Source organism: Nanhaiella sioensis (genome assembly GCF_046557775.1).
Lineage (GTDB): Bacteria > Bacillota > Bacilli > Bacillales > SM2101 > Nanhaiella > Nanhaiella sioensis.
In genome coordinates this window covers 980416-1038086 of sequence record NZ_JBKAEG010000001.1, presented here as the reverse complement: position 1 = coordinate 1038086, position 57671 = coordinate 980416, and the positions used below count along the sequence as shown (strand labels likewise).

Annotated in this window: 49 protein-coding genes and 1 pseudogene (2 of these 50 only partly in view); 35 read left to right on the top strand and 15 right to left on the bottom strand. The window is 33.1% G+C overall.

The features are described from left to right. The 6 genes from V1503_RS04805 to V1503_RS04780 form a co-directional block, all read right to left on the bottom strand. A protein-coding gene (locus V1503_RS04805; protein WP_410625228.1) for a PucR family transcriptional regulator crosses the window boundary here: on the bottom strand, positions 1 to 448 show its 5' end (the start). It extends 449 nt beyond the left edge of the window; the window shows 448 of its 897 coding nt (coding positions 1–448); the start codon lies at positions 446 to 448; its stop codon lies off the left edge, out of view. A gap of 151 nt (positions 449 to 599) precedes the next feature. After that, positions 600 to 785 (bottom strand): hypothetical protein, encoded by a 186-nt coding sequence (locus V1503_RS04800; RefSeq protein WP_214483395.1) that lies wholly within the window; start codon positions 783 to 785, stop codon positions 600 to 602. A 76-nt stretch (positions 786 to 861) separates the two neighbouring features. After that, positions 862 to 2058, bottom strand: a complete 1197-nt coding sequence (locus tag V1503_RS04795) for a YheC/YheD family endospore coat-associated protein (protein WP_410625226.1) — start codon at positions 2056 to 2058, stop codon at positions 862 to 864. Then, complete coding sequence (locus V1503_RS04790; protein WP_410625224.1) at positions 2055 to 3410, bottom strand: YheC/YheD family endospore coat-associated protein; 1356 nt, start codon at positions 3408 to 3410, stop codon at positions 2055 to 2057. Before V1503_RS04790 ends, V1503_RS04795 begins: the two co-directional genes overlap by 4 nt. A gap of 470 nt (positions 3411 to 3880) precedes the next feature. Continuing rightward, complete coding sequence (locus tag V1503_RS04785; RefSeq protein WP_410625222.1) at positions 3881 to 4954, bottom strand: YheC/YheD family endospore coat-associated protein; 1074 nt, start codon at positions 4952 to 4954, stop codon at positions 3881 to 3883. Between the two features lies 1 nt (position 4955). Continuing rightward, the gene (locus V1503_RS04780; protein ID WP_410625220.1) at positions 4956 to 6338 is read right to left on the bottom strand and encodes a YheC/YheD family endospore coat-associated protein; all 1383 of its coding nucleotides are present in this window, start codon (positions 6336 to 6338) and stop codon (positions 4956 to 4958) included. 101 nt (positions 6339 to 6439) lie between these two features. Here V1503_RS04780 and V1503_RS04775 point away from each other — a divergent pair, with 101 nt between their 5' ends. Continuing rightward, positions 6440 to 7579 (top strand): DUF445 domain-containing protein, encoded by a 1140-nt coding sequence (locus V1503_RS04775; RefSeq protein WP_410625218.1) that lies wholly within the window; start codon positions 6440 to 6442, stop codon positions 7577 to 7579. A 183-nt stretch (positions 7580 to 7762) separates the two neighbouring features. Next, entirely contained in the window at positions 7763 to 8116 is a 354-nt protein-coding gene (locus V1503_RS04770; protein WP_214483400.1) for a YlbF/YmcA family competence regulator, read from the top strand. 559 nt (positions 8117 to 8675) lie between these two features. Here the strand turns inward: V1503_RS04770 and V1503_RS04765 are convergent. Both V1503_RS04765 and V1503_RS04760 read right to left on the bottom strand, forming a co-directional pair. Continuing rightward, positions 8676 to 8807, bottom strand: a complete 132-nt coding sequence (locus V1503_RS04765; RefSeq protein WP_410625216.1) for a hypothetical protein — start codon at positions 8805 to 8807, stop codon at positions 8676 to 8678. A 632-nt stretch (positions 8808 to 9439) separates the two neighbouring features. Further along, a complete protein-coding gene (locus V1503_RS04760; RefSeq protein WP_320259758.1) occupies positions 9440 to 9874 on the bottom strand; it encodes an Rrf2 family transcriptional regulator in 435 nt (144 codons plus the stop codon). 172 nt (positions 9875 to 10046) lie between these two features. On the opposite strand from V1503_RS04760, the gene V1503_RS04755 reads away from it, so the two are divergent. The 8 genes from V1503_RS04755 (at position 10047) to V1503_RS04720 (ending at position 17241) form a co-directional block, all read left to right on the top strand. Next, positions 10047 to 10811: a nuclear transport factor 2 family protein gene (locus V1503_RS04755; RefSeq protein ID WP_214483403.1), complete on the top strand. Its 765-nt coding sequence runs from the start codon at positions 10047 to 10049 to the stop codon at positions 10809 to 10811. 189 nt (positions 10812 to 11000) lie between these two features. Then, positions 11001 to 11588, top strand: coding sequence for an NAD(P)H-dependent oxidoreductase (locus tag V1503_RS04750; protein WP_214483404.1), 588 nt, complete (start codon positions 11001 to 11003; stop codon positions 11586 to 11588). Positions 11589 to 11916: 328 nt separating this feature from the next. Further along, positions 11917 to 12639 carry a DUF421 domain-containing protein gene (locus V1503_RS04745; protein ID WP_214483405.1) on the top strand — a complete coding sequence of 241 codons (723 nt, stop codon included), beginning with the start codon at positions 11917 to 11919 and terminating at the stop codon, positions 12637 to 12639. 104 nt (positions 12640 to 12743) lie between these two features. Further along, positions 12744 to 13349 carry an HAD-IA family hydrolase gene (locus V1503_RS04740; protein ID WP_410625212.1) on the top strand — a complete coding sequence of 202 codons (606 nt, stop codon included), beginning with the start codon at positions 12744 to 12746 and terminating at the stop codon, positions 13347 to 13349. A 314-nt stretch (positions 13350 to 13663) separates the two neighbouring features. After that, positions 13664 to 14524 carry an arylamine N-acetyltransferase gene (locus V1503_RS04735; protein ID WP_410625210.1) on the top strand — a complete coding sequence of 287 codons (861 nt, stop codon included), beginning with the start codon at positions 13664 to 13666 and terminating at the stop codon, positions 14522 to 14524. Positions 14525 to 15125: 601 nt separating this feature from the next. Next, entirely contained in the window at positions 15126 to 15398 is a 273-nt protein-coding gene (locus V1503_RS04730; RefSeq protein WP_214483408.1) for a hypothetical protein, read from the top strand. A gap of 248 nt (positions 15399 to 15646) precedes the next feature. Beyond that, entirely contained in the window at positions 15647 to 16288 is a 642-nt protein-coding gene (locus V1503_RS04725; RefSeq protein WP_410625208.1) for a pyridoxamine 5'-phosphate oxidase family protein, read from the top strand. A gap of 77 nt (positions 16289 to 16365) precedes the next feature. Continuing rightward, positions 16366 to 17241, top strand: a complete 876-nt coding sequence (locus tag V1503_RS04720; protein WP_410625206.1) for a phosphotransferase family protein — start codon at positions 16366 to 16368, stop codon at positions 17239 to 17241. 527 nt (positions 17242 to 17768) lie between these two features. On the opposite strand, the gene V1503_RS04715 is transcribed toward V1503_RS04720, so the two are convergent. Next, positions 17769 to 17948 carry a VOC family protein gene (locus tag V1503_RS04715; protein WP_410625204.1) on the bottom strand — a complete coding sequence of 60 codons (180 nt, stop codon included), beginning with the start codon at positions 17946 to 17948 and terminating at the stop codon, positions 17769 to 17771. 284 nt (positions 17949 to 18232) lie between these two features. Between V1503_RS04715 and V1503_RS04710 the strand changes: the two genes are divergently transcribed. The 3 genes from V1503_RS04710 to V1503_RS04700 all read left to right on the top strand — a co-directional run bounded on the left by V1503_RS04710 (position 18233) and on the right by V1503_RS04700 (position 23506). Next, on the top strand, positions 18233 to 18934 hold the full coding sequence (locus V1503_RS04710) for a response regulator transcription factor (RefSeq protein WP_410625202.1): 702 nt from the start codon (positions 18233 to 18235) through the stop codon (positions 18932 to 18934). Next, positions 18931 to 20277, top strand: coding sequence for a sensor histidine kinase (locus V1503_RS04705; RefSeq protein WP_410625200.1), 1347 nt, complete (start codon positions 18931 to 18933; stop codon positions 20275 to 20277). The genes V1503_RS04710 and V1503_RS04705 overlap by 4 nt, the downstream gene beginning before the upstream one ends. A 103-nt stretch (positions 20278 to 20380) precedes the next feature. Next, the gene (locus V1503_RS04700) at positions 20381 to 23506 is read left to right on the top strand and encodes an MMPL family transporter (RefSeq protein WP_410625198.1); all 3126 of its coding nucleotides are present in this window, start codon (positions 20381 to 20383) and stop codon (positions 23504 to 23506) included. 198 nt (positions 23507 to 23704) lie between these two features. On the opposite strand, the gene V1503_RS04695 is transcribed toward V1503_RS04700, so the two are convergent. Continuing rightward, positions 23705 to 24592: a S41 family peptidase gene (locus V1503_RS04695; protein ID WP_410625196.1), complete on the bottom strand. Its 888-nt coding sequence runs from the start codon at positions 24590 to 24592 to the stop codon at positions 23705 to 23707. Between the two features lie 281 nt (positions 24593 to 24873). Between V1503_RS04695 and V1503_RS04690 the strand changes: the two genes are divergently transcribed. From V1503_RS04690 to V1503_RS04680, 3 genes are all read left to right on the top strand, one after another. Then, positions 24874 to 25275 carry a hypothetical protein gene (locus V1503_RS04690; RefSeq protein WP_410625194.1) on the top strand — a complete coding sequence of 134 codons (402 nt, stop codon included), beginning with the start codon at positions 24874 to 24876 and terminating at the stop codon, positions 25273 to 25275. A gap of 67 nt (positions 25276 to 25342) precedes the next feature. Further along, complete coding sequence (locus tag V1503_RS04685; RefSeq protein ID WP_410625192.1) at positions 25343 to 25792, top strand: NUDIX domain-containing protein; 450 nt, start codon at positions 25343 to 25345, stop codon at positions 25790 to 25792. 325 nt (positions 25793 to 26117) lie between these two features. Next, entirely contained in the window at positions 26118 to 28004 is a 1887-nt protein-coding gene (locus tag V1503_RS04680; RefSeq protein WP_410625190.1) for an LTA synthase family protein, read from the top strand. A 377-nt stretch (positions 28005 to 28381) separates the two neighbouring features. Here the strand turns inward: V1503_RS04680 and V1503_RS04675 are convergent, their stop codons facing one another. After that, positions 28382 to 29308: a DMT family transporter gene (locus V1503_RS04675; protein WP_410625188.1), complete on the bottom strand. Its 927-nt coding sequence runs from the start codon at positions 29306 to 29308 to the stop codon at positions 28382 to 28384. Between the two features lie 840 nt (positions 29309 to 30148). Here V1503_RS04675 and V1503_RS04670 point away from each other — a divergent pair. The 5 genes from V1503_RS04670 to V1503_RS04650 all read left to right on the top strand — a co-directional run bounded on the left by V1503_RS04670 (position 30149) and on the right by V1503_RS04650 (position 36184). Beyond that, the gene (locus V1503_RS04670; protein WP_214483458.1) at positions 30149 to 30841 is read left to right on the top strand and encodes a response regulator transcription factor; all 693 of its coding nucleotides are present in this window, start codon (positions 30149 to 30151) and stop codon (positions 30839 to 30841) included. A gap of 91 nt (positions 30842 to 30932) precedes the next feature. After that, a complete protein-coding gene (locus tag V1503_RS04665; protein WP_410625186.1) occupies positions 30933 to 33155 on the top strand; it encodes a sensor histidine kinase in 2223 nt (740 codons plus the stop codon). A gap of 272 nt (positions 33156 to 33427) precedes the next feature. Continuing rightward, positions 33428 to 34555, top strand: a complete 1128-nt coding sequence (locus tag V1503_RS04660; protein WP_410625184.1) for an MGDG synthase family glycosyltransferase — start codon at positions 33428 to 33430, stop codon at positions 34553 to 34555. 100 nt (positions 34556 to 34655) lie between these two features. After that, the gene (locus V1503_RS04655; protein WP_410625182.1) at positions 34656 to 35285 is read left to right on the top strand and encodes a DedA family protein; all 630 of its coding nucleotides are present in this window, start codon (positions 34656 to 34658) and stop codon (positions 35283 to 35285) included. An 86-nt stretch (positions 35286 to 35371) separates the two neighbouring features. Continuing rightward, positions 35372 to 36184: a patatin-like phospholipase family protein gene (locus tag V1503_RS04650; RefSeq protein ID WP_410625180.1), complete on the top strand. Its 813-nt coding sequence runs from the start codon at positions 35372 to 35374 to the stop codon at positions 36182 to 36184. Positions 36185 to 36298: 114 nt separating this feature from the next. Here the strand turns inward: V1503_RS04650 and V1503_RS04645 are convergent, their stop codons facing one another. Continuing rightward, the gene (locus V1503_RS04645; RefSeq protein WP_410625178.1) at positions 36299 to 37621 is read right to left on the bottom strand and encodes an erythromycin esterase family protein; all 1323 of its coding nucleotides are present in this window, start codon (positions 37619 to 37621) and stop codon (positions 36299 to 36301) included. 541 nt (positions 37622 to 38162) lie between these two features. On the opposite strand from V1503_RS04645, the pseudogene V1503_RS04640 reads away from it, so the two are divergent. The 3 genes and pseudogenes from V1503_RS04640 (at position 38163) to V1503_RS04630 (ending at position 39978) form a co-directional block, all read left to right on the top strand. Further along, a pseudogene (locus V1503_RS04640) lies at positions 38163 to 38696 on the top strand (GrpB family protein). Positions 38697 to 38947: 251 nt separating this feature from the next. Next, entirely contained in the window at positions 38948 to 39493 is a 546-nt protein-coding gene (locus V1503_RS04635) for a hypothetical protein (RefSeq protein WP_410625176.1), read from the top strand. Between the two features lie 125 nt (positions 39494 to 39618). Beyond that, the gene (locus V1503_RS04630; protein WP_410625174.1) at positions 39619 to 39978 is read left to right on the top strand and encodes a DUF6176 family protein; all 360 of its coding nucleotides are present in this window, start codon (positions 39619 to 39621) and stop codon (positions 39976 to 39978) included. Positions 39979 to 40151: 173 nt separating this feature from the next. Here the strand turns inward: V1503_RS04630 and V1503_RS04625 are convergent, their stop codons facing one another. Continuing rightward, the gene (locus V1503_RS04625) at positions 40152 to 41075 is read right to left on the bottom strand and encodes a LysR family transcriptional regulator (RefSeq protein WP_410625172.1); all 924 of its coding nucleotides are present in this window, start codon (positions 41073 to 41075) and stop codon (positions 40152 to 40154) included. A gap of 118 nt (positions 41076 to 41193) precedes the next feature. Between V1503_RS04625 and V1503_RS04620 the strand changes: the two genes are divergently transcribed. Next, positions 41194 to 41949 carry a class I SAM-dependent methyltransferase gene (locus V1503_RS04620; RefSeq protein ID WP_410625170.1) on the top strand — a complete coding sequence of 252 codons (756 nt, stop codon included), beginning with the start codon at positions 41194 to 41196 and terminating at the stop codon, positions 41947 to 41949. A 401-nt stretch (positions 41950 to 42350) separates the two neighbouring features. Continuing rightward, on the top strand, positions 42351 to 43481 hold the full coding sequence (locus V1503_RS04615) for an MFS transporter (RefSeq protein WP_410625168.1): 1131 nt from the start codon (positions 42351 to 42353) through the stop codon (positions 43479 to 43481). Positions 43482 to 43594: 113 nt separating this feature from the next. On the opposite strand, the gene V1503_RS04610 is transcribed toward V1503_RS04615, so the two are convergent. Beyond that, a complete protein-coding gene (locus tag V1503_RS04610) occupies positions 43595 to 44503 on the bottom strand; it encodes a class I SAM-dependent methyltransferase (RefSeq protein ID WP_410625166.1) in 909 nt (302 codons plus the stop codon). A 212-nt stretch (positions 44504 to 44715) separates the two neighbouring features. On the opposite strand from V1503_RS04610, the gene V1503_RS04605 reads away from it, so the two are divergent. Continuing rightward, positions 44716 to 45588: a Cof-type HAD-IIB family hydrolase gene (locus V1503_RS04605; RefSeq protein WP_410625164.1), complete on the top strand. Its 873-nt coding sequence runs from the start codon at positions 44716 to 44718 to the stop codon at positions 45586 to 45588. A 919-nt stretch (positions 45589 to 46507) separates the two neighbouring features. Here V1503_RS04605 and V1503_RS04600 read toward each other — a convergent pair. After that, positions 46508 to 47116 carry a TetR/AcrR family transcriptional regulator C-terminal domain-containing protein gene (locus V1503_RS04600; protein WP_410625162.1) on the bottom strand — a complete coding sequence of 203 codons (609 nt, stop codon included), beginning with the start codon at positions 47114 to 47116 and terminating at the stop codon, positions 46508 to 46510. A 207-nt stretch (positions 47117 to 47323) separates the two neighbouring features. Between V1503_RS04600 and V1503_RS04595 the strand changes: the two genes are divergently transcribed. From V1503_RS04595 to V1503_RS04560, 8 genes are all read left to right on the top strand, one after another. Continuing rightward, complete coding sequence (locus tag V1503_RS04595) at positions 47324 to 48229, top strand: PEP/pyruvate-binding domain-containing protein (protein ID WP_410625160.1); 906 nt, start codon at positions 47324 to 47326, stop codon at positions 48227 to 48229. Next, positions 48229 to 49869, top strand: coding sequence for a PEP-utilizing enzyme (locus V1503_RS04590; RefSeq protein WP_410625158.1), 1641 nt, complete (start codon positions 48229 to 48231; stop codon positions 49867 to 49869). Before V1503_RS04595 ends, V1503_RS04590 begins: the two co-directional genes overlap by 1 nt. Then, the gene (locus V1503_RS04585) at positions 49862 to 51193 is read left to right on the top strand and encodes an MFS transporter (RefSeq protein ID WP_410625156.1); all 1332 of its coding nucleotides are present in this window, start codon (positions 49862 to 49864) and stop codon (positions 51191 to 51193) included. The genes V1503_RS04590 and V1503_RS04585 overlap by 8 nt, the downstream gene beginning before the upstream one ends. Next, positions 51190 to 51780, top strand: coding sequence for an NAD(P)H-dependent oxidoreductase (locus tag V1503_RS04580; RefSeq protein WP_410625154.1), 591 nt, complete (start codon positions 51190 to 51192; stop codon positions 51778 to 51780). The genes V1503_RS04585 and V1503_RS04580 overlap by 4 nt, the downstream gene beginning before the upstream one ends. A 31-nt stretch (positions 51781 to 51811) precedes the next feature. Further along, positions 51812 to 52438 (top strand): FMN-dependent NADH-azoreductase, encoded by a 627-nt coding sequence (locus tag V1503_RS04575; RefSeq protein WP_410625152.1) that lies wholly within the window; start codon positions 51812 to 51814, stop codon positions 52436 to 52438. Positions 52439 to 53878: 1440 nt separating this feature from the next. Further along, positions 53879 to 55378, top strand: coding sequence for a coproporphyrinogen III oxidase (locus V1503_RS04570; RefSeq protein ID WP_410625150.1), 1500 nt, complete (start codon positions 53879 to 53881; stop codon positions 55376 to 55378). Positions 55379 to 55552: 174 nt separating this feature from the next. Next, positions 55553 to 57109 (top strand): fatty acid--CoA ligase, encoded by a 1557-nt coding sequence (locus V1503_RS04565; protein WP_410625148.1) that lies wholly within the window; start codon positions 55553 to 55555, stop codon positions 57107 to 57109. A 406-nt stretch (positions 57110 to 57515) separates the two neighbouring features. Then, positions 57516 to 57671 carry the 5' portion of a long-chain fatty acid--CoA ligase gene (locus tag V1503_RS04560; protein WP_410625146.1) on the top strand. The gene runs 1458 nt beyond the window's last position, so 156 of the gene's 1614 nt are visible here — the first part of the coding sequence; the start codon lies at positions 57516 to 57518; its stop codon lies off the right edge, out of view.

The following is a 57671-nucleotide window of genomic DNA, read 5'->3' as shown; positions in this document are numbered from 1 at the left end:
TAAATTCATGAAACTGAATTTTATCTTGCTTCGGTTCATAATATTCAATGATCGTACCCATTTGATTGCTTTCCCAAAGAATGAAAATATTAGAGTAAAAAAGCTCTTTCATAGTATCTAGAAAGTCATTTTTATCGTATAAAGCTGTAGGTATGTAAAAGTGAATAAATCGTATTTGTGAAGGCTGAATGTCCGATTCATTATTTACCTTATCGTTAAACAGTACATTTCTCCAAAATACTTCTTCCTTTGATAAGGCTTCTTTATAGTTATGCACAGGTGTTAGCAGGAGTGCTAGTAGTTCTTTCTCTTTCTCTGTAACTGCGTTCTTAGCTATATAGATTTCTGTACCGTCTTTCGTTTCAAAACAATCATAATTATTTATGTTTGATGTTGGTTTTTCTAGCATGACTGCTTCACCATATAATTGTTGCAATTTTTCAATCATCGTAACTCACCTTAATATGTATTTTTAGTTCAACATGATTTAGTAAAGTATATCACGCTATGAACATGCATATCACCTATCATTATAACAGTAAACGACAGGTACGCTATGTACCTGTCGAGCTTCTTTTTAGAGGTTTATTCAGTGACAATTATGTTATTTCATGTGGAGGTTCCTCTTCAATAACATCTCTCGCTTCTTCAATATTAGTACAATTGTAGCATGAATGAACTGAACCACCAGCCATTCCTTCGTTAATCATCCGATCAATATCGAAGTAAGCTTTGTCTCGCCCTTCATTTAGAAGGTCTTTTTTGTCAGTTCTTTCATCAGTCATCAATGAACACCTCCTATAGAAGTTACATTCATAGTTTGTGTAGAATTTAAAAAATTATTTTTAAGGGACAAATATTTCATGATGGTGTTTTAAAGGCGGTGACTTCTTGAAATAGTTGGACGAGGTTGTTTATTCCATTTTTTTGTATAGCCTTTTCGTCAAATACCATCGGTTTTGAATTGATTTCATAAATATACAACAGACCTTCTTTCGATCTACCTATATCAATTGAAAATTCTCCAATAAACCCCATCTTTTTATTTAAAGCTTGCCCACATTCATCAACTAAAGTATATAGTTCATTTTTATTTATACGGTCTTGGATAGTTTCAAATGGAAGGAGCTTCCCCCCGTTTGGTACGTGGGTAGTAACATCTTGTGTAATAGACTGTCTAACACCGATACCGCTAATAATAAATTGTTTTGCTTGCTTATGGGCAAAAATACGCAAATCATACCGCTTTTGATCTATCTCATCTGAATCAATTGCTTGCTGAATAAGATAACTGCCGTTGAAAAGTATAGGGTATGCATGTAAAAACGTATCAATGCTCGAAAACTGTTCTGTTGTTTTTACATCTTCTACTTGAACTGTATCATTGTGCATTATCGTAACTCTTTTAATACCTTCCCCTTTACAGCCACGATTAGGCTTTATATAAACAACGCTGTAAGTGTATAACATGTCTAAGCATTGCCGGGGATTTTGTAGCTGTGAAGTTTCAGGTAAATATTTTTTAGTTATGTTATTTTCAGCTAGCGAGGAAAATACATCTTGTTTTAAGAAAAAGGAAGGGTTTACGATAGGTATTTTACGATCCTGAAAAAATTTTATTGCTTTAACATTTGCTCCTAATTGTTCATCCTCTTGAGAAGGTATACGGTTATATATGATATGTGGCAGTGGAGCATGAATTTGTAACCACCCTTTTTTCTCCTTATAATATACGTAGCCAGTTATGCCATTACTACGTATTCCTTCATAAGAAAAAACTACACATACTCCTCCGAGTGACTGCAACGCTTCTTGAATTTGTCGAAAGATATGGTGATTGCCAGAAAAAGCTTTTCCTTTTTTTGATGCACTGGTCATAATACCAATTAAGGGCCCAATCATTGACCCATTACATAGCACGGGGAAATGGATAAGAGAAGATGATTTTGTTTCTACATAAGTAGTGAGCTGTTTGTTCTGGCCGAAAAAAAAGGGGGTATCCTTTGCAAAAGATTGATGCCATTCTTGAGAGTGTGGATCATAATATAACTGTTTCATTGAAAGATAACCTCGGGCTCTAATATTGATTTTTCTGTTAAATAGATGGCAAATAACATGGATAACTTCCTGCTTAATAAATCGTATTCATGTAGTTTAGGATGATTAAAAATTGCTCTTCCTGGCTTAGAGTTCGCTTCAAATAACCAGATATTTAGCTCTTTATCAATGCCAATATCAAATCCAATTTCTCCAATTAAGCCTACTGTTCGAATTTCAATACTTTTACTAAGTGAGATAACAGCATCTGTTAAGCGGTCTACTATATCAGCTCTTTGTTCTTCATTTGGAAAGACTTCCTCGATTGTTTTGACCATTCCTCCATTTTTTAAATGAGTAGTAGCGCTTCCTTTCCCAGCAATTTTAGCAGCGATAACACTGACTTGCCAATTGCCCTCTCGATTTTTATTCGTATGAATACGAAAATCAACAGTTCTACCGTCAATTCTTAACAATGATATACCTTGTTGAACAATATATTGTTGAAGCTGGTTTTGTTTAAATAAGTGATTAATCATTGATTCGAGATTTGGAAATTTTTGAAGCCGATTTTTCGTAAATTTGTCTCTATATCGACAATAGTAGCACTTCTCATCTTCAACATAAAAAAGTTGAAACACACCATATCCAAGACTGCCATTAATAGGCTTTAAATAAACATGTCGATATTTTTTTAGCAAATCATTTAATTGTGCTAAGTCAGCATATTGTTCTGTTTCAGGAAGAAAATGTGAAATGGAATGATCAGTAATTAACTGTTCGTGAATACTCCATTTATTAAAAAATCCTGGATTATACCAAGGAATAGAATATTCTCTTTGTAGTCGTTCTTTAATATGTTTAAAGTAATGTTGATTTTCTGTTTTCCTATTTGGTAAACGATCGTATACCACGTTTGGGAGAGGAACCTCCATTTTCTTCCATCCAGCATCTGTATAAAAATGTCCTGTTACCAATCCTTTCTCCCAGCATATATGATGAGCACCAAATACATAAGCGTAAGCTCCTATTGCTTCTTCTACAGCTAATAGCTTTGCAAAAAACAATGATCTATTCCCTATCGGGCGCAAATTTGACTCTGTAAAACCAGCTGTAAATATACCTATAAGCGGACCTACATATACTCTTTCCTCATCTGTGAAAAGGTGAACTTTACTACATCGAGGTATATGCAAACGTTCATAGACATCTTTAGACATAATAACCTCATGATCATTGTATGAATGTGATTGTATCGAGCATGCGCATGATATCGTTCCGAAGAAAATTTGTTCCATTGTAGGTTTGAATATTTCTTTAGGAATATAGACAGTTTGACTGTGTTCATTTGTAACTATTAAGGAATACTTCATGCTTATTCAGCTCCTACTAAATCGTCTTAATGATTGGTTCTTTTTGCAAGGCTCTTTTCGTAAACAATGTTTTTTATCTACTTATATTTGAGAATCTGATTGGTATGAAATGGTTGTTATCGTATTTAGAGAAGAAAAGATGCCCAGAACGTTAGTAAACATCGTGTTAAGCTTTTTTTATGGTAAGGAATAATGAATGCGAAAGCAATTTTTTGCAAGGCTCTTTTCGTAAACTATGTTTTTTATTTACTTATATTTGAGAATCTGGTGTGTATGAAATGGTTGTTATCGTTTTTAGAGAAGAAAAGATGTCAGGAAACTGTATTGACTATACGTGTTTATGTTTTAAATCTGCAAAGGCCTAATAGTCAGATGTAGGTGAAACACGTAAATCATTTCTTTATATATTAGTATTCAAGTAACTAACACGTCATGTAATTATTATCAAAGGGCTTCCTGACTCTTTTCTTTTATGAAGTGGTCAGATTCTTGGTAAGGTGTTGACAATATAGGAGGGGGGCCGTAAAGAGCTCTGACTCTTTATTCGAATTAAGTTGAAAAATAACGCTCCTCCCAGGTTTAGAGTTCGTGTCAATTAGCCAAATTTTATTATCTTGATCAAGTCCAATATCAATACCAAGCTCAAATAGTTCAGAAAATTGCCTCTCTAATATTTGTGGTACCCGATCGATGATCGTTTCTAATTCATCTTTAATAATGTTATTTGTATTCGTAGAGAGTGCATCCATCCAATTTTTAAATGGAATATATATACCCCCACCATGGATATTTGAAATTAAATCGTTTTGTTGCCCCCTACGAATACCACGTCCTCTTTCAACCCAATGACCTTGTTCATTTTTTTGTAGGAGAATACGAATATCAAATGGTCTGTGCTTCTCATCGTGAAGCGATAACAATGGTTGCATAAGGTAGGATTGGACTGTTAACAGCTTTGTTAACCATGATATAAATTCTGCCTTATGTTGAAATTGTTTTGTAATAACTTTTTCTTTACGATGAGTTTTTGCTTCAATATATTGATCTTTAACTGAAAGGCTTATAACACCTCTTCCTTGTGAACCACTTTCAGGTTTTAGTAGTACTTGTTTTGTTTTTCTAAGGTATTGGATCACTTTGTGCCGAGATGTAACCTTTTCAGTTTTTGGAATATAGTTAGAAAGAATTGGGTCGTTGTTTAGAATTTTATAAATTTCCCATTTGTTTGGTAATCCATAGCCGAGAAAAATTGTGTCTGGCCTTGTCTTTAGCCAATTAACGATAGGTTTACTTCTCGTTGAAATTTCATTTTGACTGTAAAAGCATCGGTCGTAAAGGACCGTCGGAATAGGAAATGTATCCTGCACCCAAGTATTTGTTGTCAGATCAAATTTTTCTCCATGTACTAATTCAGTGTTTGGATCAATTGATAGTGGTGTAAGTCGATAAACTGTGATATTAAATGCTTCAGCATGCTTTGCAATTTCGGTTGCATAACCTCGCTCTTGATTTGGAAGAAGGGTTAAAAAACCAAATTGTTTCATGTTAATTCACTCCTTCGTTAAAAAAATTGGCTAAATTAAGACAATGATTGACAATTGCCTTCGCTGAAGGTCTAATTGTATCTTGTTTTCGTTTCGGGTCATGATTTTTTGAAGGCTTAGTATTTATTTCGATAATCCATGGATGCCCCATGTTGTCTACTGCTAAATCAATACCTAATTCACCGTACAGGCCATCTGTTGCTTTACTTATGACAGAAGCGATTTCAATTGCTAGTTCTTTCAGTAATTTATGAATATGTTTTGCAGTTGTTTGATCAAAGCTCTGTTGTAAACAGTCTGCAACACGTATGAATTCTCCTCCTTGATAGATGTTCGATACGAATTGACCAACAGCAGAAACGCGTGCTACTGCGGAAGTGATAGTCCATTCTGTATGGTTTCTACAGTGACATAGAATGCGGAAATCAACTGGACGATTGTCAACAGTTATTAAATTTAACCCTTGTTGACCGACATATGCTTCTTTGATTAGCCGTGGTCTAAGTGATTTAAATAATGTAACAAATGAATCATATTTATGTTCTATTTCAGCAGTAAAGGTTGTGTAATCAAGTATAAATTCATGATCTTTTCTTTTTATTTGAAAAATTCTTTTGCCTTGACTGCCATGAATAGGTTTTATGAAAACTGTATCAAATTTTGTTGTTAAGTCTTGGATGTCTTGTTTATTTTGCAATAATAGTGTCTCTGGAAGGTATGGTTGTAGATAATCTTCATTCGAAAGTATATTATAAGCATCCCACTTATTAATATATCGGTCGTTAAAAAATGGTATATTTAATTCATAAAGTGCCTCTTTTACGCTTGAAAAAAGTGTTGATTGCTCGCTTTTTCTTGAATGTATACGGTTGTGCACAACATGTGGCAGAGGTACAGGTGATTCAACCCAGTTGTTGTCTAAATTGTTATATATCAAACCTTTCATTTGTTGTTTGCGGAAGGTTTTGGGTGACAAAGTATAGAATAGTACACCTACTTTATGACAATATAGAGCAATCTCTTCACAATATAACTGGAGTGAACCAAAAGTAAATTGATCATCATTCTTTTTAATTTCAGTTAATATTGCTATGAAGGGGCCAATCTCTAATTCATTCGATTGATGTATATGTTTTATTGAAGCAGTAAAAGGAATTGTAGGTAAATTAAGCTTATTTAGCAATTGTGTGCTAAAATATAAATTTAGGTCTTTTTCCTCAATACGAACGATTTCTGTGTTATTGGTAAGCTTGTGACAAGTTATATTCATTGTCTCTTGACATTTTAATAGAGCAAAAATTCTTTTAGGCATTTGAATAGTATCTGATTCTGTAGGTGTTTCAGTAACTATTGGAGAAATTTGAATTCTTAATGGCATTGTCATCATAAGAAACCCCATTATTTCATTATTTTATATAGGCATACGCTGATATCGTATCGTATGATAATGTTATATATTTTGTGACGATGAAAGGTTGATGGATGTTGGAAACTGTTTTAGTAATATTTACTATGATTTTGATCGGAGCGGCTATTGGTGGAATAACGAACTCCTTAGCAATTAGAATGTTATTTCGTCCTTATCATCCGGTGTATCTATTTGGAAAGCAGTTACCGTTTACTCCAGGCTTAATCCCAAAGCGAAGGGAAGAATTAGCAAACCAGCTTGGAAGAATGGTAGTTGATCATCTGCTTACTCCAGAAAGCTTACGAAGGAAGTTATTAGATAACAACTTTCAAGAAGATGCAGTGAAGTGGGTTAAGGAAGAAGGAGACCGTTTATTTTCCTCAACTATAACAATAGAAGAATTAATTACAAAAATGGGTGTGGAAAACCCTTCATTAGTTGTTGAACATAAATTGTCTATGCTTGTAGAGAATAAATATATACAAATGATGAATGACAACGGAGAAAAGTCTATTCGAGAAGTCATACCGGCTGACTTACTAGCCAAGGCAAATGATAAGCTTCCTTTATTGACAGAATATATTATTTCGAAGGGTGTTGTTTTTTTCGAAAGCAGTGAAGGTAAAGACAGACTATCACGTATGATTGATGATTTTTTGGCTAGTCGAAGTGGTATGCTAGGAGGCATGCTACAGATGTTTCTTGGTAACGCAAGCTTAGTAGACAAGGTTCAACCAGAAATAATAAAATTTTTAAAGAATGACGGCACAACACAATTAGTTGTCAATATGTTAGAAAATGAATGGCTTAAGCTTCAAGAACGAAAAATAGGAGAGCTAGAAAAAGATATTCCTCGAGAAAAAATAATATCATTCTTAAAGCAAACTATTCATAAGCGCATAGCTATGAACGTGTATATGGAGAAAGAGATCAATGAAGTATTAATGCCCTACAAAGATCGGATCCTCAATGACATGGTTCCAAAAACAGTTGAACTAGCTACCGGTTTTATAGCGAATCGAACAGAGAGAATGATGGAGCGATTGCATTTAGCAGATATAGTACGTACACAAGTAGAATCATTTCCTGTAGAGCGGTTAGAAGAAATGGTATTATCCATTTCACGAAGAGAATTTAAAATGATCACGTATTTAGGGGCGTTACTTGGTGGTATGATTGGTTTAATTCAAGCTTTTATTGTATTATTTATTAAGTAATTATACAAAATGGATGTAAAGAATACTTAATTCAAGTGTATATTGGATAATTGCAAGCACTGATGCATAACATCTAGTATGGATTTTGCATATTCATAGTTAAGAAGGAATGTGTTCATCATACTTTGAATGTTTGTTATAGTGTAAGAGTTCGCATCGTAAAAAAAACTAGGAGGCTATTTAATGTCAAATAATTTATATGATGTTGCTTACGAATTAGAGAAAGCAATTCGCAATAGTGAGGATTTTAAGCAATTACAACAGCTCTATAATGAAGTAAACAATGATGCTTCAGCTAAGCGTATGTTTGATAACTTCCGTGAAGTACAGCTAATGCTACAACAAAAGCAAATGATGGGTGAAGATATTTCTGACGAAGAGGTAGAGAAGGCTCAACAGTCAGCTGCTTTAATCCAACAACATACGACCATCTCAAAGCTCATGGAAGCTGAACAAAGAATGAGCATGGTTATTAGCGAGCTTTCCAAAATAATGATGAACCCACTAGAAGAGTTATACGGTAATATGGAGCAATAAAATCATTAACAGTGAAACAGGGATGCATAAGCTGCATCTCTGTTTTTGATTGTTATAAAATCGAGTGTCGTTACGGTATGGGGGCTTGCTAATTTATATATTTAGTTACAATTCAATTCCTAAAAAAAAGCTGTTTTCGCATTGATTGTTGTTTAGTATTCAGAATTAAACACGTACACAAATAGAGTTCGTGGCATCTTTTCTTCTGTACAATAATGACTAACAAAATAAAACCATTTTTTATAGTACTAATTTGATAACAATAGTAACTATGTTTACGAAAAGAGCCATAAAAAAACAGCCACATTAGGCTGTTAACGCAATAATTATTATTTTTCATAGAATGAAATAAACTCGATATAAGGTTCATGACATTTTCTTTTTTTAAAACTGTTATCCATGAGTGCTCTTTTCCAGCTAAAAATAAACATTTACACAACTAGAACGCGTGGCATCTTTCATTCTGTAAACCGATGACAAACGTATAAAACCACGTTTTACCTCCTAATTTGATACAAATAGCAACAAAGTTTTCGGTAAAAGATTTTGAACAACTTTATTAAATAATCAAATAACGTTTAGGGGAAGCACTATCCTTCATCAACACTTCTTGCTTTCTTTCTTCAATTTTCTTATATATATCTATATTCACTTTATTTTTTCGTTGGCGTCTAACGATTCCTTTTAACACTGTCATCACCCTTTACTTTTGATACTTTAAGTATAAGCCGATGCGATATTTTTTAAACCGACCGTTAGATTGTTTTTCTCTCATCCTTAAGACTGAAGGATCATCATCCCAATGCTCCATAATTATAAGTTATTTTATGTATCAGAACTGTTGATAAACACAAACAAATTAAGTCTATACACTCAATCATAGAAATGAAATCATGCTGAAAATATTTTATTGAAGCTATCCTTTATTAGAGGTCGGTAAACATGAGTAGTACTTTAAGAAGGTGAGTCCATGTTGTACGGATATACAACTACAGTAAAAGATGAGAATTTGTATAGTTTGTGACTGCCCGGTTGTCACTGATAGATTTTAACGCGAAGGTGGTATAGCGGCGGGGCAAACATGTGTTATTAATAGTGGATAAAGCATTGGGTTCACTGAAGCTGTCAATGTAGTAAGTGAGAGTATTGGAATCAAAGAACATTTCTATTTTAAGCAATGGAGTACAATAGATCAATTAAGGCTCTACAACAATTAACGACTAGACTAACTCCAAAAATGAGAGGTGCATAAATGTGCACCTCGCTGTTTACTTATTTTACATAGATACTCTGTGTTGATAGGTAATGAAAAATTATATTGTGTTAGTGATCCGTTTCCTTTTGAAGAATATCATTAACAACATCTTCGATCGTTACACCTCCTAAAGCTTTTTCTAAAGCTAATTGGGCAACTGAAAAAAGGGGAGCAATAGTATCCTGAATGTTTCTACCCACTGGACAAGCTGGATTTGGATTTTCATGAACACTAAATAATTCCTTTTCTTGAACGACATTAACGGCTTTATAAACGTCTAGTAAAGTAATATGAGATAAATCTCTAGCAAGGTCAGCTCCTGCTATCCCTGGTTGAACTTTGACCAAACCTGCTTTTTTTAGCATCCCCATAATCTTTCGGATGACTGCAGGGTTAGTGTTTACACTTCCTGCTATATATTCTGAAGTGCTAACACCGTCTTTGTTTATTTCGATGAGAGCTAGTATATGAATTCCTACAGCAAAACGACTGCTTATGGACATTGTAGTCACCTTCCTCATAAATATATTATTTCAAGAATAAACTTGTAACTTAATATATTACAAGTATTTATTATAACTTAAAAATTTAAAAAGTGTTGACAAACATATTAATTGTAATTAATATAGTTACATGTAATCAAGTTAGTTACAAATAACTTTAGGAGGCTTTATCATGACAACGAATAAAGAAAAAGTAATTCAAGTATTAACTAGCCTTGAAAATGGAGATTCAACTGCTATTCAAGAATTTATAAATCCACATAAATACATTCAACATAATTTAACTTTTCCAAATGGAAGAGAGGTCATGTTAGGGGCATTAAATGACCTTAAAGCAGCTGGCACAAAAGTTAATATACAAAGAGTCCTTGTGGACGGTGACTTTGTTGTTACTCACACAGATTATGACTTCTTCGGACCGAAAGTAGGATTTGACATTTTCCGTTTTGAAAACGGTCAGATCGTTGAACATTGGGATAACTTACAGCAAAAAGTAGATAAAACACCTAGTGGACATACAATGCTAGATGGTTCTATTGATATTCAGGATGAGGATAAAACAGCAGAAAACAAAGAGTTTGTTAAAAACTTTGTTTCGGATATATTAATGGGTCATAATCCGGAAAAACTGACCTCCTATTTTGAGGGTGATCACTATATTCAACATAATCCAGCAATTGCCGATGGTCTTTCCGGTTTAGGCATTGCGCTAGAGGGGATGGCAAAACAAGGTATTGAGATGATCTATGATAAAATTCATATGGTTATTGGACAAGGTAATTTTGTATTAACAGTTAGCGAAGGAACTTTTGCAGGTGCTCACACCTCATTCTATGATTTATTCAGAGTAGAAAATGGTAAGATTGCTGAGCATTGGGATGTAATGGAGACAATTATCCCTGAAGAAGAGCGTAAAAACAATAACGATAAGTTCTAAATGAACAGGCACCCCCAGTTCATAAATTGTTATTTATAACTATTCACTTTACTAGACAAAAGGTAAAGGATTCTGTTGGATAACCAATGGAAATGAATATATATAAATATCTATTTATTGTTTAACCATTCATCAGTTTGGGCAACAATATAAATCGAATACGAAGCAATTATAAAAGGAGAGATATTTTTGAAGCATTTAGTTATATACGCACACCCAAATCCACAAAGCTTTAATCATGCCATACTCGAAACAGTGGTAAGTAGACTAGAAGATCAAGGAAATGAAGTCGTTGTTCGCGATTTATATGCTTTAAATTTTGAACCAGTGTTAAGTGGGAATGATTTTGCCGCTTTCCAATCTGGTAAAACACCAAATGATATTCAGACTGAGCAGGAACATGTAAAGTGGGCAGATGTTATTACATTGATTTACCCAATTTGGTGGACTGGACTTCCAGCTATTTTAAAAGGGTATATAGATCGGGTTTTTGCTTACGGTTTTGCTTATGCTGTGAATGAACAAGGTGGGTACGAAAAACTGCTAGCAGGGAAAAAAGCAGTAATATTAAATACGATTGGTCATCCAGAGGATTATTATGAACAAATCGGTATGATTGGAGCCATGAAACAAACAACGGATAATGGTATTTTTGATTTTGTTGGTATTGAAACACTTGAGCATAAGTTTTTTGGTTCTGTTCCATCAGTTGATGATAATACTAGAAAGCAAATGCTTGTAGATGTAGAGCACATTATTGCGAGATTATTCGGGTAAAATACGATTTAAAAAAATGGTCTTACTTTAGATATAAAATTTATCTATCGTAAGACTTTTTTGTTTGACATTTTCCAATCAGAAGCCCACGAACATCGTGAGGTCAGATATGTTGTGGATAGTTCAATTCTTAAGTCAGGATAGTGCTATTATGGAAATTTAAGCACTAAACTTTTCAATGGTATGAATCATATGTGACGAAATATGAAGGTCGTGCAATCTAAGCTTATTTGCTGCTAATTTAGGTCAAATTTTTATACTTTACTGGATAATATGTCCCTTAATATGGAAAGGATAACGATAGTAAGGGATGTGAGGTGAGTAAATTGTGGAAGTTTGGGAGGATTCTTTAAAAGTAATTATACGTATTATTACGATTCTTCCTTTAATGCTTGCTCTAGGACTTTTTATGGGGAAGCGATCAATAGGTGAGTTGCCAGTGTTTGATTTTCTTGTAGTTATCGTTTTTGGAGCTGTTGTTGGGGCAGATATTGCAGATCCAAAGATTGATCATATCCATACTGTGGTAGCGATGATCACAATCGCGATTCTTCAAAAAGCCATTGTGCTTTTTAAATTGAAAAATAGAAAGATTGGTAAGCTGTTGACCTTTGAGCCGACTATCGTTATATACAATGGTGAATTTCTCATGAAAAATATGAAAAAGATCCAATACTCAATCGATAACATATTACAAATGCTACGTGGAAAAGATGTATTTCATGTTGAAGATGTTGAAATTGCTATTGTTGAAGCAGATGGCAATTTATCTGTTAAAAAGGTCCCGATGAAGGAGCTAATTACGAACGAGGATTTCGGTATACATAAAGATGGGCATAATTATGAAATACCCGTTATTTTAGACGGTGAAATTCAATTAGATTTATTAAAATGGCTAAATAAAGATGAAGCATGGTTAAGAACAAAATTATTAGCTGAGAATATTACAGATCTAAATACTGTATTTTACTGTTCATTATCTCAAAATGATAAGCTCCAATTTTCTCTTAAAGTAGATGAACAAACAAATATCCCTCCAATTGACCATTAATAAAAGTTAACCTTTACTTCTTATTATAGAAAAACGAAGGATTACATGTTATAAAAATGATATGAATACTTAATGTGGTCAAATATGAGAGGAGTTACATAGCATTGTCTAATCAAAAGCAACTAGTTCTTGATATTGGAGGGGTTCTTGCTACAAATTTATCACCGTTTTTTTGGGAAGAACTATCTACAACATCAAAGATTCATTATGACAAACTAATAGAGTATAAAAATAGTGTGCGCACTGAGCTTTGGGCTGGGAAAATAACAGAGGATCAATTTTGGTCAGGTCTGTCCAAGAAACACCCTTCAATTGAAAAAGGAGTAGCCAAGCCTATGCTGTTATCTCATTTAAAATTACTCCCTGCTATACACCATATTGCTAAATGGAGTCAGTTTGCTGACATTCATATACTAAGCAACCATCGTATGGAGTGGATTGAGCCAATTTTAAAGGAGATAGAAAATGATGTTAAGAGCGTTACAGTATCTAGTGAAGTCGGTTATTGTAAGCCTCATAAAGACATATATACAACCATTCAAGCTAAGCTAGACAGTGAAAAAGAAACATTGTTTGTAGACGATCAAGAGCAAAACTTTGTAGAGGCTCGTACACTTGGATGGAAAACTTTACTTGCAGACGAACAAGGAAGTTGGATAAATCAAATAATGCCACTATTATTGTCAGCAAAATTTAGTTTAGGGATGTAATGATATAGTAATTTTTAATGAATTATTACCAATTATCTAGCCTACATATTAGCTCCATCATCTTATCTTGCAATTACTTTAATTTGATGGAGCAGTTTTTTGAAAATCTCTTAGTATATTTCCTCAATTTTAGCTCACTTAACAGTCATTCAAAAGTTGTAGTGACATATCATTCTTCCTCCCCATGATACATTGTAGAACCCTTTTGTACAATGGAATTAAGCTAAATGAATGAGCAGTTAATCCTGAACATAGTATTATTGAGCCAGTCAGAGTCACTTAGTATGCAAAAATGAAATTAGGAGCTGTTATGAATGAATCAACAACAACTACCAAACTGGGCATATAGATATTTGGAACGATTAAATTTGACACCACCTAGCACAGCTTCATATGAATTTTTAGAGCTGTTTTCAAAAAGGCATCTTTCTATTTTACCTTTTGAAAATGTTAGTAAATTAATTTATTCTACTAGGAACAACTCAAATGGTTACTACATTCCTTCTGTTGAAGAATATGTTGATAATCTATTTAAATATGATTTTGGTGGTACGTGTTTTGTACTCAATCCGTACGCTTTACAGCTGTTAACACTATTAGGATATGACTGTTATCATGTAAGGTTAGGAGAGAGTCATATAGCGATATTAGTACAATTACCTGACTTTCCTGACGAAAGACTATATTTAGATTTTGGATCAGCAGCACCTATTATGAAGCCAGTCCGATTTGAAAACATGCAAAATTCTTCATCGTTTGGTGCAGATGACATTCAACTCATACCAGATGATGAACAACAAGGTTTTTACCGATTTACACGTTTTCGTCATGGGAAATTTGTTAATAACCACTGGTCATTTAATCCTAACATTCGTAGTAAAGTAGGAGATTTTGATGAAGCGATTCACAAATCATATTCCAAAGATGCGGTGTTTATGACTCGACTTCGAGTAAATCTGTTTCAATTTGACAAGGGACGTACACTTTCATTAATCAACAATAAATTAACAATTACAACGTCCGATCATCAAGAAGTTGTACTAAAGTTAAAGGATACTGAGGAAGTCGAGAGTATCTTTTCTGAAGAGTTTATGTTACCCAATTTGCCTGTTAGAAAGGCTATCAATATATTAAGAGATTTAGGTACAGATATATTTCACGTGGAGAACAGCTAAGAGCTACTAAAAGATATTTCTAGTAGGTAGAGCTTGATGTTACTTACTGTTAGTTGAGGTGCCAAGATCGATATTTAAATAGTAAGCTTGGACAGTAACCTGTGTAAATAAGTCAGTAAAAACCTAAGAGTTAAATATATTCATAGTAAGGTGTTTTTGGATATATTTAGATATGAATGATTATATAAACAAGGATGAAAACAGATTTATATAAAAAATTTTAACCTGTTCAATATCAAAGAGTTGACAAACTCTATTACAATCCTTAGGAACTCAACATTAATTGATCTTTAAATATAATTTATTTAAAATAGTTCGCTTAACATAAAGTATACTATTTTTTGTAAGGTAATGGAAAATTTGTGATAATATTATAATGAGGATTTTTAGTGATGGTTTTAAGTATAGGCGCTTTTCGTAACTCTGTTGCTACAGTTCCTTAACTAAAAGATAAATATGTAGTTTTATTTAAAAGCTATCGTTTTATGAGCAAAGATGCTATCAAATCTAGTTGTATATGTGCTTATACCTTAGTACGAAAAACAACACTCAATGCGTAAACAGCCTAAGTAAAAGTTTGATTATGTGAAGGAGTGAAAAAATGACTAATTTAAGTCGCTGGGTAATTGCAGGTGTTTTACTTTTATTTGGAGTTTTATTGTTTACTGAAGGATTAAATTTATTGTCACTTGGAACAGATGTTGATGGAGACGGAGTTGGAGTATTTTTTTTAGGATTTGAAATAAATGATAGAGTAGCAGAAGATCGTATCCTCTCATTCGCAATTGGATTTTTTATATCGAGTTTAGTTGCTATCATCGTTGCTGTTGCATTTATTCTAACCAATTTGAAATATAGAAATAAAGCAAGTTAGGAATTAAAAGTATATAATCAAGATGGTGAATACTGAGAAAATACAAGCTTTTTAACTGCTTCTTTTATGGTATCTTATTTGAATTCAGCATTTCAACTCAACTCCTCTATTACTCTACTGTAAATTGGCTACTTTGATAGTTTACCTTTTGAACTTTCTGTATTACCAAATTAGAAGTCTAGAATTGCTACTTTTAATTTTATTATTGTATGATGGATCTATATTCCAATTTTTAAAGGTGTGATTGAATGAGCAAAAAATATCAAGAGATTATTTCTACAAGAGAAGAATTCGAATCTTTTCAACAGTTTATTGGCAAGCCAAGCCCAAGAGCTGCTAATAAAGTTATTTCATTTATCGACAGCCATTGTAGAGACTTTATTGATAAATCCCCATTTTTATCAATGGCAACTTCTAATTCAGAAGGACAATGTGACGTTTCACCAAGAGGAGATTCCCCAGGGTTTGTATCTGTTCTGGATGATCATCACTTGTTTATTCCTGAACGACCAGGAAATCGAAGAGTGGACTCTGCTAATAATATAATCACAAATCCAAATATAGGACTCTTATTTTTTATACCTGGATTAGGGGAGACGTTAAGAATAAACGGAAAAGCGTATATTTGTCGTGATCCTGAACTATTAGAAAATAGTAAAGTAAATGGTCGTGCTCCGTTATTTGGAATTTTAGTAGAAGTGCAGGAGTGCTATGCGCATTGTGCCAAAGCCTTTATTCGATCAAGTTTATGGAATCCCGAATCATGGTATGCTAAAGAGACACTTCCATCGGTTCCACAAATGTTGGTAGCTCACTCGAAGATACCAAATGCAACTTCTGAACAAGTAGCAAAAGAATTACAAGAAGGCTATAAAAATAGGCTCTATTGAATATTTCTTGCTAAATAAACAATAAAGCATATTTCTCAGATAAAAAGGTTGGGAGATAAGTAAGGTGATTAAATATTTTGATTAGTAACAGTTTGAAATGTCATTTAGAAGAAAAATACGGTGCATTTACACCTGTTCCTTTAACTGGTGGCTATACGAATGAAGTCTTGTTATTAAAAGGTTCTAACCCTCCCATAGTTATTAAAATAGGTAAGATATTCAATAAAGATATTTTTAATGAAGTGAAGTGTTTGGAATTAACTAGAGAAACAGATTTAACTCCAAGGCTATATGAATTAATGGAAACAGATGAAACGACATTTACAGTAATGGAATATCGACAAGGTGACAATGCTCAATCAATTTTCGATCAAAGTAATGTAACGATATCTGAGAATATTTATATTGAATTAGGTAAAACACTCGCTAAACATATACATTCCTTTAAATACGATTTTAATTCTTATGGAATAAAAGAAAGTCATGCCAATGATATTAATCTAAATCTAGCATTTGTACCTGAGGGTCTTATTAACAAATCTAAGGAACTATTAATGAACAAGAATGACTCAAAGGATGAGTGGGTATTGACTCATGGAGATTATGGAATACATAACGTATTATACAATTCAGACAGAGTACATACTGTATTAGATTGGGAGTGGTCAGAATGGGGAAATCCATTATCTGACTTAGCATGGGTATGTTGGTTCACTAAGTTACATTATCCTGAGCATGCAAATGTATTAAACAATCATTTTATTAATGAATATTTAAAATTTAATCCTATTCATTTACCCTCTAACACATTAAAAAGCTATTGTGTTAATAAAGTATGGAAAGTCCTTAATAGGATACATCATGCACCATTAGTAGTCCAACAAGAGTGGTGTAAACGTCTAGCATGGACCTTGGATACAGATATTTTTGATTTTATGGACGGCATAAAATAATGCACATTAATCTATATTATGAAAATGAGTTGATCTCATACTTTATAGTAAATGAAAAAAGAGAATTGAAGTTCAGTTGAATAGTATGATATACAATTGAATTAATAACAGTAGGAAATGAATTGAAATATACTCATTCATTTTGCGGTTCTAAAAACTTAAGATGAAGATCCCCCGTAACATTTGAGGTTTCCAGGGTTTACTGTGAAAAAGGTGATTATTTTCAATATCTTATGCCTGATCTCGAAGGGGGATCAAAAAAGTAATAATTAAGTAAATAAGTTATTTTTGAATTTTAGTGTAAATTTGAAATGTAACACCAAATTGATCCGTTACAACTCCGTAACAAGGACTAAAAGGGATTTTTTGCAATCGCATGTGAACAGTGCCACTTTCTTATAATGCATCAAAAATTTGCTTGGACTCTTCCACATCTGTTGATGTAATACATATTCTAACATGATTTCCCCTTTGATAAGGCTGACTTGGATCTGTATCTAAAAGCATTAGGATTGAGTCTCCGATTTTTAGGTAGCGTATCCAACCAAGCCTTTATCTTCATGTGACATAGCAAAATGGGTGTTTTTAAGCATTTCTCCTAAAGATTGGAGAGAAAGAATTTCAGCATTCAGTGCTTTTTGATTAAATTGTATGACTTCATTCCCATTTCCCTTCACCCTCAAATAAGGGCAAACGTGTATAGACATACATCTCTCAATTCCTTATGTAACTTTATTACTCTATTTATACTAATAGATAAGTCATGTTATAACATTTATTTCCATTTAGGATCGCTGTTAAGTTGCTTTCGTATTTATTGAGTACACAATGTAATGAAAGGGACTGCCTCGTTATATCCTAGTAACTTTAATATAGATTAACGATAAAGTAATTGTTTGACGAAAATATGAATGGTCTAGACGATATGTATTTAGCATGTGAAAATGTTAGAATTGGATAAAACAACTTATTGCATACAGGAGTGAGTTCTTTGGAAAAAACTGTTCTTGTCATCGATGACGATAAAGATATCGTAAGGCTTATTGTAGAAACATTAAAATATGAGCGGTTCAATACAGTTTTTGCTTACTCTGGTATAGAAGCAATGAAAATAATTGATAAAGAAAAAATTGACTTTGTTATTTTAGACATTATGATGCCAGAAATGGATGGTATTGAAGTATGTAAAAAAATACGCGATCAACATAACATGCCGATCTTATTACTTAGTGCAAAAGATCGTGATATTGATAAGATCGTTGGTCTTGAAGTAGGAGCAGATGATTATTTAACAAAACCTTTCAATGTACATGAACTAACTGCGCGGGTAAAGGCACACTTTCGGAAAATTGGAAGATTAAAACAAGAGTTATCAGAAAGTAATCCTACACACTCAATAGCTAAGACTCCACTTATGTTAAATGAAAATTCATATGAAGGATTTCTAGAAGGAAAGAGACTACAATTATCTTCTAAGGAATTTCAAATCTTATTATTCTTCACTCAACATCCAAACCAAGTGTTTAGTCGGGAACAGATTTATCAGCGTGTTTGGGGAGATGATTTTGGTGATTTAAACAATGTGACTGTACATATTAAAAATATTCGAAAAAAGCTTGGGAAAAATCATGACTATATAAAAACGATATGGGGCGTTGGCTATAAATATACTTTAGATGGTGTGAAGCTATGAAACTAAAATATCACATTCCATTATTGTTTTTAATATTTGGTATTGTATTCTTTTTTATCGTTTTATTGTACATTGAGCTCGATGTTAGAGATTCAATTACAAGTGATTTATCTACAAATAATGAACGCTTTATAGAAAAACATGAAGACATTGCCGAAGAAGTAGGAAAATTATATCCCGATCAACAAAAAATGACGACATATTTAAAGAATTTAGGAGAGAGAGAACAATTAACGATAAAACTGACAAACCCAGCATTTGAGCAAATTTTTTTTGAGTATGACGCCATAGAAAAAGAAATTTCTACAGGTGATAGGTGGTTACCTGTTAAAACACCAGATACGAATGAGGTCGTATTATTTTTGTCGTTAGAACGTAAGTTAGACGAAATAAATGAAGCAATTTTCCAAGTAGCCATCGATATTTTTATATTTGTTGTTCTTACACATCTTACCCTTTTCATATTATTAACACTGTATTTTCACGAGACAATTACAAACCCAATAACCAATTTAATAAACCGTTTTAAAATGGTTAGTTTACATAAACAGCTTCCAGCGGTACAACCTACTCGGAAAGATGAAATAGGTGAGCTCTATCATCGCTTTTATGAATTAGAAGCAAGACTTCATCGTGCATATCGAGAGCAAATTGATATGGTGTCGTCGATAGCACATGATTTAAAAACTCCATTAACATCAATTAATGGGTTTCTCCAGCTAGCTGTATCGCCATTACATCAAACAGCAAGCCAAAAAGAGGAATACATTAAATTAGCTCAAAAAAAAGCGTTGTATATGACAGAGTTAGTACAAGAGTTCTCAATCTTTTCTACTAATGAAATTGCTCTACAGGAAATGGACCGCTTTGACGTTCTAATTGGTCAGTTTTTTGAGTCAATAGGAGAAGAGTACGAAGCTGAGTTAGCTGGTTTAGATTATTCCTTTCATTGGGATCATGATTTTCACACCGACACATATTTTCTAGGAAATGAAAAGTTTCTTCGCAGATTGTTTGCAAATATTATAAGTAATTCAATTAAACATGCTTATAATAATGATCTAAAAATTACTATGAAAGGCACGATAGAAGAGTCATTAATTGTAATTAATATAGAAGATAATGGGGTAGGTGTTGCTGAAGGTGACATACCATACTTGTTTCAAAAATTTTACACAGTTGAAAAATCGAGACAACGTGAAAAGGGAGGCACAGGGTTAGGACTAGCGATTGCTAAGTCAATCGTAGAAAATCATGACGGTTTCATTTCAGCCTATCGCTCAAAAGGACTAGGTGGGTTAGGTATTAAAATACAACTACCTATCTCTCGTTTTCAACAATAAACGTTTTGTAATTAAAACGTTTATTTTTTTTTATTTTTATTTCATTTTATTTTTATTTTTCAATGCTAAATTAAGGACGAATGGATAATAAAGGAGGATTTCGATGAAGACAATTATAAATTTTCGTTGGGCAATGATTATTTTTTGGTTAATTGTATCTGCTTTATTAATAACAACGATGCCTAATTTAGATGATTTAGTTAGGGAAAAGGGGCAGCCCAAAATACCAGATGAATATTCATCAGTTGTGTCTAATCAATTACTAGATGACTTGAAGGGTACAACTACAAGTAAAGAAAATATAGACGTCGTCGCCGTCTTTCATGAAGATGAACCTCTTACACCAGCTCAGCTAAATAACATTGAGCAGGAAATAGCCAATTTACAGAACAAACAAGAGGAACTAGCGATCACTCATATCGCTACACATTTTAAAAACGAAGAATTATTAAATCAATTTGTTTCTGAAGATGGTACAACAGTAATGGCAGTTATCAGTGTAGACAAAGCTGGGAAAAAAGTGAGTGAAGTACGTGAAGAACTACAAAAGGAATTAATTGGTAGTGAGGTAAAGACTTATTTAACAGGTAACGAATTTATTAATGAAGATCAAATTCAGAATACAGGAGAAGGTGTTAAAAAAACCGAACTTTTTACAGTTATTTTTATTATCCTTGTATTAATTGTCGTATTTCGTTCTCCAATCACACCGATCATTTCATTATTAATCGTTGCTCTCACTTATATTTGCTCATTAAGTATTGTAGCGCATTTAGTTGATGCATTTGATTTCCCATTTTCAACAACTACACAGACATTTTTAATCTTAGTTTTATTCGGTATTGGTACGGACTATAATATTTTACTATTAAGCAGGTTTAAGGAAGAGCTAAGTAATAATCAAGAAATAACTGAAGCGATAGTCACCACATACAGAACAGCTGGTAAAACAGTTGCATATAGTGGTTTAGCTGTGTTTATTGGTTTTAGTATATTAGGTTTTGCTCAGTTTTCTGTTTTTCAATCCTCTGTCGCTGTAGCTGTGTCAGTTGCCACGTTATTAGTTGTGTTATACACAATGATGCCCTTTTTTATGAGTGTAATTGGTAAATTTATGTTCTGGCCAGTGCAAAAGCAGAAAGGGCATGGTGAAAGCAGACTGTGGTCTATATTAGGAAAGTTTTCAATGGCTCGTCCAATTATTTCAATTATTATTGTAGTTATGATTACAATCCCATTTTTACTATTGTCTAAAGGAGAGTTATCGTATAACAGTATAGATGAAGTAAGTGATACGTATGAATCAGTACAAGGCTTTAACATTCTTGCTGAAAAATTTTCACCTGGTAAAGCATTACCTACTACGGTTGTTATTGCTGCTGATGAAAGCTTAGATTCTAATGAAAAGTTAGCTCTCATCGATGATTTAACTGCATCCCTTATGAATATAGAGGGAGTGGAAACTGTATACGGACCAACAAGACCACAAGGAGAGAAAATAGCAGAGTTATATATTGAAGATCAAGTAGGTGAAGTGAACGAAGGTTTATCAACAGCTAACGATGGACTAATAGAAATTGCAGATGGATTATCAGGTACGAATGAGAATTTCTCATCACCAAAAGATTTTGCTGATTTAGATAGGCTCATAGATGGCACTGAAGAAGTTGCAAATAATATGAAGCAGCTAACAAATGCATTACAGCAAGTTAATAATGGCTCAGAAATTGGTGTACAAGGAGCAAGAGAACTAGCTAATGCTGTAGCAACTTTAGAAAATAACTTAACAAAGCTAGATACATCATTGGCAGGGTTACTTGCAAACTATGAACAGCTTCAAAGTGGGTATGGTTCATTTGCATATGAATACGGTAATTTGGAAAAGCAATTAGCATTCATTCAGTCAACAACAATTGAAATGCAAAGCTTAGTTACTCAAATAGAAAGTGCATACCCAGAAGTGGCATCTGACCCAAATATGTTGGCATTGAATACAGCCATTGATACATTAGCAGTACAGTCTACAGCTTTAACAGATGGTTTGATAGAGCTAAACAATCGATTTTCTTCGACTAATGATGTGTTTGTTCAAGCAAATGAAGGGCTTGAGCAAATCATAGCAGGACATAATCAATTAGTGACTGCTTCGAAAGAATTGACTCAAGCAGCTTCAGAGCTTGCTGATGGCTTAGAAATAGGCAGTCTAGGACAATTAGAAATTCTATTTAATATGGAAGGGATAGAAAATGGAATTTTAATGATCAATGATGGCCAGCAACAACTGAAGAATGAACTAGAGGAATTATCTTCTGGAATGAATGAATTAGAAAAAGGTCTCTCTAAAAGCTCAGAAGGGTTAAACGAAATTTCAGTAGGACTTCACGATGCAACCGACTATTTAGATGAGGTAACACAATCTGAAGGAACTTCTTCGTTCTTTGTTCCTGAAGAATTACTTGAAGGAGACTATCAGGATGTCCTAAATACGTATATGTCTGATGAAAGAAGTACGTTCAAATTGACAGTTGAGTTATCTGTAGATCCGTATTCAACAGAAGCAATTTCAGTCATTAATCAACTAAACTCTGTCATTGAAAGTGAACTTGTATCTTCCAATATAAAGGGTACAACGTATGCAATAGGTGGGATTTCTTCAATAAATAACGATTTAAATATGATGGCAAACGATGACTTTTCTCGCACAATTATTTTAATGTTAGTAGGAATTTTTGTCGTACTCGTCTTAATTATGAGGGCCTTTTGGATACCAATATTTATTATTGCATCTCTTATATTAAGTTATTATACAGCTCTATCAATGACTGATTTACTTTTTGTTCATGTTTTTGGATACAGTGGATTGTCTTGGACCATTCCATTCTTTTCATTCATTATGATCATTGCACTTGGAGTAGATTATAGTATTTTCCTAATGATGAGATTTAAAGAAAATATTGAACTTTCAACAATTGAAGCATTAGTAATTGCTAAAAAACAAATGGGTAAAGTCATTATTTCAGCTGCTACAATTTTATGTGGAACGTTTGCAGCAATGTATCCAGCAGGTGTGCTGTCGTTAACTCAAATGGCTACTGTAGTAATCATTGGTTTAACACTCCTGACTGTCATTATGCTACCTGTTTTTATACCAGCACTTATTTCTTTGCAAACGAAAATGAATAGGAATCATTTCACCAAAACTAATAGGTCTAAAAGTTTAACAGATTAATAACTATTTACATGTCATTTTTGTGAAAATACAAGTAGGTTAAATAAGTAACTAGAATCATACATTTAACGAAGATGCAAGAGGACATTCATCCTTTTAAAGAATACTGCAATTCATTAAAAGGATAGAATGTCCTTATACTTAACGACATATAGGTTAGTTATAAAAAAGTTAGTTTGGTTAGATAGCTATTAATCTTCATTCACTTTGTTGTAAATGTGCTATAGCTTTGTCTAAGGCATCTTCAGGAGCACATTTGATATTTGGAATGACACCTTCGCCCTCCCAGTTAGAACCAGTTATTTCAACAATAGGTTCCCCAGTTGAAATAGATAGTCTTATTCCATCAGTTAATGGATAATACGTATTTCTATTTGCAGCTCCTGCTGAAGGTTCACCTACAATAATTGCTTTCTCATGAGCTTGGAGTACATAAGTAAAGTACTCAGCTGCTGATCCAGTTTTACAGTTAATTAATATGTAAAGTGGATGATTTAGTTTGCGTTTGCCAACAACAAAAGGATGGGTGAAAGTTTGGAAATCTTTTATATTCATATCATGAGTAGTAGATAGTAGTATAGGTTCATCATCAAAAAAGTAGCTAAGTATGTATTCTCCTAGCTCTCCATATCCCCCACGATTGTGACGTAAATCAATAATTGTTGCATCCGTATTTTCTAACATTTTCATCGCTGCAATGGCTGTATCTATACCTCTATCAGGATTCATAAACTGTGTTATTTTCATGTAACCGATATTATTTGGCATAACCTTTACTTCGGTAAACCCAAAGTTGTTTGTTCTTTCTGATTCCAGTTCTTTTTTTAGCCAATCCTCCTCTAGAAAGTTACCGTCTTCTTGATCAGTGAATAATTCAATGTATAAATGCTTGTCTCCACTAAGCTGCATCAACATCTCTGTTACAAATGTAGCAAATTCGCTTAGGTATTTAATATTTTTAAAATCGTCAGAATTTTTTTCGCGTAAGCCACTTAGTAATTTTTCTTTTTTAGATGCAACAACGTAATGCTGCTCTAACAGTTCTATCACTTTTGAAAAGTGATTAAATAAAATTTCTTTGTCCATCGAATAACCTCCATCTTTTATGATTGTTTTCGCATGTGTGCCAAGTTGAACAAGGCTTTACTTTTGATTTTAACATCAAAATATTATAAAAAACTAATTATTTACAAAATTATAAATAAAGAGAAAGTTATTTTGTTATGATAAACTTATTTATATAAATTACAAAATATTCCTGTTGTTTAGTAAAGGGGGTATACACAATTAAAAAGCTAGTACTTTTTTTATGCTGTTTTTTACTAGTTGCTTGTAACCAATTAAAAGAGCCAAGCTTTCATATTAGAGTGAACGTAGCAAATTTAACTGAAGAAGAATATCAATATGTAGGAACAGGAGATTTAGTCAATCCAACAATAAATGATTTTAGAAAATTGATATTTCACTTTGAAATAGACTCTAAGCATAACGTTATAGACTTAAATATTGATACCCCAGAATATGGAGAATGGAAAAATGCAATTAATGCTATTGACGAGCAGAGGTATTGGTACGGTAAAGGTAGTTCTCAAACTAACGCAACCTATAAATATGATTTTGTCTTTTATGCGAAGGGCTTAACAGAGAATGATATTACAAAAGCTTTTGATGAAATGATCATTTCAGCTTCTTGGAAGAAGGATCATGGAGTTGAACAAATAAGAGAATTTTTCATTAGTAACCTAATAGTGTTTGATGGTGAAAGCTAAGCTAGTAAAAGCTGGTTACTATAGAAATACAGCTTGAACTAGAGTCTTCAGGATAGGAGGAACTAAATTGAAAATCATTGAAAATAAAAACGGTTTACAGTTTCTTGATTTTATTAAATGCAACGAAGCACAGATGAAGAAATATGAACCGCTTAGCGGTTCTTTTGCGGTAATCATATGTGGAGAGCGTATTCTTTTATGCTATAACGTATGGAGAAATCAATGGGAGATACCAGCAGGTAGAAGAGAAGAAGGTGAAACCCCGAAGCAGTGTGCTATAAGAGAGTTGTTTGAGGAAACAGGACAAGAAGTAAATGATTTATCATTTAAAGGTTTACTTAAGGTGAAAAATAAACATAGTGGTGAAGTAAAGTATAATCCTGTTTATTACTCAACAGTAGATAAATTGCAACCTTTCAGAGATAACGATGAAACTTCAGAAATTATGCTATGGAATTATAAGGATAATATTGGGGATCTTGATCTCGTAGATATACAAATTCTAGATTTTATCTAATTTTTTTGCATATACGTTGCTGCTATTTACTTAATTGACAATCCCCATGATGATGTTTTACTAAGCAACAATAAATGCGAAAACACCTTCAACTAATAGGAGTGTTATGCCATTTCGTATCGTAAAAATAAGAAAAGGTGTAACGATTATTAGTTGTAGACGTCTAATATTTCATAGTACATACACGAAGTAGGATATTTCCATTCTAAAAAGATATTATTTTAGTAAATTATGGGTAGAAAACAATAAATAACAATGCTAAAATCATAATTAAAAATACAAAAATTCCCTTTGTAGGTGCCATGAATATGGGAGGAATTTAGGGATGAATAAATCATCATTGTTAAAGATGTCATTCGTATTCGCCGCCACAACTTTATTATGGCTGAAGACATATATTGTCTATAAAACTAGCTTTGATTTAAAGATTGAATCTTGGAAGCAAGAATTTATTCTATTTATAAATCCGCTAAGCTTTTTACTTATTATTTTTGGAATTGCACTGTTTATTAATATCAAGAAACGTAATCGTTATTTAATTGTTACAAGCTTCATAGTTTCATTCGTGTTGTATGCAAATATGTTGTATTATAGGGAATTTTCAGATTTTATTACAATGCCATTACTTTTCCAAACTAGCAATATAAAGGATCTACATAATAGTATTTTTGAGCTATTGCATGTGACTGATATTTTTATGTTTGTCGATGTGCTTGTGATATATTGCATTATGCGTCACAGGAATAAGGGATCTAATGAAATCATTTATACGAAGAAAGATAAACGAGCCTATTTCATATTAGTTACAAGCATTGCTTTAGTTAATTTAGTACTTGCGGAAACGGAAAGACCGCAGCTGTTAACGCGTACATTTGACAGAGAAATAATAGTGAAGAACATCGGGTCATACAATTACCACATTTACGACCTTTTGTTAACATCTAAAACAAAAGCACAAAGAGCATTTGCAGATAGTAGTGAGTTTGTTGAAATAGAAAATTATATAAAAGCAAATTACAAAGAACCAAATCAAGACTTTTTTGATATCGCAAAAGGTCGTAATGTGATTATCGTTTCAATGGAATCTTTGCAAAATTTTGTGATAAATGAAACAATTAATGGGGAAGAAATTACGCCTTTTTTAAATGAATTTGTGAAAGAAAGCTATTATTTTGATAATTTTTATCATCAAACGGGTCAGGGAAAAACTTCTGATAGTGAGTTTTTAGTTGAGAATTCATTATACCCTTTAGGTAGGGGGGCAGTATTTTTTACTCATTCAGAAAATGAATATCGTGCGACACCAGAAATCTTGAAAGAAGAAAATTATTATTCAGCGGTATTCCATGCGAATAAAAAAAGCTTTTGGAATAGAGGTGTAATGTACCCTAACCTAGGCTATGATCGTTATTTCTCATTAATTGATTTTGATGTTAATGAGAACAATTCAATTGGTTGGGGGTTAAAGGATGCAGAGTTCTTTTCCCAATCTGTAGATATATTAAAGACACTACCGCAGCCGTTTTATACAAAGTTTATTACGTTAACAAATCATTTTCCGTTTGTACTTGAAGAAGAGGATAAGATGGTAGATGAGTTTACGTCTAATAGCCGGACAGTTAATCGATATTTTCCAACTGTGCGATATATGGATGAGGCTCTTAAAGATTTCGTTGAATTACTAAAGCAAGAAGGCATATATGAAAATTCGATTCTCGTATTCTATGGCGATCACTATGGAATTTCCGAAAATCATAAAAAAGCTATGGGAGAGTTTTTAGGAAAAGAAATGACACCATTTGATGTAGTGAATTTACAAAAAGTCCCTTTAATAATTCATATACCGGGAATTACAGATGAAAATCCACTTGTAGTTTCGAAAGTATCAGGACAAATAGATGTGAAGCCGACACTTTTGCACTTATTGGGGATTGAAACAAAAAATGACGTTCATTTTGGTGCTGATATCTTCTCGACAAAAAAGAGTGACCTTACTGTCTTGAGAGATGGAAGCTTTATAACGGAGGATTATATATATACAAAATCTATATGTTTTGACAAACGTACTGGAGCAAAAACGACTAGTTCTAGCTGTGAACCATATGAAGAAAAAGTAAAACATGAGCTAGAATACTCAGATAACATCGTTTATGGAGACTTATTAAGGTTCTATGATGGGACATCATATAATGAAGCTTTAACTGGTCAATGATGAAGCTTCTAGAAAAGTTCAGGTATTTGATCAAAGCTTTCAATATGGCACCTAGTAAGTAGTAGGTAGCACAAAGAATTTAACTATAAATAAGTCATGCATATTAGCTAAAAGCTACATGCATGACTTATTTATTTTGGTTGTTTTTGTATTAGCCGCTTTTTGTAGAAGTTGCTAAGATGAGGTTTGATCCTTAAAAAGGTGACCAGATTTAGTTGTATACGTGTAGATATCTTAGTAAGACTCCGTAAACTAAAGTATCTTTTCTTCGAAAAACAATAACATTAGCACTAAATTTCATTTTGTTATTCATTAAGAGACTTGTTGTTAATACCTATGTTAAAGCTACTCTTTTTAACTGAAAGATATATGGGTGTTTAGTCATGAATGACAGTTGATTTCTGCGTCATTTGTTTAGGTATATTTATGCCCTTTATATTTGCTCCGACAACACCTATGATAATCATAATAGTGCCAATCAAGTGATAAGTGTAAAATGTTTCATGCAGAATGAAAACACCTGCAAGTATACTTACAATTGTTGAAAGGTTCATAAATACAACAGATTGTGAAGCTTTCATTCTAGATACCATGTAATTGCTTAAGAAAGATGTAACTACAGAAGATAAAATCGCTAAGTATAACATCGGTAAAATAAAATTGGCTTTTAATAAGACTGTAAAATCAGCTTTTTCAGGTGAGACAAAAAGTACTAAATTAAACATGATCATGCCCATGCCCATCATTGCATACGTTAATTCAATTGGTGAAAATTGTTTAGAAAACTTTCTTGCCAATACAGTATAAAAAGCCATTGATACAACAGATAAAAAGATGAGTATAATACCAAGCATATTTGCTTCACCGTCAACGCCTTTCATAACAGTAATGTAACTTACACCTCCCACGGAAAGCAGAATAGAAGCTTTCTGTATTGTTGTCGTGCTCTCTTTTAACAAGATAGCCGCGAATAACATGACAAAAATGGGGACTAAGGCTGTAATAATACCAGCTTCACTGGAAGAAGCATATTTCATTCCATAAGTTTGAAATGAAAAAGAAAGTACAGGTTGAACGATTGAGAATAATATAAGCGGGAGTACGGGTTTATGTCGAAAATCTACGCGTATTACTTTTAATAAAATAAATGCTGTCATGACAATAAATGCAATGGTAAAACGGTAGGATAATATAGCTAAAGGTGAAGTTTCACTTACAATATTTTTTAAAAATAAAAAGCTGAAACCGACTATGCCAGCACTTAATATACCTGCCACTATAGGTAATAGATTATATTGTTTCATCTTTCATTCCTCCTAGTTGCTATCTCTTATGTATAGCATACTTAAAGGAAGCTTATCGTACATCAATGAATAGGATGAACATGGTCTACTACTTTAGCCTGAGGTACTCATCTAGTTGATATTTACATAAAAACTACCGTTGCGACTGATCTTCATTTGCTTACGTTTTTTCGAGCTTTGTGCCATCCTTCCTTAAATTAGTATTTTTATCTAGGTGTTGTTGTTTTTTAAATGAAAAGGTGCCAAGAATACTAGCTGTTTATATGTTTATTCTTAGTAGGATAAACACATAAACAGCTTTTACTTATGTGTTATTATCTTGACATCATTAGTCAATGTTTAAGGTTACTTATTCTGAACTAAGCTAAAAAAGGTAATAAAACATATAACACTACAAATAATATATTGATATAATTAATATGAAATACCATTTTATAACATTATATTTTCTTATATTACAAACACCGTTAGCAATTTCTTTGTTGCTTTTTTATTTCAATTTGAGTTATTGATGTGTATATATAAATGATTTTTACAGTCATTAAAAAAGAAAAAATGTCCCGAACGATAGTTGTTTTCATGTTTAGCTGTTATTACGATAGACAACAATGACTGCGAAAACGGTGCTATGTTAAAGAGTTAAACACAAATTTAGTAAGCATTGCAGAATATTATGGTGTATTCCTATAGAAGTTATAGAACAAAGCTTATGAAAGAACATTTACAAAGCTTAAGGTGATTGTATACTTTCCTTAAGAAATTCTTCATATTTTTCTAATCCAAATGTTAAGAAATGACAAGTATAATAATGAGCAAATGAGTAGGAGATGAGGTGTAATGATGAACGAATATACAATTCTAGTTACCGATGACGACAAAGAGATAAGAGATGGCATTGAGATTTATCTTAGTAATGAGGGATATAAGGTCATAAAAGCAGCAAATGGAATTGAAACACTCCAACAGCTTGAAAATAATGAAGTGCATTTAATTATAATGGACATCATGATGCCACAGATGGATGGAATTGCGGCAACATTTAAAATACGAGATAAGTACAATATTCCTATCATTATGCTCAGTGCAAAAGCTGAGGATACAGATAAAATTCATGGACTTTCAGTAGGAGCTGACGACTATATTACAAAGCCATTTCATCCGATGGAGCTCATTGCGCGTGTAAAATCACAAATGCGCAGGTATGTACAGCTAGGCACATATCATGAGCAACAAACAATCACTGAAGTAAATGGCTTAGTTCTTGATCAGGAAGCAAAGGAAGTGAAGCTAGACGGCAACTCAATTAAGCTTACACCGATTGAGTATAAGATCACAGAGCTATTATTACTGAATGCAGGGCGTGTGTTTTCCATTAATGAAATTTATGAACGAGTATGGAATGAGCCAGCATATAACGCCGAGAATATCGTAGCAGTGCATATTCGAAAAATACGAGAAAAAATAGAAGAAAATCCAAAAAATCCTCGTTATGTTAAGGTTGTTTGGGGGATTGGTTATAAGATTGAGAAGTAACCTTCTTTAAAGAAAGTTCGCAAACATATAGATAAACAATGTTTTAATGGATTTTTTATAGCTTAGTGAGTGTAAGAAGGGGGTTTGTAAAATGAAGAAGAATTTCTATAAAACAATTGGTTGGAGTTTATTAGTTAGCATAATTCTAATTGCCGTAACTTCAACTCTAGAAAATGCTCATCGATTTATCGGTAATCAAGATTATTTTCAAACCGATGAATTTCAATCAGAATACCATAACTATATAAGGGAATTAAGTTCAATTGTGTTAAATAATCCTGATAAGGAGCAGTTGAAGGAAACAGTTTCTGTTTCTCAACAAGAAATAGATCAGTATAGGTTTTACTACGGTGACTTAACTTCGCAAATTCAAAATATACAGGGGCAATATCAATCACGTATTTTAGAAGCGGAGGCTTCAGGTAATACCTCTGTGAAAGATGCCCTTACGAAAGAACGAGACGCCAAAATAGCTGACGTACAAAAAAACTTTGAAGATGATGAATATGTCGAAAAAAAGATAAAAGCAGTTATTAACACAAATATTGATTCGTATATAGCGGAACTAAACGCGAAAAAACAAGACTTCGTGTCCGATTTCACATATTTCTCATATGAGTTGAAAAATATTGAGACAGGCGAAACCTTCTCATCTGGAGATGTATCAGAAAAAGCTGCGTTTACTATGGAGTTCAGTAAAAAGAATGGATATTTAAAGGCATCACAATATTTAGATAGTGCATCATATTATATCGGTGGAGAGTACAACGAAGAAACTGGAATCGATGTCAATAATAAAATAACCACATTATTAAAAGCTTCTCCATCAACATTTGAAGGAAAAATAACTATACCCGTTGCAAACATGAATCAAGTAGAAAGGGCACAATATTTCATTTATCAAAAAAATCTGTCATTAATCATGCTGGCAATAGCTGTTGTTGCTTTATTAATTATATTATTAATATTTAAATTTCGTAAATCTTGGTACGTAGATAGTTCTGTAAGACGACAATATGAAAATTGGCCATTAGACATAAGGCTTGTCCTAATTTTGATCAATGGCTGGATTGTCATGATATTTACTTTCATGCTTAAGCAAGATTATTATTCATTATTTTCTTATTACAATTATCAGAGTGTTGAAGGGCTATTATTTAATCATTTCATTCATTTATTTGCAATATGGTTTGGCATATACCAAGTTGTATGGACGTATGATGAGCTAAAGCAAGGATTGGGCTTTATCGAAACACTTAAAAACGGTATTGTTGTTAAAAATATAAAGTTAGTAAGGGATGCTTTTTTAAAAACCGCTATCGGGAAGCAAATGTTGGCGATATTAATCGTTATCTTTTTTTGGGGGATTGGAACTGCAATTGCCTTTGCTAATTCTTACGATGATGGTTTAATCATGTTTTATCTTATTTGTGTCTTCTTCATCGGTATACCGTCAATTTTGTTTCTGATGAAAAGGATTCGTTATTTAAATCGTGTATTTAGAGCAACCGAGCAAATGGCAAGTGGCACCTTACTTGAACCAGTTCCTGAAAAAGGAAAGTCGGTTATAGCTAAGCATGCGAAACATCTTAATAAACTAAGAGCTGGAATTAAGACGTCACTAACAGAGCAAGCAAAAAGTGAGCGATTAAAAACCGAGCTTATAACAAATGTAAGTCATGACTTAAGAACACCTCTGACCTCAATTATCACATATACCGATTTGTTAAAAAATCAGCAGCTGACAGAGGAAGAAAGAAATGAGTATGTAAATATATTAGAAAGAAAATCCAATCGCTTAAAAATACTCATTGAAGACTTGTTTGAAGTATCTAAAATGGCTAGTGGGAATTTGGAGCTTCATAAGCAACAGGTAGATTTAACACAATTAATACACCAAGTACTTGGTGAACACCAAGAGGATATTGAAAAGTCCGGTCTTGATTTTCGGATGACAATTCCAGATACCTCAGTGATGAGCTACGTAGACGGACAAAGATGGTGGCGTGTGTTAGACAATTTAATCGTTAATGCACTGAAGTATTCACTTACAGGTACAAGAGTATATGTTAGTCTAAAGCATGAAAATAACCAAGCAGAATTTGTTGTTAAGAACATTACTAAATATGAGCTTGGTGAGAATATTAACGAACTACTTGAAAGATTTAAACGAGCAGATACATCACGAGCTACAGAGGGATCTGGCTTAGGGCTTGCGATTGCTCAATCGATCGTTGATTTACATGGCGGTACATTACAAATAGATCTAGATGGCGATCTATTTAAAGTAATTGTTAAAATACCAACATATTAGAGTTAAAATTAGAATAAATTTACATTTATGTAAGGGAATATTTATAATAATAAGGACACTTCTTCGTAGAATGATAGGCACATTTATCATATGAGAGAAGTGTCCTCTTTTTTATCTTAGCTGTTTTTGCATCGATTGCTCTGAATCCAAATTAAGAAATGATACATGCCCTCTACTACTTTTTCATTGTAATTTCTTAGTGAGAATTGTAACAATATTTAAGAAGAGAGCCTTAACTGGAATCTTAATCATATGAAAGGGAGAGAGCAGGAATGAAAAAGATATTATTTTTGCCATTGTTAAGTATGCCTTCCGGACATCATCAAGTAGCAGAGGCTTTAATTCATTCAATTAATAGGACTACCAATGGGATAACAACGAATAAGGTTGACCTACTTAGTTACTCTCATCCAGTTTTAGAAAAATTAATTACAGCATTTTATCTTAAATGGATAAAAGTATCACCTAAAACGTATAAGTGGGCATATAATAATTTCGGTTATTCAAAATCAACAACCTACTCATTACAATGGTATGAAAGGTTGTTTTTAAAAAACATGGAGCAACTTATTCAACGTGAACAACCTGATGTTATCGTAGCAACACATGGCTTTCCATCGTTTTTAGTTAGCCGCTTAAAGCAAAAGAGAATGATTGATGTTCCGTTAATTAATGTGTATACAGATTTTTTTATTAACAATGTCTGGGGAAGAGATGGTGTTGATTATCATTTTGTACCAAGTGAGCACATACGTACTTCCTTAATAGAGGATAGCGGGGTAACTGCAGAAAAGATAGTTGTGACAGGTATTCCTATTAATGGCAAGTTTAATCGGGTGAGCCGACAGTTCGAACAAAAACAAATCCATCATATTTTGTTAGCTGGTGGAAGTTGTGGCTTAGGAAATATGGTAGACCTTCTAAGGCAAATAGATCATTCAGCAAAGCATTTTCATTTTTCCGTATTATGTGGAAATAACGTGAGGATGTATGAAGAGTTAACAAACTGGAAAAAACCATATATTACGCCGTTGCAGTATCTTTCTTCGCGAGATGAAATGAATGATTTGTATGAAAATGTTGATGCTATTGTGACGAAGCCTGGCGGTGTAACTGTTAGTGAGGCTTTGCATAAAAAGTTACCAATCTTTGCAATAGCTGGTTTACCAGGACAGGAAGAAATTAATTTATCTTATCTTCAAAGTGAAAGCTTAGTGTATAAACTTGATTTGAATATGTCTATCTCATCACAGATCATTGAGAAACTAACGAATAAGCAGGAATGGAATGAGCACCAACAAAGAATTGAGGGTTATGTGCAGACGTGCCAGTTTGCATCTGAGAAATTATTAACAGTCATAAAAGCTATTAACAACAAAAAGGTAGATAAGGTTGGGTAGTTTATGTCAAAGGAGAAATGGTTAACAGATTAATAGGATAATCTGTGATTATTGAAGTCTCTAAACCAGCATCTTATATAGGAAAAAGGGTGAAAGATAGATGAATATACTAGAACTTATACAAAATCTAGGTACGATTGGTTTATTTATATCCATGTTTTTAGAAGGCTCATCTATACCATTCCCGGGAATTGTGGTCGTTTTATCGTACGGTCTGTTGCTAAATCCTAGTCATATGGAGATTGTACTCACCTCGCTTGGTATGGCAAGTATGTATACGGTAGCGAGCCTCATTCCTTATGTACTCGGTGCAAAAATGACCTTTTTATTCCCAAAGAGATTTTGGATAAGTATGGAGAAAGCTAGATGTTGGTTTAGAAGGTATGGAGTTTGGAGTATCTCTTTATCAAGACCATTCGTTATAGGAAATTATATTTCTTATGTAGCTGGTATAAGTAATGTAAAGTTACGTATTTATCTTGTTCATACTTTTTTGGGAATCCTGCCATGGTCAGTTGCCGTTCTCATGATTGGCAAACTTGGAAATGTAACGAAAGTAAAGCAATTGTTTCAGGAATATGATGTATATATTTATCTCTTAGGCGCATTAATTCTCATTAGTTATCTTATTTTATTGTGGATAAAGTTAAAAAATAATGCTGGAACTTATATGAAGGAGGAGATCGAGAACAGCAAACAACAACAAGATAGTGTAGCTTTGAACAAGTGAACTACAGTATAACGACATCATCATGTGTTAACTCTGAAAGCTGTTACCAACCTCTAATCAAAATATTGGGCTGGGAGGTAAGTGGAATGATCAGAACAGGCTTATCGTTGAGTGGAGGCTCCATAAGAGGTGCTGCTCATATTGGCGTACTTAACGAATTGAATAAACAAAATATGGAAATTACACATATTGCTGGAACGAGCGCAGGAGCTGTCATTGCCGGCTTATACGCTTGTGGTATGAAACCAGAAACAATGAAAAAGGAATTAGATGAACTTTCATTAAGAAAATTAATAGATATAAGATTGGGTAAAAAAGGATTTGTTAAAGGGAAAAGAATTTATGACAAGCTACTACAGCTCACAGACGGCAAGTATTTTACTGATCTAGAGATCCCACTTGCAATAGTTAGTTTAGATCTGTTATCTGGCAAACTAGTTGTCATTCGTTCAGGTGAAGTGGCCAAAGCTATTCATGCAAGTGTAGCCATTCCTGGCATATTTTCACCTGTTAATTATGGCAATCAGCTATTAGTTGATGGATATATATTAAATAATAATCCTGTCGATATCGTAAAAGAAATGGGTGCTAAGCATATTACTGCTGTTTGCCTACGAGGATCAAAAGATCAACAGCCAAAAAATATATTACATCAGCTTTCAAGATACATAGGCGTAGCAAGTAAATATCATACAAACCAGCTTGTAGAAAAATATGCAGATGTAATTATAGAAATTGATTTACAAGGTGTAGGTGGATTTCAGAAAAAATCCTTAGGTGAATTTGTAGAATTAGGAAGAGAGCAGGCATGTGATGCTTTTTCCATTAGTGAGCTCAACCAACATACGAACAATTGCATGTATCCTCAAGAATTCAGCGAGAAAAGGTTAACTGTCTAAAGTTAGTAAAATGAATGAAGAAAACGTACGAAAATTATTTTTACAACTAACAGTGAAAAATCTAGATAGATTCATTTATCGATGAATCTATCTAGATGATGGTACGCCAATTCGCTATTGCAATGTATATGATGGTGGACTTACTTTATCTATCAATATAAGGCCATCGTATTGCTCACTCGGTATAAATAGAATATCACTTCTACCATCGTGTTTTCCTATTGCTTCCGAATTCCACCAATAACTATTTGTTTTATCATCTTTTATATTGATATTTAAAAAGGTCACTGGATATCCTGATTGATTAAGCCGATGTTCTATTGAGTTAGTTTTGTGGTTCGTATTAACATCCACAATTTCTTTAATATCAAGGGATTTATGTTTACCACTATACATATATAATCCGATAACATATGCTTCATTTTTTATAGACTCTGGTAAATATTCTACCATACTAACGTACCAACCATTGCTAGTGGCTGAATTGTTTTTCATAATGTGACCGTTATGTCCCCATACAACGAATTTTTCATCAGGATATAATTCATTAAGCAACCATACTAAATTTTCTGACATGATTTTATCTCTTAAGTTCATATAATTTATTTCTTCACTACTGTTGTATATGTTAGAAAGTAAATATAATCTTTGTTTGAATATTTTATCAAACAATTGTTGGATATTCTCGTTTAAAGATCGAGCTAGATTAGAATTTTCTTCGTTCAAACTACTTAATAAATTCTTATATTGATCGATTAACTTTTTATTTCTTTCATCTGGAATAGGATTGCCTAGTTGTGTTAAAGAATAAAACTCTTTTTCTGCTATTTCAATAGCTTTTGCATACTCTAAATTTATATCCTCAAAAAAATCGTATAGCAATCCCTCCCTTGTACCCGTTGAATTCATATCAAATCCAACAAGGTTGATAGGTTGACTTGAAGATTTCTGTTCTCGTATATATTTAAATAAATATGTATTATTGTTCGTATGCCAAATATTATAAAGAGATTTCTTCATGCCAGTAATTGAATCTAGCTCAAGCAACAGTTCATTTGTCAGATTAACCTCTGTCATGCCGCTTTCGAAAGCTACTACATTGTAATCTAACTCTTCATGTAAAAATTTAATGAGCCTGCCTTTCATTTGATTATATTCTGCAACCCCATGAGAGCTTTCACCGAGCATGACAATTCTTTTATCTGCTAATATATCTTTCAGAAACATTAAGTCACTAAAGTCATTACCTTTCAAATCTATGCTTTTAAAATCGAAGTTATCTTTGTTAGAACTACTTATTTGATCGATATGATCTGCTTTCAGTGAGATAACTTTTTCACTATTATGTGATGATGTTTGGATTTCACATCCTGATAAATATAGAAAAGTGAATAAAGTATAGATGAATAATGATGAAGTTTTCCGAAATAATCTCATATTTTACCTTCTTTTTTTTAATATTTTTCTTATAAATCCATCAACAATTCTTGTAAATATGGAATGTGTTTTTTGCTTTTTTAAAACGATTTTGCGTAATACTGCGATAACTTAAGAGCTAATAAAGTGTTCACACCCTTTTCAGTATACTTAGAAACTTCAATTATTTGCCTTTTTTTTTTGCTTAGCGCTTGGGATTTTCTTATTAGCGCTGTTATTGTGATTTCTTTCTGCTTTTAATTATTAAGGTCACTTGAAAAATAAGTAAACCTAATCTACCATATGGAGTAAAGTAAATGAGTATTGCTGTTTATACCAAAACAATAAAAAAATCCAGTTATTTCTATAGATTATTTCATTATTGCACCTCGAGTAGGTAATGAATATCCATATTTTACTATATGGTAAAATGATTATCAATATAGTTAAATTTAGTTAAACTTTGAATTGTTAAGTTTATCTGATAAAGATTATTTTAGTAATTTGAAATTATTTCTATATAGTTTGCGTTATATCCAGTGATTTCAGGAGGGGGAGGGAAATGTTAGGTTTGAACAAAGGTGAAGTTAAGCTAGTAGAAAATAAATATTCAGAATGGAATAGCTTGTTTTTAGAAGAGAAAGAGACTTTGGATTTATTAATTGGTAACTATGTAAAAGATATTCAACATATAGGTAGTACAGCTATTCGGAGTATATTGGCAAAGCCCATACTTGACATATTAGTTGGTGTTGAATCTTTAAGTGATATATAACAGTTTGATACAAACGTTCTGAAAGAAGAAGGCTATTATCATTTATCTAAAGTTGAAATAGAAGGTAAAGAAGTGTTTGCGAAATTTTCCAATTTAAATACCATGACTAAATCTTATATTCTTCATATCGTTGAATATAAGGGTGATTGGTGGCAACAACACACGTTTTTCAGAGATTATTTAAATAATAACCCTCAAATGGCTAAAGAATATGAAGCACTTAAAAAGACCCTAGCTATTAAATATCCCAATAATGTATCTGCCTATTCCGAAGAAAAAAATAGTTTTGTAGCTAAGGTTCTAAGTCAAAGACAAAATTGACATCAATTTTGGAGTAGGTTAATGAATTAAAATTTGTTGCATTTATGAGAAAATTAGAGTACTAAATTTATCATCTACACCTTAAGGGCAGTATAAATGATCGGGATAAGGTTCGACTAAAATATTTTATTAAAATTTCATTGGGTTCCAATAATATATTTAAGGACTATAATGAATTTAATAGCTTGATAAGTAAATACAAACAGTTTTATTTCTTCCAATTAATGTATAGTAAGTTGGAGGAGTGATAAATGTTGATAGTTAAGATGACAAGAAAGGAATTTGACACGTTAGCTCATGAGGAGCTTTGTAAAGTATGCTTTGAACCTTTGATCATAGCCTATAAAAATAGTATGGCTGAGCAAACTTTACAAAGCATGTCCGCGTTTAAAGAGCAATTTTATGAACAGCTAACTACTGGGCAACAAGCTTTATTCGTATTTCATATGTTTTATGATCATGCAAGAAAATCCGTAGTAGAGTTGTATTGGTGGAGTTCATATTTTTATGCCCAACCGAAAAATTGGTCATCAATAAAAGCTAGTGTTCATCACTTTCAGGATATCGATATGTTCAAGTTACTTGAAGAGATCGAAAGCGTTTTGCTACAACATCAATACCCTAGTAGTTTAGAAGATTATCATATTACACGAGAAGACTTAGCTAATAATAAAGAACTTATTACTAAGTTTAATCGTTTTCATCTTCAGTTTATCGAGAACACTTCTAAGACGATTAAGCTTATAAGTAAGGGTATTCGAGGATGTCCAACTGAGTTTGTATTCATTGAGGAATAAGGTTATTAATTACCCATAAACCAGCTTCCTTTAAGGGAGTTGGTTTTTAATAGTAAAACACAAACTTATTTGAAAAGGTATGATATATTAATTAGGATGGAAGTTAATGTAGGAGGTAAAGCTAAATGAAAGTTCGATTAAGTAAATATCGTATTAAAGAAGGTAAAACGAAACGTGTGGATGATTGGATGGACATGTTAAATCAAAACATGGATAAGGTACTTATTATATTAAAAAATGAAAATTTGTATGTAGAAACAATGTTTCGTGAAAAAAATGCTGATGGTGAATTTCTTTATTGGTATGCAATACAAGGTGATAATGAAATGAATGTAGAACTTACGGAAGATGAAATAAACAATAAGAATGAAGTAATTAAGAAGCATATGGAGTATTGGGAAGAATGTATTGATCAAGAGGAACAAACACCAATAACTACAGAAGTTGTTATGGTACCTGATAAAATTAGCAAACATATCATTTAATTCTAACAAATTTTTTTCTAGGCAAAAGATACATACGTGAATAAAAATTTGGATTTAATCTAGTCGATTTTAACCCCCACTTTTACATTTAGTGGGGTTTTTGGTTTTATAGGTGGAGTAGAACCCCACCTATAAAATTAGATCAAAGTCTACTAAAGGTAAACATATTAATTTTAATTATTTAATTCAGCAAAAACATTCATGAGTGCTCTAGAAGGTGAGCTTAAGTAACGCTCGTGATGATAAGCAAAGACAAGTGTCCTTGTTGGATTTGAATCTATTTTAAAGTAAGTAAGTTGTTTATTAGCATTTTGATGTACGACCATATTCGGTACAACCGTCACGCCGAGGCCATTTTTTACTAGAGACTGCGCTGTTTCAATACTACTTGTTTCAAACTCTATCTGAGGTTGAAACCCACTCTTTGCACATAACTCTAATACCGAATTTCGAAACCCAAAACCTTGCTTTAGCAGGATAAATGGACACTGGGACAAGCTTTCTAATGAAAGAGTACGTGCGTGCTGTATCTGTGATGGTGTTAAGAGACTTTGAATTTGGCTCGGCATCCAAGAGGTTATTTTTGTCGGTAGAACGATGTGAAGTGGCTCGGTAAACATCGTTTTTGTAGTTAAGTATGTATTTTCTATTGGGAGAGCTACTATAGCAATGTCGATTTCCCCTTTAGCAGTTAAGGAAGTAAGCTGTTTTGTTGATTCTTCAACTAGCTTAATTTGAACATTGGGGTATCTTTGTTTGTATTCTTGAAGAAGTGGAGGTAATACATGACCACCTGTGACTGCTGTTGAACCGATGATTAACTCCCCGCTTGTTCCTTGATTAACTTCTTTCATTTCACGAATTAAGTCGTTCCGCATAAGGACAATCTTTTCCGCTTTTTTTAAGAATCTCACTCCAGCAGGAGTTGGAGTAATGTTGCCATGCTTACGAATAAATAATTGTACCCCTAATTCATTCTCTAATTTAGAAATTTGCTTACTTAATGATGGTTGTGCAATGTGAAGGCTCTCTGCTGCTTTAGTAAAATTTCGGCTCTTGGATATAGCGAGTGCGTATTCTAATAATCTTATTTCCAACAATATAACCTCCATAGCTAAAAGCTATTAAAATAATAGATTATATATCTTAGACGAATACTTTTCCATTGGCTATGATGAAACTACCTTTAATTAATGCTAGAGGAGGGGTAAGCCATTGAATAGCTGGAATGCAAACTTGTACGATGACAAGCAACATTTTGTTTCAAATTTTGGCAAAGAACTAATAGGCCTGCTTAATCCACAAGCAGGAGAGAAAATTCTTGACTTAGGTTGTGGAACAGGTGACCTTGCAAATGAGATATTTCAATTTGGATCAGTGATAGTTGGAATTGACTCGTCTGAAGAAATGATTCAACAAGCACGAAGCAAGTATCCATTCATTTCATTTCTTATCCAAGATGGTGAAACCTTTCTAACTCACGATAAATATGATGCTGTATTTTCCAATTCGGCTATTCACTGGATGAAGCAGACGTCAAAAGTTGTTGAAAATATTTCACATGCGTTAAAGCCGGGTGGAAGGTTTGTAGCTGAGTTTGGTGGGAAATACAATGTAGAAACAACTATCAAAGCTATATCAAGTGTACTATATAGTGAGTTTGGGATAGATGCTTCAGTAAGAAACCCTTGGTATTTTCCAAGTGTAGGAGAATACACTACTTTACTTGAAGAGCATGGTTTTACAGTTCATTACGCTCAATATTTTGATCGACCGACATTACTGCCCGACCAAGAAGAAGGGTTGAATCATTGGTTAGATAGTTTTGCTAGCGATTTTTTTGTTGGGTTTAGTGAAGAACAGCAGCTTCATTTATACAGATTAGTTAATGAGAAAATAAAACCTCAATTGTTTCATCAAGGATCTTGGGTTGCGGATTATAAAAGGATTCGTATTATAGCTGTAAAATAAGTTTGTTGTTTGCATGTGCATTTATTGTTGTTTTCTTCTATAAAACGATGACTGTTGAGTAAAACGACTTTCTAATCTTCAATTTAAGGAACTATAGCTACAAAGTTTACGAAAAGAGTCAATAAGTTAGATATATATGATTTATTTGTTATAAAAATCATATTATTATGAATATATTGAATGCTAAATTTTAATCTTCTATAATATATGTTAGCATCGGGAAGTGTTTAAAGCTATAAAGAAAGGATGACGTCAATGGGGTATGAATTTATTTTTATATGAATTAAATGAGTTTGAACATCTGCTCGTAACTTATTAATTGGTTGTTACCCAAGAGCTCCTTCAATTTTTTCTTGACGAACGTATAAGTTTGCAAAAAAGTTGAAGGAGTGTTAACTGAAATGAAAGAAAAGAATTTCCGCACCCTATTATATTCATTTGTTTTATCAAGTGTAGCGGTCGCTATGTATCAGGGAGTTTATAAAAATTACTTATTAGATCATTTGTCCTTTTCTCCGACTCAATATGGGTGGGTTGATGGAATGAAGGAGCTGCCTGGATTATTTGCAGTTGGAATTGTCCTTATTGCATCACGGTTTACCCCAAAAGCTGTGTGGATTTGCTCTCTAATTGTGATTGCAGCAGGGTTAGTTTTATATACTGTCTCTGACAATTTGTTATTCATTATTATCTTCACTTTAATTTATAGTACTGGGACACATTTAAGGGGGATACAAGGAGATTATTTAGTAACTGATTTTTCTACAGAACGGGATCGTTCCTATAAATTTGGACTAATTGCAAGTTATAATGCAGTAGCAAGTTTATTAGGAATGGGTTTAGTGTGGGGAATTAGTACGGTATCTTCATTTGAAACAATTTTTATTATAAGCAGTATTTTCGCATCGGTTAGCACAATTGCTGGGCTGAAGGTCGTGCAAGCAAAAAGTTACTCTTCTCCCACAGCGAAATTAGTTTTTAAAAGGGCGTATACTCCTTATTATTTGTTGACTATCTTGTCTGCGACAAGGGAAATGTTTTTTATTACTTTTGGGACTTTACTCTTGATTGAAACATTTAATACTTCTGTACAATTAATGGCACTACTTATGGCTGCTCACAGTATATGCGCCATTATTACGCGACCATTAGTTGGAAAGGCAATACAGCGATGGGGTGAAGGAAGAGCACTTGCGGTTAATTATATCCTAGTTACGTTTGTATTCGTAGGGTATGCCTTGTTCGATTATGTCTATCTTATTTATTTTCTTTTTATCATTGATGATGTGTTAGTTGGTTTTGACGATATCGGTATTTCATCTTTCGTAGGACGTCTTGTTCCCAGAGATGAATTAAGTGCGACGTTAGCAATGGGTAGTACAATAGCGCACGTTGTCGCAGTTTGTATCCCAATTCTAGGGGCAGTAGTTTGGACAATGTTTGGATCTATGATTATTTTTCTGATTGGTGCGATTGTAACGATTATAGCAGCGCTGTTTTCATTTAAGTTGACAAACTTTAAACCATTTTAACATTGTTTAGTTGTTATAGAAAAAATGAGGCTATTTGAAAAGATCAATTTCAAATAGCCCTCCTTATGTTCTAATAAAAGCATGCTATATTATTATCTTAGTTTTACAAGTTGTTAAAATGTAGCGTGAGCAAAATAAAAATGCTCAAAAGCGCTTAATAGATCGTGTCTGTTGTTGAAATATCGCTTGTCAATATCCTCAGGAGAAAGGTGTTCGTAAAGTAGCATATCTATTTGCTGAAGTGATAAGTCCATCGTATTTGGGTCTAAGCCAGTTTTTAGAGGTTCTTGCGTTTGTTTAGCTATTTCTTGCATTTGTAATATACGTTTTGATGCTCTGTCTGGGTCAAATGCAGTATCATCTAAATAGTCAAATACAATTGAACTTCCAGTGGGTATAATTCTTTTTAATGCATGTAATGTTTCAAAGAGCGTGTCTATCGTTAAATAATACGTTACACCTAACCAGCTGATAAACGTCAATTTCTTAGGTGAGAATGAAGGTTTAATAAGCACATTAGTAATGTTTTCTTCTGTGAAGTCTATAGGGATGAATTGCACGTTGTTAGGTATTTCCCACTTGAGTTCAGCCATTCGCTTTATTTTGAGAGTCTGAGTTGCTGGATGATCAAGTTCAAAAACTTGTAAATGATTTATTAATTCCGTTTTGCGATACGCAAATGTGTCAAAGCCTGCTCCCAATATAATATATTGTTCAACCCCTCTAGTAATAGCATTTTCTAAACAATCCTCCACATATTTTGCACGGCTCACAGTTTGAGGAATACATTGGGTACTCATAACCCAATTTAATGCGTCTGTTTTATTGCTATATTTTGATGCGTTTTGTGGATTGAAAAATGATATGGCCTTAGCCCAATTATGTCCAATCATGGCACTTTCTTCGTCTGATATTAGCTCTTGTGCAAGGAAATCATCAAAGATGATGGGGTAATGGTGTTGTGAATGATAGGATCTAGCAAAGGCACTAACAATTGCGGTTAGGCTTGCTTTGTTATTCACTTAAACATCTCCTTAACATATTTAAGTAGTTAACTACTTAGGTCAATCAGCGCTAATCATATTCTAACACAGAAATGACGGAAATAGAAATAAATATTTAATTATAACATATAATTAAATATTTGTCAATATATTTTTAGAGTTCTATTTCTTTTTATTAATACATAAGTATTATAGATAAACATAGTTACAGCTAGAAGGGAGAGGTAGTAATGTATTACCGCTTACTCGCTATCAATATTGATGGAACTCTACTACGGTCAAATGGTCGGTTACAAAAAGGTGTAAAGGAAGCAATTCAGTTTGTTCAAAATAAAGATGTGTATGTAACACTAGTTACAGGCAGAAACTTTTTGTCAGCTCAAAAAGTAGCGAAGGCTTTAAAAATAGATTCCGTACTTGTAACTCTTAATGGGGCTTTTATTGCTAATTCTATTGATCGTCCAATCTATGTAAATGGTTTATCAGAGGAGAGAACTTTTAATATTGTGCAAGTGTTAGAAAATTATGATTGCAATATAAGGTTAGTTCATGAAAAGTTCTCTTTAGGCAATAGAAAAAGAGCAACAGAAAATATAGTTGCAAAAGCAGTTTTAAATAGTGGTGATCCTTTGTTTTATCCATTGCAATTTGTTGATTCATTAGGTGACCATTTACGCGATAATCCAGTCTCAGCTCTAAAAATAGAAGTGTATTTTTCCAATAAAGATGAGAAGATGAAAGTGGAAGAAACGATTAGCAAAGCATTCCCAACACTCTCTATACTTGGACATATTGAAAATAAAATTGAAATTATTCCAGAAGGCGTGTCAAAGCTTAACGGATTGAAGAGATTAGGTGAGCATATTGGTATTCAATTGAATGAAATGGTTGCAATTGGTTATGCGGTAGATGATTTACCTATAGTTAAACAAGTAGGCTTAGGTGTAGCGATGTGGGATTCACCTAACGAGGTGAAAAAGGCAGCAGATTGGATTACACGTACGAGTAATCAACAAGGTGTAACATATATGATTAAAGAACATTTTCGTAAGCAACAACGAAAAGAATTTCTCCGTGAAGTAAGTCGTTCAGGAGAAAACTAAATAGAATCTTGTCCATCACGTTAATTGTTGCGGTTGAGAGTCTCATCGGGTATACCTCACTTTACAAATTAATTTAACAACCTATCCGATAAGTGATTTTAATTTAATCACGAAACTTTTTAATATCAAATATTTATAGAAAAGATTTAAGTTAAAAAAGTAATAGTTTTTTAGAAAACACCTATTATGGTCAAAACACATTTTGATGTAGATTTGAAAGAAAGATGAGATGTGTTGGATAAAGTCACGATGTTCACAAAAAAATGCGTTGGTATTCCCCTTTGGATATGGTATCTAAAGGGGTGTTTTTATAGTGAAAAGAAAATAATATCTGAATAAATAGCTGTTAATTGACATAAAGCTGTTCCATTAGATTCAATACTAAACCTGAACTTGTCTAACTTTATAAGGATCATTAGCTTTTTTTTACTAGATTATAAAACTAAACTTAGTTGAGAATTTGGATAAATTATTGCTTACAGGGTCTGATTCCGGTTTAGAGGTGGATTCAGGCCTTTAGTTTTGTCCTTAGTATGTCCATTGAGTCGATTAAGAATTAATTGTATATTTTTAGGATAGACGTACAAAACTGATGCAATGTTTGGAGAGTTAACAACTAATCTAATCACTAGATCTTTCATACTAAATGGTATTGGTGAACTATTATTCGGATACTTATTTTGAAAGAAAGGTTTTGAATATGCAATTTTAGCACACACGTTTCCCCATGTTTTTTTACAATTTATATTTATTCCACGCTTTTATTAGTTCTGATGAAACAACCAATTAGATTACAAAAGATCTTTTCTAACCCCGTCTCAAAAAAATTTAGGACGGGGTTAAATAAGGCTAAGAATTAAACAAATTTATTAATTGTAGATTCCAGTCTATTTTAGAATTTACTTATAGAATAACATTTCTATCTAATCTCAACTCCCGCTGCATTCGTGTGTCCTCTCAAAATAATTTGAGATATCATAACGGACATTTCTTCTGGAGATTTATGATTTTCCTCTCTTAACCACCAATCTATTATTCCGACAAAAGCTGAGCTAGAAAAATGAAGAAGTACTTCCTTTGGAATTTTAAAATCCGCATCTGTCATTCCTAGATTATTAAAATTTTCTTCGAATTTACCAATCATGACTTCCTCTAAGTTTTTTCTAAATTCATAAACTCCATGTTTTCCGAACATTACTTGGTAAAAGAAACGATGTTTTTCAACACTTTCATAAACTCTCTGAATGGTCATTTGATGGTTTTTTATTTTAAACTGTTGCTCTTCGATATGATTATTAGAATCACCATAAGATGTGATGAGTTCTTTTAATACTACATCCATCATCTGCTCTAATAAATCATACTTGTCTTGATAATGTAAATAAAATGTCGCGCGGTTTATCATCGCTTCATCTGCAATGTTTTGGATTGTAATGCTATCAAAACCTTTTTGTTGGAGTAATTTTAAGAAGGCTTCTCCAATTAGTTTTCTCGTACGAGTGATTCGTAAATCTTCTTTATTTGCCATAATGTACCCATCCAATCGTTTTTTATTATTTTAAACAACAATTCATTTTACGATGTCGTGTATAAAACAAATGAAGAAACATTGATTATTGTGTCATCGTAAATTTCAAATATAATAACAGTATAAACAACAGGTTATTAAATAATCAACATGTTGTTGGATAATATGCACTTATTAAATTGTGCCCTTGGAAGGAGAATCAAAAAAATGAATGTTGTAAGTTTAACAGATTGTATAAAACTAGAGAAAGTGTTGGTAGGTTCAAAAGCGATGAACCTATCTAAAATAAAATCAACAATACCTTTAATACCAGATGGATTTGTATTAACTTCAGATTCTTTTAAAAAATTTCTTACACATAACAATATCAGGTCCAAGAATAACCGACACATTCAAGAAGAAGTTTTAACTGCTGAATATCCAAGGGAACTGGAATTATCCATATCAAAATTTTTCAACGCTATAAAAACCAGTCCTGATGTAATACTAGCCGTTCGTTCTTCCTCAGCAATGGAAGACCTAAATAACGCATCCTTCGCAGGGCAATATGAAACAATTTTGAATGTGAAAAATTTGGATCAATTATTGGATAGTATTAAGCGTTGCTGGGCTTCGTATTTTTCAGCACACATACTAGACTATGCTAAAACCAATAATATATCTCTCTCGGATGTTCAGATGGGTGTTTTCGTTCAACAGATGATTAACGCAGATGTATCGGGCGTAATTTTCAGCTCTAATCCAGTAACGAATAACCAAAACGAAATACTAGTAAATGCAAGTTATGGATTAGGAGAAGCAATTGTGGATGGTAGTGTAACTCCAGATATGTATGTAATTAACAAAGAAAACAAACACATTGTAAAGGAATTAGGTGATAAAAAGATCCAAATAATTGCTAAGGAAGAGGGAAATGAATCTGTAGTGGTTTCTACGGATCTACAAAAAATATTTTGCTTGGGTGACGAAGAAATTCTAGAACTAGTTGATATAACAATGAAAATAGAAAATTACTTTGAAAATCCAGTAGATATAGAATTTGCTATAAAAAATAACATTATTTATATTTTGCAATCAAGACCTATTACGACTTTAAAAGGAGAAAATGTATAATGACATCCAATATATATCATGTAGATTTAAAGGATTTTAAACAAAATTTAATAATATCGGAGGTAGAGAAGAAATGGTTTTGGGAATACAATGATGCACATTTCTCGAAGCCACTTACTCCCTTATTTGCTTCATTCATGGGCCCTTCAGTTTCTAGTGGGACCTTGGAAGCTTTTGAAAAATTGAAACTCCCATTAAAACAATTTCAATTTAAAATTTCGAAAGGCTACCATTACCAAACAGTTAAAGTACATGATAACCCTGAGACGAGAGTAGCGGAACATAAAGAAGTGATGACAACAGTTTTTCCAAGAGCATCAGAAATTCTTTTTAAATATGTAGAAAATACTCTACTTCCATACTACAGCATACTGGATGAAGCAAAAAAACAAAAGTTATCCTTAGAAGAAGCAGAAGAAAGAGTGTTAGAACTTTATCAGATGTATTTGAAAATTTGGTCCATACACTTTGAAGTAGTGATGCCAAAAATGTCAATGGGGCTAGCTCTTGAGGAGATATACGGGAAGTTGTTAAATACCAAAGACACAACAGGAGTATATGATTTGTTATTAGGAACCATGAATAAATCAATTGAAACAGACCGAGAACTGTGGAGGCTCTCTTTAATTGTAAAAGATTCAGAAAATTTATCTGAAATATTTAATAATTCAGATGTGAATCATTTAAGTGAATCACTTAATAATGTGGATGAAGGCCGTCAGTTTTTAACTACTGTCAAAACTTTCTTGGAAACATATGGTTACCGTGCGAGCAATCATGAATTTAATGAAGAAACATGGGTGGAAAATCCGAATCATGCTTTAACATTGGTTAAAAACTATATTGAAAAAGATTTTGATTTCGAAGCTGAGCTGCAAGAAGGGATCAATAAGAGAGAACAGAAAGTGAATGAAGTATTAGCTAGAATGCCTGATGGGGAGTTAAAAGAAACATTTATTTCGCTTTATGGTATGGCACTAAGAATGTGGGGAATTAATGAAGACCATCATTTTTATATTGATGCGATGTTACCGGCAAAAGCACGTCTATTTTTATTAAATGTTGGAGGTTTATTAGTTAACCATTCTGTCATCGAAAAGAAAGAAGATATTTCTTACCTTTATTTAGACGAATTAGTTGAATTATTAAGACAGCCTAAGTCAGTATTTGACTTGATCAAAGAAAGAAAAGAGGAACATAAGAACAATGAAGCAATTACTCCTGTTCCTTTCTATGGTAATCGACCGGAGGGGCGTTCGTCAGATCCAATCGCAGAAAGAATGTTTGGTACAAGAATGGCCGACTTAAATGAAGAGGAGAAAACATTTACGGGTTATTCTAGTAGCGTAGGAGTACACACTGGAACAGTAAAGGTTGTTAGTGATCAAAGTGAATTTGATAAGGTGAAAAAAGGAGATATCCTTGTCTGTAAAACGACTACACCACCATGGACAGTATTGTTTAACTTAGCAGGTGCCATTGTTACAGATGTAGGTGGAATTCTATCACATGCTGCTACTGTTGCAAGAGAATATGGAGTTCCTTGTGTAACCGGAACGAAAATTGCAACCTCTACACTAAAAGACGGAGATGTGGTTAAAGTGGATGGTGCTAAAGGTGAAGTTACCATTCTTGAATAAAACAAATCTGATTTTGTTGTCTATATTAATAGGGACGTTTTTAGTCCCTGTTAATTCAACAATGATCGCTGTTGGGCTTCCTAGTATTGCATCCTATTTAAATGTTTCAATTACTGATATATCATGGGTGGTTACTATTTATTTAATTGTTATGGCAGTCGTGCAGCCCATTGCGGGTAAATTAGGGGATTTATATGGGAATAAACAAGTAATGCAGATCGGGTTTATTGTGTTTCTTATCTCATCGATCGCTTGTGCTTTTTCTTTTAATTTGTTTTCTCTTATTCTATTTCGTTCTTTACAAGCACTAGGCGGTGCATTATTAATTCCAAATGCTACCGCGATTATTCGTTTCGCCATTCCAACAAAAAAATTGAGTTATGCTTTTGGTATTTTTGGCCTTACGATGGGTTTAGGTGCAGCAATAGGCCCCCTACTGGGTTCATTTTTAATCCGTTCATTCAGTTGGGAAGCTATATTTTGGGTTAATATTCCTTTTCTGGTCATTGGTGTGATTGCCAATTGGCTTATTGTACCTAATGTGAACGATTCCCAACCTAATAACAAAACCTTGGATATAGCAGGTACTTTATACCTTGGTGCAATATTGACATTCATGACATTATTTGCAACCAAAAATGAATTAATAACTGGTTGGACGACTCTTGTTTTATTTATCTTAGTTGCCTTATTTAGTTATCAAGAGCTAGTAAGCAAAGCTCCTTTAATTGAATTTAGTATGTTTAAAAATATCCATTTTACTACTGCAAACTTATTTATTATGATTAATAACTTTTTCATGTACAGTACGGTTCTTTTTATTCCTATTTCACTGAATCAGTTTAGTATCAGCACAATTGGTATGATGTTATTCTTTTTTGCCCTATCTATGTCATTATCTTCATGGATAGGAGGGACATTGGCCAATAAGATTGGCAAGGAAAAAGTCATTTCTATATCCTTTTTCTTATGTTGCATCACAGCACTACTTTATTTCGCGATTAGTAATGAATCTTCTTATCCGTTTGTTGTAATTGCATTAATTTTTGGTGGTTTTTCTTCAGGAATTGGAATTGCCTCAATGCAGATCAATAGTTTGAAATCTGTACCAAGAGAGAAAGTGGGAATTGCTTCTGGAATTTACTCTACTTTTAGATATTTGGGTGGAATAATGGCATCCGTGGTAGTTGCTATTTTAATAGGTAATACATTCTTTTTTTTATTATTACTGTGTTTTTCAATCATAGGTCTTATCCTTTCACTTGGATTAGTTCTGAAAAATAGAACAAATTTAAATACAAAAAAATATGAGGTGAAAATATGAATACACTCATTATCTATACACATCCGAATCATTCCAGTTTATGTTATTCATTTTTGCAAAAAACTTTAAAGGGAATGAGAGAGAATTCCAATATTAAGGAAATAAAAGTACTCGATTTATATGAGGAAGGATTTAATCCTGCGCTTGTATTTAATAAGGATAAAAGAAGAAGGGACATGCATAAGGATCCTGATTTAAAAAAGTATAGAGATCAAATTATTCAGGCAGATAAAATTGTTTTTATTTATCCAATTTGGTGGGGAAGACCACCAGCAATGCTTTTAGGCTATATAGATCAAATATTCTCAACAAATTTTGCATATAAAAATGTTGGGAAAATCATGCCAGAAGGGCTATTGAAGGGAAAATCCGTTGTTTGTATCTCAACAATGAAAGGACCGGAAATTCTTTATCCGTTACTTATATTGAGAAATTCCCATAAGCGTTCAATGGAAAAGTTAGTATTCAATTTTGTAGGAATTAAAGATGTAAAGTTTTTTGAATTCGGTAATATGGAGAACCCGAAAGGAAAACATACAAAAAAACTAGAAAAAGTTTACCAATATTTTCAGCAAATAAGTAGCTAAGTAAACTCAGTAATATAGGGAGAGAAGTAAAATGAAAAAAGTACTATTAGTGAAAGCAAATCCACAACAAGAGAAAAAATCTTATTCACTGCGTTTAGCAAAAAAGTTTATTGATGAATACCAAACGCAGAACCCAAATGATCAAATTATAGAGTTAGATTTGTATAAGGAAGAGATTCCTTTTATTGATGGTGATGTGTTATCTGCTAGAGGGAAGGTCGTGTTAAAACAAGAGCTTAATGAAATAGAGTTAGAGAAAATAAATAAAATAAACCGACTAGCCGACTTATTTTTAGAGTCAGATAAAATCATTTTCTCTGCACCTATGTGGAATTTTGGTTTTCCACCTATGGTAAAGGCATATATTGATGCCATATCCATTGCAGGCAAAACTTTTAAGTACACAGAGAATGGACCGGTGGGCTTAGCAGGAGATAAAGCTGTTGTTTTACTTGAGGCACGTGGGGGGATTTATTCAGAAGGTTCAGGAGCAAGCTCCGAGCATACAAAAAGCTATTTAGAAACTGTCATGAATTTTTTAGGGGTTAAAAACTTTAAAGTTGTTTTGTGTGAGGGTGTAAATTTAGATCATTCAAAAGTTGAAGAGATATATCTTGAAGCAGTTAACAATGCAAAAGAGGTTGCAAGATTATTTTAATTAAGTATAACTATCGCTCTTCTTGGCGTGTAGAAGGTACCTAACGTTGTTGAAAGAAATTTCAGTAGGAACTTCGAATTTATGAGTATGGGATATATGGACTTACTTAATTGGGGCTTAAATTCATATAATCTAATCATAGTTCCTTATGACAGTATATATTGCAACATTGGAGCCATTTTTTATTATCCGTTTGTTAGGGTGAATCCACCTAACAAGTTCTCTATCTGAATGTCATCTCACATAAAGCTGTAAAAAATGTCTTGTTGGATATTTTGAACCATTTTTTAAAACTATTAAGATCATAAGTACAATGGCGACCATTGCGGTGTACAAGTACTATACGTAATTATGTAAATGATTATAATCCTGTTGAAAAGGAAAACGTTGGAGCTATTAAAGATGAATTGCTTGAAGAAACTTTATATGTCAGATATTTTTCTTGGCTTAATAAAATTTACTTTGAATTTATCCAGTGTGTGAAAAATAGAAAGAATAAGTGGAGATATCAGAAGACATATTGTTCATGCAAGTACGTTAAATTACTCATTTCATCATGGTGATTTCCTCTTTGATAGAATCCATATTATATTGACTGATACCCAGAAGATAGTGTTGAAAATTAATAAAATGACAATAGAAAAGAATATATAGAAAACGAAAGCGATATACATTGTAGGCAGTCAAACTAATGTTGAACGTAGGGAACTTATCTTTAATATCACTTCAGCACAAGCTTTCTCAAATGAAGTGAAAGAAGATGTTTTTGTGAAACATAATAAAAATTTTGTAGAATAACTATTATTCTTATTGGATGCACCAACAAATAAGGAAAACATATTATGTATTATTGGTATGGTGACATGGAAACTGTCCTACTATTTGATTAAAATAGGGCAGTTTTTGTGTTTACTTATCTTTTTGAAAAGTTATACATCGGCAATTACTTTCTAATTCTAAGGTAGGGCTTGATCCGACATCTATAAAGGATAGTTGATACATATGACAACCTAATTCTGGTTCATCACAGACTATATTATTAGGAGTTTATGTGTAGGGGGTTGGATCTTTGTTCAAACACATTGTAACTACATAAAGTTGTAGTATCCTCTCCTGATATTCGTTCAACATCATAATTGATAATAAGGGTGCCACCTGCAACAGCTATTTTTTGTATTTCTATCATTATATCAAGTAGATTACCTTATCGTTATTTATACCGTATATTATCTGTGCAAGGCAGCGTAGATATTGATAAATGGTTTAATCATGATAACTTATTTTAAAATGATATCCTTACTTCCAAGCAGGAAAGGAATATTAAGTAGAGATGATCTTTTTTGGGGTGAAAAATCTATTCTCCCATCTCATGATTGACCAATTTACATATGTTCTGTACACTTAGATAAGTTTGGATCGGACAATAAGAAGGTGATGTATATGAGAATAGTAATAAATGGTTTGGATGATCCGCGATATCAACGTCCAATGGAACTAATTACAGATTTATTTTTTGAACAAAGCGAACTATCGTTTAATAATATTGATGATCCAACATTAATTGTTACGGTTGATTTAGACGAGAGTATTAACGCTTCAGCTACTGCTAAATTGCATGTACTTGCGACAAATCATATATATGAAGCAAAGATGGAAAAATCGCTTGCTTCTTTTGAAAGTGAAAAGGAACGCTTTACCCAAATAAAAAATATCGTTTTATATGTGTATTTATCATTGTTACAGCAGCATACAAAAGTGAGACAACCATGGGGATTATTAACTGGGATTCGCCCAACGAAATTACTTCATAAAAAACTTCAGTTAGGTATAGCTAAAAAACAGGCTCATAACGAGCTTCGTGATAACTATATGATTTCAGATGAAAAAATACAACTGATGCAGCAAATTGTGGATCAACAGCTTTCAGTTGTGCCAGATCTATATCAATTAAAGAACGAAGTAAGCATTTATATCGGAATTCCATTTTGTCCAACGAAATGCGCATATTGTACCTTTCCTGCTTATGCGATAAATGGTAGGCAGGGCTCAGTAAATTCATTTCTGGGGGGACTCCATTATGAAATGCGTAAAGTAGGAGCTTGGTTAAAAGAAAATGGTATTAACATTACGACTATATATTTCGGTGGTGGAACACCTACAAGTATTTCAGCAGAAGAAATGGATATGCTTTACGAGGAAATGTATGAGTCCTTTCCGAATGTTGAAAATGTGCGAGAAATTACGGTAGAGGCTGGTCGTCCTGATACAATTACACCTGAGAAGCTCACTGTGTTGAACAAATGGAAAATTGATCGTATAAGCATCAATCCACAATCGTATATTCAAGAAACATTAAAAGCAATTGGACGCCATCATACGGTTCAAGAAACGATTGATAAATTTCATCTTGCTAGGCAAATGGGGATGAATAACATTAATATGGACCTTATCATTGGATTACCTGGAGAAGGTAAAGAACAATTTCACCATACATTATCAGAAACAGAAAAATTAATGCCTGAATCATTAACGGTGCATACTTTATCATTTAAACGTGCTTCAGAAATGACAAAAAACAAAGCTAAATATCCAGTAGCAGATAGACAAGAAATAGCTGAAATGATGGATATGGCTACTCTATGGACCACTGAAAAAGGATATAGACCTTATTATTTGTATCGACAAAAAAATATCCTAGGAAATTTAGAAAACGTTGGATATGCTCTTCCTAACCAAGAAAGCATTTATAATATTATGATTATGGAAGAACAGCAAACAATTATTGGATTAGGCTGCGGGGCGTCGAGTAAACTTGTGCACCCACAAACCGGAAAAATAACTAGGTTTGCAAATCCTAAAGACCCGAAAACGTTTAATGACGGTTACGAAAAGTATACACATGATAAAATTTCTATCCTTTCAAATATATTTTCTGATTGAAAAATTGCATTATTTCACTAAAAAAGTTGCCCTTGAAATTTTAACTTTCCTGGCAACTTTTTTTAGTGAATTATATTTTTAGAATATTCACAAAAATAAAGGTGTTTTACTTTTTTTTGATGAAATATATATTGGAATGAATTACTTAAATAATTGTAAAAAGGAGGAATTTTTTTGTACATGACTATTGCCAGATTATTTGAACAAACGGTCGCTAAATTTCCTAACAAGGAAGCGTTGGTCGATGTTGCTAAAGGATATAGGTTAACTTATGAACAATGGGACATTGAGGTAAATAAGTTAGCAAATGCGTTACTTTCCTCAGGGGTGCAAAAGGGTGATAGAGTATCAACCTATCTTTTTAACACGAGTGAACTAGCAACGGTCCTTGTAGCTTGTGCTAAAATTGGTGCTATATTTAATCCAATAAATTTTAGGCTGCAACCAAAAGAAGTAGCTTACATTTTAAGTGATGCAGAACCAAAAGTACTTTTGTTTGAGAAAGCCTTAGAACCTCATATATTTGCAATTCATAAAGAATTTACAAACACCTCCTTCTGGTATATAAACGAAGATACTCCTTCTTATGCAGTAAGTTATGATGAAAGATTAAAACTAGCTTCTCGAGTACAACCTCAAGTGAAAATTAGCGAAGATGATCTCTACGCAATTATGTATACGAGTGGTACGACAGGAAGGCCTAAAGGTGTCCTTCACCGTCACCGTGATATGGTTGAACAAAGTATTATTTGCCTTACCGCTCTGAAAATAACGGATAAAGATAGAGGTCTTGTCACAGCCCCGATGTTTCATTGTGCTGAATTACATTGTTGCTTCATACCGAGGATACATGTCGGAGCAACTAATGTCATACTCCACCATTTTGATCCACAAAGCGTGTTAAAAACAATTGAAGGAGAGAAAATCTCAGTTTTGTTTGCAGCACCTACGATGTGGAATATGCTGTTGCAGGAACAAATTGAACCTAAATCACTCACTTCATTGCGCTTAGGGCTGTATGGTGCAGCGCCAATGGCTCCTGTATTAGTAAAGTCAATAAAAGAGATAATGGGAATTGATTTAATACAAGCATATGGTATGACGGAGATGGGTCCTGCGGTTTCGTTTCTTATGGAAGATGAACAATTACTCAAAGCAGGGTCTGCTGGCAGAGCATGCATAAACCACGAAATACGTATAGTACGGCCGAATGATGATGGCCCTGCAGATCCGGAGAATGGTCTGTCTCCAGGAGAAGTAGGGGAAATCATTGTTAGGGGTCCTTGTATGATGGAAGGATATTTTAATCGTACTGAAGCATCGGATAAAGCGATGTATAAAGGATGGTATCATTCAGGAGATCTAGGCTATCTTGATCAAGGAGGATATTTATATATAGCAGATAGAGTTGATGACATGATTATAAGTGGGGGAGAGAACGTATATCCGAGAGAAGTAGAGGACGTACTCCATGCATATGACGGAGTGCTAGATGTTGCTGTACTTGGCGAGCCAGATGAGGTATGGGGAGAAAAAGTCATAGCAATAATAGTAAAAAAAAATCCACAGCTAACGGCAGAGATGTTAGAAGACTACTTGAAAAATAGTGATCAGCTTGCAAATTATAAACGACCTAGAAAATATGTTTTTATAGATGCGCTACCTCGCAATGCGAGTGGAAAAATCCAAAAGTTTTTACTTCGAGAGCAATTGACTAACACTCAAGTATAAATACCTTCTTTGAAGGCTCTTTTCGTACACTTTGAAGCTATTGTTATCAAATTATATTGTTAGTCATTTTGCTATAGAAGAAAAGCTGCCCTGAACTCTAGTTGTGCAAGAATTTACTTCTTAATACGAAAAGCACAATCAATGTGAAAACGACTTTTATACAGGCTCTTTTCGTAAACTTTGAAAGCTATTGTTATCAAATTAGAAAAATAAAAAGTGGTTTAATATTGTTAGTCATAATGCTAAAGAGGAAAAGCTGCCATGAACTATAGTAGTTAACGTGTTAAATAGATCAATTGGGAAATGAAGCTGAGATGATTGCAGAGTTTGTTATGGAAAAGTGGAGACTAAAGGTGTAAATGGGGGCTCGTTCCTTCCTAAAACCAACAAATAGGAGGCTGGTATCATGATGAATTCACCGTTAATTTTGCCAATGATGATGGAGCACGCTGAAACATATTTTCCGAACAAGAAGGTTATCTCTCGAATGGCACTAGGAAAAACAACACATACGTATAAGCAAATTGGTGAGAGAACTAGACGTTTATCAAGTGCATTGCAA

What these genes read in the sequence shown, in the direction of transcription:
- V1503_RS04730 (WP_214483408.1), top strand. Translation starts at nt 15,126, where the DNA reads ATGACTAATTTAAGTCGCTGGGTAATTGCAGGTGTTTTACTTTTATTT.
- V1503_RS04645 (WP_410625178.1), bottom strand. Translation starts at nt 37,621, where the DNA reads ATGAGATTATTTCGGAAAACTTCATCATTATTCATCTATACTTTATTC.
- V1503_RS04635 (WP_410625176.1), top strand. Translation starts at nt 38,948, where the DNA reads ATGTTGATAGTTAAGATGACAAGAAAGGAATTTGACACGTTAGCTCAT.
- V1503_RS04790 (WP_410625224.1), bottom strand. Translation starts at nt 3,410, where the DNA reads ATGAAGTATTCCTTAATAGTTACAAATGAACACAGTCAAACTGTCTAT.
- V1503_RS04695 (WP_410625196.1), bottom strand. Translation starts at nt 24,592, where the DNA reads ATGGACAAAGAAATTTTATTTAATCACTTTTCAAAAGTGATAGAACTG.
- V1503_RS04675 (WP_410625188.1), bottom strand. Translation starts at nt 29,308, where the DNA reads ATGAAACAATATAATCTATTACCTATAGTGGCAGGTATATTAAGTGCT.
- V1503_RS04755 (WP_214483403.1), top strand. Translation starts at nt 10,047, where the DNA reads ATGACAACGAATAAAGAAAAAGTAATTCAAGTATTAACTAGCCTTGAA.
- V1503_RS04600 (WP_410625162.1), bottom strand. Translation starts at nt 47,116, where the DNA reads ATGGCAAATAAAGAAGATTTACGAATCACTCGTACGAGAAAACTAATT.
- V1503_RS04705 (WP_410625200.1), top strand. Translation starts at nt 18,931, where the DNA reads ATGAAACTAAAATATCACATTCCATTATTGTTTTTAATATTTGGTATT.
- V1503_RS04680 (WP_410625190.1), top strand. Translation starts at nt 26,118, where the DNA reads ATGAATAAATCATCATTGTTAAAGATGTCATTCGTATTCGCCGCCACA.
- V1503_RS04800 (WP_214483395.1), bottom strand. Translation starts at nt 785, where the DNA reads ATGACTGATGAAAGAACTGACAAAAAAGACCTTCTAAATGAAGGGCGA.
- V1503_RS04650 (WP_410625180.1), top strand. Translation starts at nt 35,372, where the DNA reads ATGATCAGAACAGGCTTATCGTTGAGTGGAGGCTCCATAAGAGGTGCT.
- V1503_RS04725 (WP_410625208.1), top strand. Translation starts at nt 15,647, where the DNA reads ATGAGCAAAAAATATCAAGAGATTATTTCTACAAGAGAAGAATTCGAA.
- V1503_RS04655 (WP_410625182.1), top strand. Translation starts at nt 34,656, where the DNA reads ATGAATATACTAGAACTTATACAAAATCTAGGTACGATTGGTTTATTT.
- V1503_RS04605 (WP_410625164.1), top strand. Translation starts at nt 44,716, where the DNA reads ATGTATTACCGCTTACTCGCTATCAATATTGATGGAACTCTACTACGG.
- V1503_RS04785 (WP_410625222.1), bottom strand. Translation starts at nt 4,954, where the DNA reads ATGAAACAATTTGGTTTTTTAACCCTTCTTCCAAATCAAGAGCGAGGT.
- V1503_RS04700 (WP_410625198.1), top strand. Translation starts at nt 20,381, where the DNA reads ATGAAGACAATTATAAATTTTCGTTGGGCAATGATTATTTTTTGGTTA.
- V1503_RS04735 (WP_410625210.1), top strand. Translation starts at nt 13,664, where the DNA reads ATGAATCAACAACAACTACCAAACTGGGCATATAGATATTTGGAACGA.
- V1503_RS04760 (WP_320259758.1), bottom strand. Translation starts at nt 9,874, where the DNA reads ATGTCCATAAGCAGTCGTTTTGCTGTAGGAATTCATATACTAGCTCTC.
- V1503_RS04580 (WP_410625154.1), top strand. Translation starts at nt 51,190, where the DNA reads ATGAATACACTCATTATCTATACACATCCGAATCATTCCAGTTTATGT.
- V1503_RS04670 (WP_214483458.1), top strand. Translation starts at nt 30,149, where the DNA reads ATGAACGAATATACAATTCTAGTTACCGATGACGACAAAGAGATAAGA.
- V1503_RS04770 (WP_214483400.1), top strand. Translation starts at nt 7,763, where the DNA reads ATGTCAAATAATTTATATGATGTTGCTTACGAATTAGAGAAAGCAATT.
- V1503_RS04780 (WP_410625220.1), bottom strand. Translation starts at nt 6,338, where the DNA reads ATGACAATGCCATTAAGAATTCAAATTTCTCCAATAGTTACTGAAACA.
- V1503_RS04665 (WP_410625186.1), top strand. Translation starts at nt 30,933, where the DNA reads ATGAAGAAGAATTTCTATAAAACAATTGGTTGGAGTTTATTAGTTAGC.
- V1503_RS04570 (WP_410625150.1), top strand. Translation starts at nt 53,879, where the DNA reads ATGAGAATAGTAATAAATGGTTTGGATGATCCGCGATATCAACGTCCA.
- V1503_RS04630 (WP_410625174.1), top strand. Translation starts at nt 39,619, where the DNA reads ATGAAAGTTCGATTAAGTAAATATCGTATTAAAGAAGGTAAAACGAAA.
- V1503_RS04575 (WP_410625152.1), top strand. Translation starts at nt 51,812, where the DNA reads ATGAAAAAAGTACTATTAGTGAAAGCAAATCCACAACAAGAGAAAAAA.
- V1503_RS04715 (WP_410625204.1), bottom strand. Translation starts at nt 17,948, where the DNA reads ATGTCTATACACGTTTGCCCTTATTTGAGGGTGAAGGGAAATGGGAAT.
- V1503_RS04615 (WP_410625168.1), top strand. Translation starts at nt 42,351, where the DNA reads ATGAAAGAAAAGAATTTCCGCACCCTATTATATTCATTTGTTTTATCA.
- V1503_RS04595 (WP_410625160.1), top strand. Translation starts at nt 47,324, where the DNA reads ATGAATGTTGTAAGTTTAACAGATTGTATAAAACTAGAGAAAGTGTTG.
- V1503_RS04590 (WP_410625158.1), top strand. Translation starts at nt 48,229, where the DNA reads ATGACATCCAATATATATCATGTAGATTTAAAGGATTTTAAACAAAAT.
- V1503_RS04660 (WP_410625184.1), top strand. Translation starts at nt 33,428, where the DNA reads ATGAAAAAGATATTATTTTTGCCATTGTTAAGTATGCCTTCCGGACAT.
- V1503_RS04795 (WP_410625226.1), bottom strand. Translation starts at nt 2,058, where the DNA reads ATGAAACAGTTATATTATGATCCACACTCTCAAGAATGGCATCAATCT.